Raw genomic sequence first — 57,413 nt, 5'->3', positions numbered from 1 at the left:
CGCCGAACATTTCTGTGTAGCAAACAGGCTGAGGGGTCGGGATAGAAGCGTTTGCGTCGCCCATTTTCGATGCGAAAATAAAGCCGCCCTTGATTATCATATCGGGCTTTGCGCCGAAAAATGCAGGGTTCCAAAGCACAAGGTCTGCCACCTTGCCAACTTCAACAGAGCCAACATATTCCGAAACGCCGTGGGTTATCGCAGGGTTTATGGTGTATTTTGAAATGTATCGCTTTATCCTGTAATTGTCGTTGAGTTCGCTGTCCTCGGGGAGAGCACCACGCTGCTTTTTCATCTTGTCCGCCGTCTGCCAAGTCCTCGTGATGACCTCGCCGACACGTCCCATTGCCTGCGAATCGGAGCTCATCATTGAGAAAATTCCCATATCGTGCAAAACGTCCTCTGCGGCGATAGTTTCGGGGCGAATCCTCGAATCCGCAAAAGCAATGTCCTCCGGCACGTTCTTGTCAAGGTGGTGGCACACCATAAGCATATCAAGGTGCTCGTCAAGGGTGTTTGCTGTGTAAGGCATTGTTGGGTTGGTTGAGGAGGGGAGAACGTTCGGGAACGCCGCCGCTCTGATGATATCGGGAGCGTGTCCGCCGCCTGCGCCCTCTGTGTGATAGGTGTGGATAGTTCTGCCCTTGAAAGCGTTGACTGTGTCCTCGACAAAGCCGCCCTCGTTAAGGGTGTCGGTGTGGATAGCCGCCTGCACGTCATACATATCCGCAACAGTAAGTGCGTGGTCGATAACGTCGGGGGTAGAGCCCCAGTCCTCGTGTATCTTCAAGCCGATGCAGCCTGCCTTTATCTGTTCTTCAAGTGTAGTGATATCGCTGGAATTGCCCTTGCAGAGATAGCCGAAATTCATCGGCAGATCTTCGGAAGCTTCCAACATTCTGTGGATATTGAACTCGCCAGGGGTGCAGGTGGTGGCATTTGTGCCGTCCGCAGGACCCGTTCCGCCGCCGATCATAGTAGTAATGCCGCTGTAAAGCGCCGTTCTCACCTGTGTCGGGGAAATAAAATGAATGTGCGTGTCAAGTCCGCCGGCGGTGAGGATAAGTCCCTCGCCTGCGATAGCTTCCGTGGAAGCGCCTATTATCATGTTTTTGTCAACGCCATTCATGATGTCGGGGTTGCCTGCTTTGCCTATTCCTGCGATCTTGCCGTCCTTAATGCCAACGTCCGCCTTTATAATTCCTGTGCTGTCGATGATAAGAGCGTTTGTTATTACCGTGTCAAGGCATTCCTTGTCGGTGGCTTTGCAGGATTGTCCCATTCCGTCACGGAGAGATTTTCCGCCGCCGAATTTGGCCTCATCGCCGTGAACAGTCAAATCTTTTTCCACCTCCGCAATAAGGGAAGTGTCGCCCAAACGCACCCTGTCGCCGACGGTCGGGCCGTACATATCGCAGTAAGCTTTTCTTGAAATCTCGATCATTTCCTACACCCCCTTGAAGCCAAGCTCTTTTGCCTTTGCAAAGGCCGCCTGCTTAATGTTTTCGTCGTCCATTTTTCCGTTTACAAGTCCGTTGAGACCATATCCCACACGATCGCCGCCGATAGGGATAAGGCGGACGGTCTTTTTCTCGCCCGGCTCAAATCTGACCGCCGTGCCTGCTGGAATGTCAAGTCGCATACCATAAGCCGCCTTGCGGTCAAATTCAAGGGCTTTGTTGACCTCAAAGAAGTGGAAGTGTGAGCCGGTTTGAATAGGTCTGTCGCCTGTGTTTGAAACTGTCAGCTCAATGCTCTCCGTGCCCTCGTTGAGCTTTATGGTGCCCTCTTCAACGATAAATTCGCCGGGGTTGAGCTTGCTATTTCCCTTGATAGGATTATGTACAGTCACAAGCTTTGTGCCGTCGGGCATTGTTGATTCTATCTGAATTTCGTGTATCATTTCGGGAACGCCGTCCATAACGTCGTCGGCGGTGAGAAGCTTTGTGCCATATTGCATAAGCTCGGCGGCGGAGACCCCAGCCCTTGCCTTTTCCATAACCATCATACTAATGTATGCCACCGCCTCGGGGTAATTGAGTTTTAGCCCTTGAGCCTTGCGGTCACGGGCGAGCACCCCAGCGTAATGGAGCATAAGCTTATCCTGCTCTCTTGGAACAAGTCGCATTATTATTCCTCCTATTTATATAGTATAGTGTATTTACTGCTTTTTTTCTGTAAGGGCTTTTCTTACTACTCCCTCAGGGTCGCTTATGAGCATAGTGCCGAGCCATACGACGGTGCCGAGTGCAACAACGCAGATCCCTAAAAAGCTGTCGTTTATCATGTCTGCTGTGGCAGGGGTGAAATATCCTGCGCCCTGCTCTTTGTATTCAAAAAGTGCGTCCACGAGCCACATTATAGATGCGCCCCAGTACATATAGCACATCAGCCCCACTTTAAGCTTTCTGGCTTTTGGTGATGTGTACCATACTATAGTAACGATAACGGCAGCTATGAGTGTGATAAGAAGTGTCATACGGCGTCACCTCCCAGCTTTGCAGTCTTTTTTGGCTTACGTTTCAGTATCTTGTCAGACACCACAGTCAGTACAGCCCATACCGCTGTCACAAGAACAGCCATTGATGTTCCGACAGTCGCCATTTCGTGGAATGCTACTGCCATTTCCGAAGGGTCGTTCGCCGCTGTCAGGAATGGGAAGAACGGAGAAATCTCACCGTGCCACAGGTGCTCAAATGCCAAAAGACCTGAGCCGCCCCACAGAAAGCCTGAGAGCCTTGTTATCTTTTTAGAAAGAGGAAGCTTGTCCTCCAAAAGAGCCTTGACCTTTGTCTGCTCCTCAGCCTTTGCCTCGTGAGACTTAACTGCCTTTGCCACAATTGTTGTAACGATCGCTTCTGTTGCTGGTACTAAAAAACAAGCCATAATAAAACATCCTTTCAAAATCATTTGCTGAATATAATATAGATTTAGATTATAAAAAAACAACGCCCTTATAGACCGACAGGCATTTGCCTAGTCGGTTATAAGAGCGTCATTGCTTTGATCATATTATAGCACAGCGCTTTCTGTTTGGCAATAGTGTTAAAGAAAATTTCTTATTTTATTCAGTTTTGAATAAAAAATAGCTATAAACAAAATGAAAGTCATAATATATAAAGCTGCATTTTGTCAGTTCGTAAATCTGCACAAAGAAGCTATTCAAAAGTGAATAATGAATAATGTTGCATTGTGCAAATGACGTAAACACGCTATTTGCGGTATAACAAACGCTATTCCGAAGTGAATAAAATTTTAAAAAATCAAAAATTAGCCCTTGACAACTTGCAGGAAGCGTGATATAATTCTGCACATAGAGCAATTCAGAAATGACTTGGATATGTTTCTAGCGATTTTTTTTGAAAGGAATGTGACCTCAAATGATCAACAACAATTGTCAGCCACCGAGTGCCTCAGGCTCTCCTCGTTTTTGTAATATGGGTAATTTTATGAGGCTTCCACACGCAACCTCAGCAGAGGGATTGGATTTCGCTATCGTTGGTATCCCATTCGATACCGCCGCTTCTTTCAGAGCAGGCGCAAGATTTGGTCCTAACGGAGTAAGAAACATTTCCGCAATGATAAAGCCTAACAATGTTGCAATGGGCGTAAATATTATGGACTCCCTCAAGGGCGCAGACCTTGGCGACGTTCCTGTAATTCCCGACTATATCCACGAAACTTACGCAGCTATCGAACAGACCCTTGACGGCGTTCTTGAATGCGGCGCAGTTCCGATAAGCATTGGCGGCGACCACGCTATCACCCTTGGTGAGCTGAGAGCTATCGCCAAAAAGCACGGCAAGGTAAGCCTTGTGCATTTCGATTCGCACCTTGACCTTTGCGATACAGTTTTCGGTCAGAAGTACAATCACGGCACGCCATTCAGAAGAGCGATGGAAGAGGGTCTTATCGATCCGCACAAGTCCGTTCAGATCGGTATGAGAGGTTCTCTTTACGATCCTGACGACTTCAAGATCGCCGCAGACCTTGGCTTCACAGTTATCCCGGGCGACAAGCTCCACACCTATTCCCCTGAGGATCTTCTCAAGGTCATCAAGGAAAAGGTGGGCGACAACAAGGTGTTCCTCACATTCGATATCGACTTTGTCGATCCTGCATATGCACCGGGCACAGGCACACCTGAGGTCGGCGGATTCACTTCTTTCGAGACACTCCAGTATATCAGAGCTTTGAAGGACTTGAACTTCACAGGCTTCGATGTTGTTGAAGTCGCTCCGCCATACGATCATTCAGAGATCACGGCATATATGGGCGCAAACATCATCTTCGAGTTTATGTCCATTCTCGCTTATCAGAAAAAGATCGGCAAGAGAAAATAAGTATTCAAGATTTTCCCCCCTTATAATATTATTTAACGCAAAGGAGCGTTGGCATTCGGTGATAAGTCGCCGAGTTTGCCGGCGCTTCGATTTTTTTTCACGGTGATCAAATTACATTTTAGAAAGTAAAATGAAAAATTAAACGAAAGGCAGAGATCAGTTATGAAAAACGAAAGAAGATTTGGAATGTTAAGAAGAGTTTGTGCAATGGCGGTAGCTTCGGTGCTGGCAGTAGGATGTCTCACAGCCTGCGGAAGCAGCAAGAATTCGGGACCGCTCACACTCGATCAGATCAAGGAAAATGGCAAGCTCACAGTTGCGACGGAAGCCGCTTATGAGCCTTTTGAATATATGGACGGCGATAAGATCGTCGGCTACAATGCAGATCTCTTCGCTAAGATCTGCGACGACCTCGGCGTTGAGCTGGATTATATCGACCTTCCTTTCCAGGGTATCCTTGCAGGACTTGAAGCCAAGAAGTACGACGTCGTTGGTGCAACCCTCGGCGTAACGGCTGAAAGAGCAAGCAAGTACACAATGACTTATCCTATCCAGAACGGTACAACAGTTTTCGTAAAGAGAAAGGGCGACGACAGTATCAAGTCCATCGAGGATATGTCGGGCAAGAAGGTGGGTACACAGACTTCCTGCTATAACGAGGACGACACAAAGAAGTTCAATGAAAAGCTCCAGTCAGAGGGCAAGGAAGGCTATTCCGAGCTGCTCACATACGATTCATTCCCTGAGGCTTTCGCAGAGCTTAAAAACGGCAAGATCGACCTTGTTGCTCAGAATTATGCAAGCTGCGCCGCAGTCGTAATGAAGAACCCCGACGATTACGAGATCGTTTGTGACGATTCGGGCAATGCTGAAATGGTCGGCACAGATACTTGGGTATCTTGGGCTGTTCGTAAGGAAGACACAGAGCTTTCAGACTATATCGATTCCGAGATACACAAGTTCAAGGAAGACGGCACTCTTGCAGAACTTCAGAAGAAGTGGTTCGGCGAGGCAACAGACCTTCCTGAGTCAGATTATATCCCTGCCGAGTAAACGACCTTTGAAAGGAGGATATGTTCCGCAAAGCGTCGGAGCATAGATCATAATGGAGAATTTTAACATAGTATGGCAATATAAAGACCTGCTGCTGAAAGGTCTTGGCTATACAGTATTCGTATCCGTTGCGGCGATACTCATAGCGCTTTGCGTTGGAATGTTGCTTTCGGTAATGAGAATGGGCGGTGATTCGCTGCCCTCGAGAATACTGAAAAAGTTTGTTGCGGTCTATATAAGCTTTGTCCGTGGCACACCTGTGCTGGTGCAGATCTATATAATCTATCAAGCGCTGGCTGTAATGGGACTGAACCTTTCAAACCTCGCCTCGGGCATAATCGCCCTTAGCCTTAACAGCGGCGGATTTATCGCAGAGATCATCAGAGGCGGCCTCACCGCTATCCCAAAGGGTCAAACTGAGGCTGCAAGAGCTCTCGGAATGAGCGAGCCAAAGATACTTATGAGGATAGTTTTTCCACAGGTGTTCAAGGTGGCTCTCCCACAGCTCACCAGCGAGTTCATCAACGTTATCAAAGTATCGCCAATGCTTTCTGTACTGGCTATCGTGGAGCTTACAAGAACAGCTCAGCGTCTTGTAACGCAGACATACATAAACCTGCCTTTCTATATTGCAATAGCAGTTATGTATTTTGTTATCTGCGCAGGACTTGAAGAGCTTGTAAAGCTTCAAAAAAAGAGACTTGAAAGAAGATAAGGAGGCGGAAGTCAATGGACGAATTTATGCACGTTGCGGAAATAGCGCTTCCGCTGCTCTTGCAGGGACTTGGAACAACGGCTGCGATATCCGTTCTTTCAATTCTCATCGCAATGGTTTTAGGCTCGGCGGTGGGCTATATGTGCCTTTCAAAAAATAAGGCGGTGGAGCTTATCGCAAGGGCTTTCATAAAGATATTCAGATGTACCCCGTTTATGGTGCAGGTCTACCTTGCTTATTACGGTCTGCCTGCTCTTGGCTTTGACGTTTCGGCGTTCGCAACAGGCGTTATAATCCTTGGAATGTACACGGCGGCATATACCGCCGTTATCCTTGAAAGCGGCGTCAGCGCTATCCCGAAAGGACAGTTTGAAGCTTCATACGCAATGGGAATGTCAAGATTCAAGACAATGGTAAGGATAATCTTCCCACAGACCCTCAAAATAATCGTTCCGTCATTGACAGGTCAGTTCGTTCAGACCGTCAAGGATTCATCTATCCTCTCGATCATCACAGTTGCAGAAATGACGATGATGACAAAGGAAGCTATCGGTATAACATTCAGTCCGCTGATAGTTTATATCTGCGCAGGCGTGCTTTATTGGGCGCTGAACCTTGTTATCGAGTTTGCTTCAAGATGTATCGAGAAGCGCAACAATCGTGTTGCTATCTGACGGAACAATATAAAGGAGTGTAAAATAAAATGGCTGAAAGCAGAACGCCCGTGATATCAGTTCACGATCTGGCGAAAAATTACGGAGAGCTGAAAGTTCTCAGAAAAATAGATATGGATATTTACAAGGGCGAGGTCGTAAGCGTTATCGGTCCTAGCGGCTCGGGCAAAAGCACTTTTCTCAGATGTCTCAACTATCTTGAAGAGCTGACCTCGGGCGAAATAAAGATCGGCGGCGCAACTCTCAAGGGCATTGACGAGGACAAGCACAACAAAAAGCTCAACGACAAGGCGGCAAAGGAGATAAGAAAGAATGTTGGCATGGTGTTCCAGCAGTTCAACCTGTGGCCGCATAAGACCGTTCTTGAGAACGTTATGGAGTGCCCTGTACAGGTAAAGAAAGCCAATAAGGAAGAGACCCGCAAGAAGGCTATGGAGCTTCTTGCAAGGGTAGGAATGGACGGCAAGGCTGACGCTTATCCAACGCAGCTTTCCGGCGGCCAGCAGCAGAGAGTTGCTATCGCAAGAACCCTTGCAATGGAGCCCGAGGTCATACTCTTTGACGAGCCGACCTCAGCCCTTGACCCTGAGTTCGTGGGCGAAGTGCTCAACGTTATGAAAGACCTTGCGGAAGCAGGAATGACAATGATCGTTGTCACCCACGAAATGGGCTTTGCCGCAGAGGTGGCAAACAGAGTGTGCTTTATGGACGGCGGCTATGTTATCGAGGACGGCACCCCCGAAGAAGTTTTCAAGCACCCGAAGAGCGACCGTGCAAAACAGTTCTTCTCGAAGATATTGAATGTATAAATTTACATCATAACCCCACCGCAGAAAGGAGATCGGCGAAATGGATATGCAGGGACGTCTCGATTACGAGCGGCTTGGACACATTCTCGAAAGCATTCACCCCGGCGTTACTATCGCCGACGGCAGCGGTGTTTTCAGATTTGTTTCTCAGTCATATCTCAGCGGCAGAACTGTGAAAGGTTCGGATATAATCGGCAAGTTCGCAGGCTCGGAAGAGATGATGAAAATGTTCTCCCCTTGTGTGACCCAAATGGTCTATGAGACCCACCAGCGTGTGACAACAGTCCAAAAGGGCGCTGATAACGACGAGACTTTCGTAACAGGCATACCAGTCTTTGACGGCGACGAGCTTGAGATGATAATAAGCTATTCCTCCTGGGAGATAACGGGCTTTGACGACCTCCGTGAGCGTTACAATGTTTTGCAGTATCAGAACAAGAAGCTTCTCAAAGAGATCGACCTTATGTCCTGCCGTGACGGTGGAAAGCGTTATATCGCCGAAAGCAGCCGTTCAAGAGACGCAAGGCGGCTTGTGGGCGTGTTTTGTGACGCAGGCTGCCCCTGCTATATCTATGGCCCGACCGGCAGCGGAAAGAGCTTTCTCGCCTCAACTGTATACGGCAAAAAGGGTGCGCTTTATTCATATGACTGCGCCCCTGTAAGCGAGGAAGTCATCGAAAGCGAACTGCTTGGCGAGGGCTCGATGATATCGCCGCTGTCGGGAATATATGCGGTGGTGATAAAGCATATCGACAAGCTGTCCGCAAAGCTTCAAAGGGCTGTTATCGAAAAATGCCGACAGGCAGGCGTTGTGCCTGTCGGGCTTTCGGAATATTCACTTGAGGAGCTCCGTGCAAAGGGCAGGGTGACGGAGGAGTTCGTAAGCGAGTTCGACCCATATCAAGTGCAGGTCTATTCCCTAAACGAGCGTGCGGAGGACTTGAAAAGCTTTATCGACTATTACCTCGCAACGGCCAACAAGAAGTATTCACGGAGCGTTGAATTCACCCCGAGGGCGCTGGGCTGTTTGTTGGGATATGATTGGAAAGAAAATATCGATGAAGTGCATAGGACTATCGAGCGTATCGTGCTCACCTCTGAGAAGAAAAAGGTGGACATTTTCGATCTTCCCGATAGGATAACGGGAAGCTCTTCGGAGGTTTTTGCGCAGAACGCTTCCCTCAAAGATATGCTGGAATTTTACGAAAGCGGCTTGATAATACAGGCCTATGAAAAATACAGGACCTCCGTTGCGGTGGCGCAGAAGCTTGGCATAAGTCAGGCGACTGCGGTGCGAAAGATACACAAATATGTAGGCAAGGGCGTTGACTGAAATGAACGAACATTTTGACGTTATCGTCACCATACTGGAGCTTATCGGCACGGCAGCATTTGCGGCAAGTGGAGCACTAACGGCGATAAAAAGGCGCTTTGACCTCTTCGGAGTAATAATAATCGGCGTGACGACGGCGGTCGGCGGAGGGATAATGCGTGATATCGTCATCGGAAGCCACCCTGTTGCGGCGTTCCGTGATCCGCTTTCAATGACAGTTGCGGCGGCGGTGTCGGTGGCGATATTCTTGGCATTGGCTGTCAATGGCGGTTTCGGCGACAGAGCCCTGCGGCTTTACGATACCGCAATGCTGCTGCTCGACACCATCGGGCTGGGCATTTTCACGGTGACGGGAATAACGGCGGCAATGCGCAGCGGCGCCTCGGATAACAGCTTTCTTATGGTGTTTTCGGGGGTCATAACGGGCGTTGGCGGCGGAGTTCTGAGGGATATTTTCGTCAACAAAAAGCCTGAGATATTCGTCGGCAACATATATGCTTGCGCTTCGGCAACAGGTGCGGCAGCGTTTTTAATGACCTACGGCACGATGTCGTTTATGCTGGCCTGCATAATAAGCCTTTCGGTAACATTTTCCCTGCGGCTGCTGTCGGTGAAATTCGGCTGGAATCTGCCGAAAATTTGCATAGGCAGGACTGAGCGCAGGATAGAGACTACGAAAGAAAATCTCATAAATAAAAAAGGAGCATAGACTATGAAAAAGTTTATTATTACCATAAGCCGTGAGTTCGGCTGCAACGCAAGGGAAGTTGCAAGAAAGGCGGCCGCCGAGCTGGGCGTTGAATTTTACGACAAGGATCTTGTTGATATGGCGGCGGAGCGTGCAGGCATTAGCCGTGATTCGTTCCTTGACAGCGAAGAAATGCTTGACAAGAATGCAGACCGCCTACTGAAATCCTTCGGCTACGGCTCGTCAACGCAGTTTTACTCTGACAAAGCCGTCAAAGCGCAGGTGGACGTTATCCGAGATCTTGCCAACAAGCGTGTGCCTGCAATATTCTTCGGCAGGTGCGCAGACTATGTGTTGAGAGAGTACCCGAACCATATGAACGTGTTCCTCTATGCGCCTTTCAATGCGAGAATAAAGCATATGTGCGAGACTTACAACCTTTCTTGGGGCGAGGCGGAGAAGCTCATCAAGCGTGTTGACCGCCAGCGCCACAACTATTATAAATACGTCACAGGCAAGAACCGTGGCGATCGTGACAACAAACATCTTATGATCGACGTCAGCGAATACGGCACAGACCTTACCGCAGAAATGATCTGCTATGCCGCAAGAAAGATGTTTGAGGACTAAGACTAGGACTATTCCGATTGATTACCAAATCTTCATTCGTGGGGGTGCTCTTTGTGAGTACCCTCATTTTTTTATTTTACGCCCTATTTGCATTTCCCGATAACTTATGCTATATTATTCATAGCGAAAAAATAAAAATCAAAAAAAATTTCAAAACCATAAAACCAAAGATCACTTTTCTCGTCATTATAGGTGAAAGGACTTTCAAACATAAGGGGGCGGAATAATGGAGGACGTGGAGATAATCAGCCTGTATGAGAATAGAGACGAGCAGGCTATCGTCCAGTCAGATGTGAAATATGGCGTCTATTGTTATTCTATCGGCTATAATATACTGGGCTCAAAGGAGGACGCAGAGGAGTGCGTCAACGAGACTTGGCTCAGCGCTTGGAACAGCATACCGCCGCAGAAACCAAGAAAGCTTTCGGCTTTTTTCGGCAGGATAACAAGAAATCTGGCTTTCGATAAATACCGTGCTTCAAAGTCCGCCAAGCGTGGCAGGGGCGAGATCGCAGCGGTGCTTGAAGAGCTTGACGAGTGCATACCGGATAAGCACACAACGGAGACCTTGTGCGACGGCAGAGACCTTGAAAAGCTTATCGCAAGCTTTGTGAGCGATCTTCCCGAAAGAGACAGAAATATTTTTCTGCTGCGCTATTGGTTCGCCAAACCCATAAAAGAGATAGCAAAGAAATATGTGATGAACATCAATACAGTCAAGGCAAGCCTTTATCGAAGCAGAAATAAACTAAAGGCTGTGCTTGAAAAGGAGGGAGTACCTTTATGAAAATGAACGGAGAGGACATTTTCAAGGCTCTTGAAAATACCGATGAAAATTTCCTTGAGGAATGTCAGCAGGAAGGCGGAAAAGCAAAAATAATTGTGTGGAAAAAGTGGGCGGCGGTGGCAGCCTGCGCAGCCCTTGCCGTTACCTCAACTGTCGTATATCTTGCCGACAAGTCTAATTCCCCTGTGGAGGTGGATAAAGCGGCAGCCGCAAAACAGCAGACCAAAGAAACCGATAATGAGGACTATACAGACTATGCGGACGACGCAGACGGCTGCGGTATTAACAGCGGCGACAGCGAGGTCGAGTACCTTACAGATCAGGAATATTGGGATCTTCTTGACAACTATGATAAGTACCAGACCGTTGATTATAACGGCAAAAATTATATGACGACGTGGAATGAGATGTCCGAGGAATGGTGCGATCAAAAGCTTGACAGCCAGACCCTCGAGGCGGACGCCCCCGACAGCAAAACGGAGACAAAAACAGTAGATATATATTCGATCAAGGGGGTCGATCCCGACGTGGCAATTGCGGTGAAGTTCCCTTATGGTGAGACCGCTTCCTATCTCGTGTCAGATTACAGACCGGCGGATTTTTCACAGCTTGCGAGGGATTTTTCTCTTGAAAGCAATATGAAGCTTGACTATGCCTACAAAGCTATCGACGCTTCAACAGAGCGTATGTATGATAATTTCGATACCGCAAAGGTCTTTGAATTTATAAAAGCCGCTTATGATGAGCAGACCCTTATCGACAGGTTTAATGATGATGACGAGGACTTTGCGAACATTGATTTTAACGACGTAAATTTCCTCGGCGATGAGACCGCAGATGAAAAATCCGAATCTCAAGCGCAATCGCAAAGCGAAAGTTTAGCCGAGCAGCACGTCATAGCCTATGACGATATGTATGCGATATACGGCTCCATAGACTGCATTGGCGAGGAAAATCTTGCTATCCTGTTCTGGGCGGACGGATATATGGATATCGAGATCGGCGGAGCTATGTACAGCTATTATATCGGTTTTGACAATATAAAAGCGCTGAGCGATTATCTTGAAAGCAATTCGGGCAAGAAAGATATCGGTATAGCCGAACCCGAGGACCCGTCAGAAGAGGCAGTCGATGACGGCAATGCTGTCACGACGACCACCGCTGCTGTCACAACAGTAAGCGAAGTTCCGTGAAATTAGTATCCCCATAACTTCATAACCACCCTATAAAAACACCCCGAAGGGCGCTGATACGCTCTTTCGGGGTGTTTCTTTCTCATTTGTCATATCCAAGCGCCGTCGACACGAATGACCTGTCCGTGAATGTAGTCCGACTGGTCTGAGGCAAGAAATTTCACGGCGTTGGCAACGTCTTTCGGCGTGCCTATCCTGCCGACTGAGATCTCGTCCACCACCGCCTGAACGTCCTCGGGGGAAAGTTCGCCGTTCATTTTTGTGTCGATCATTCCGCAGGAAATGCAGTTGACCTTAACACCGCTGACGGCAACCTCTCTTGCCAGCGCCTTTGTGAAGCCGATCAGCCCTGCCTTTGCGGCGGAATATGCCACCTCGCAGGAAGCCCCGACCTCGCCCCACACCGACGAAATGTTCACGATATTGCCCCTGTGCGCCCTTATCATTTCGGGCAGAACAGCCTTTGAAAGCCGCATTGTCCCCAGCAGGTTCACGTTCAGCATTTTGCAAAGCCGCTCGTCGGTCATATCCGTGAAAAGCCCGATATCCGCAATGCCTGCGTTGTTCACAAGAAGTTCTGGCTCGCCCAAAATAGTTTTTATCTTGGCAAGACCGCCCTCAATGCTGACCTTGCTGGAAATGTCCATAAAAAACGCCTGCGCCGTGTGTCCGCCTGCGCAAAGCTCCGCCGCAAGGGCTTTCGCCTGCGCCTCGCCGTGGTTATAGCATACCACAGTCCGCCAGCCCTCAGCCGCAAGAACACGGCATATCGCCGACCCGATACCTCCCGAGCCTCCTGTGATAATGGCTGTTTTTGACATATTATTACCTCCGCACAATTTTTTAGCTGAGATAATTATACCACAATGGGGCGAATTTTTCAACGGCTATTTCTCGTTTTCGTCCACCCATTTTCTTGCAAAGCCAGCGTTCAGCGCCGAGCGATTGTAGACCCTGCCGTTTTCGGCGGTGTAATTGTCTGTGATGATGTATTCCTGCCCTGCGGAAATAATGTCGTGTGGCTCGTAGACCTTTGTACCGTCCGCCGCCTGCGGAAAGCGGCTCTTGTCCTTTTTGCTGCGATCGTCTTTGTTTGCCATTGCGTTCACGCTCCTGTTTCAAGTTTTGAAAATAGTTTATCCGAAAGAATAGCGTTTATGCGGAATGATCTTTGTGATGATAGGGTGAAAAATCTGCATATGCTGTTGAAAAAGTGCGAAAATAGTGATATAATTATTGTAACGAATTTTGTTTGGAGCATTGATAATGGAAAAATACAATAGAAAAAAAGCCGTGCTGACCGCACTTTTAAAATGGGTGGAGACCGAATTTTTCGGCATTTTCATATTCCTGTTTTTCATCGCCGTGGCAAGACCTTTCGGCGCATTTGCAAATATAATTTTCGGCCTGACAGGTCTGCTGACCGTTGTGTGCCTTATGGCGGATTTCGGCTTGAAACAGGGCGAAGAAGCACGCAATAAGGTGACCTTCCACGGCGAAAAGGACTGCCCGAATTACGGCTTCACGCTGGGACTTATCGCAAGCATACCCTGCTATGTTATGATGATAATACTGATGATATCGAAATTCAGTGGGGCGTTCAATTTTATGCCTGCATATAAGCTCCTTGACGCTTGCTTTTACCCTCTTATCGACTGGGCGGCACATTCTGCCGACGTAAAAAATATGTCGCCATTTGTGTTCATTATGACGGCGATATTCCCCCTGCTTTACCCATTTGCAACGTGGATAGGCTTCAAGATATCCTACAAGCAGATCGACGTCAAGGAACGTGTGGTTTACAAACATAAATAATATTTCAAAACACTATGGGCGAAAATTGTTGTGAGCCTTGTCGAACAGCAATTTTGCCTTTTTGTTTTGCTATTTTTGAATTTAGCCCCAAAATATTTTTGCACATTTTCCGCATTTCTGAGTATACTAAAATAAGAATAATCAGAAAACGGGAGGTCTCGCAAAAATGGATTACCTTATGCTGGTGGATAAATTCAACCCTGTGGACAGCAAGCTCGCCAATACCCTTGAGCTCACGGAGGTGCAGGGAAAGCTTGTGGAAGCGCAGGCCGGCAGACAGCTCAGAATGCTCCTCAAAGAAGCCGCAGAGGCAGGGATAAATCTGCGGATCATCTCGGCGTATCGCTCATTCGAGTATCAGCAAATGCTGTGGGAAAGGGAAGTCTCTCACGAAATGTGGGGCGGACTTGACTATGAAAACGCTGTTGCAAAGGTGGCAAGAACGCTGGCTCTGCCCGGCTCCAGCGAGCACAATACAGGCCTTGCGGTGGATATCGGCAGGGCGGAGGATACTGACGTCAGCGATGATTTTTACCGCACCGCTGAATCACGCTGGTTGTGCGCAAACGCCGCAAAATACGGCTTTATCCTGCGCTATCCACGAATGAAAGAGCATATCACAGGCATTGATTTTGAGCCTTGGCATTATAGATACGTTGGCACAGAAGCGGCGGAGCTTATAACCAAAAGCGGCGTGTGCCTTGAAGAGTTCCTGCATTTTTATTCCGAGAAATATATTTAAGCGATAAGCTCAAAAAGAGTTGACATAACTGTCCGTTTGTAGTATAATTGTAACAGAACATTATAGCTTTTATTGCTTTGTTATGTGTGGAAACTTTTTTATAGAAAGGAAGTTTTGTTATGTCAAACTATTCAAGAAAGAAATCATTTTGGGCATTGATGGGTGCGCTTATCTTGGTCATCGCTTCAACTGCTTTGTTTGTATATAAGTATTTTGAGGATAAGGAATATTCCGAAAAGTGGAAAGACTATGATGAGTGCGGCATACAGTAAGCCGCAGAGAAGTTAACGATATTCTGTGACTGCTGCGGTCAATTGCTGCGGCAGTTTTTTATACAAATTTCCGCCTCTCAAATTAGCTAAAAATGATATTGAAAAGCGGCGTGAAATGTGGTATAATAAAGTTTAAACGAATTTGAAATTTACCTATTCATCATAAAGGAGGATCATAAAATGCAGATCAGAGAATCCGCAGAAAATTATCTTGAAACTATACTTATCCTCAGCCAGCGCAAGGGCAAGGGCGAGGTCAGAAGCATTGATATAGTAAACGAGCTTGAGTTTTCAAAGCCAAGCGTAAGCGTTGCAATGAAAAATCTCCGTGAGAACGGCTACATAACTGTAAATAAGGACGGCTATATCGAGCTTACCGACAAGGGTCTCGAGATCGCCGAGAAGATGTATGAGCGCCACACTCTGCTTTCAAAGTGGCTCATCACATTGGGTGTTGACGAGAAGGTCGCTGTTGAGGACGCCTGCCGTATGGAGCACGTTATCAGCGCTGAATCTTTCGCCGCTATCAAAAAGCATACAGGTATTCTTTAATTGAATTTGTACGATATTCGCCGTGGGTATTTCCTGCGGCGATTTTTTATTATATAATTTTTGCAACAAAAAAGGAGAACAGCCCCGTGCCGTTCTCCTTGATCTTTATTTGAATTTATCCTTGAGCTTGTCAAAGAAAGTCTTGCGCTTTGCGTAATTCTTTTCGCCCAGCGATTTTTCAAATTCACGAAGTTTTTCCTTCTGATCCTTTGAAAGGTTGCGTGGAACTTCAACAGTCACACGAACGTAGTGATCGCCGTGATCGTTCCTGTTGACCTTCATGATGCCCTTGCCTCTCAGACGGAATACCGTGCCCGTCTGGGTGCCCTCGGGAACATTGTACTTGACCTTGCCGTCAACAGTCGGAACTGTGATCTCGTCGCCAAGTGTCGCCTGAGTGTAAGTAAGCGGTATCTCCGTCCATACGTCATAGCCGTCACGCTCGAAGATCGGGTCGGGACGTACAGTTACATTGATGTGCAGATCGCCGTTAGGGCCGCCGTTTATGCCGCAGTTGCCCTCGCCGCCAACTCTAAGCGTCTGTCCGTCGTCGATACCGGCAGGAATTTCGATCTCCTTTTCGGAAACCTTCTTAACTCTGCCCTGTCCGTTACAAGTGTGGCAAGGATTGTCAATGATCTGACCCTTACCACCGCAGCGACTACAAGTCGTGGTCTGAGCGATGTTGCCGAAAGGCGTCCTCTGCATTATCCTTACAGTACCCGTGCCGTGGCAGTCTGGACAGGTCTTAGGTGACGAACCGGCCGCAGCGCCTGTGCCGTGACAGTCTGAACACTTCTCAGCCCTGTTGATACGAATTTTGACCTTCTTGCCCTTGCAGGCTTCCATAAAGTCGATAACAACGTTTGCTCTGATATCTTCGCCACGTCTTGGTGCGTTCGGATTTGCAGAACGTCCGCCGAAACCGCCGCCAAATCCGCCGAAAATGGAGTCGAAAATATCGCCCATATCGCCAAATCCGCCGAAGCCGCCTGCTCCGCCAGCGCCTGCGCCATAGTTCGGGTCAACGCCTGCGTGACCGAACTGATCGTATCTTGCTCTCTTATCCTTATCCGAAAGCACCTCGTAGGCCTCGTTTACCTCCTTGAACTTATCCTCACATTCCTTGTCGCCGGGGTGGAGGTCAGGGTGATACTGCTTAGCCATTTTACGGAAGGCTTTCTTTATCTCATCGTCCGTTGCGCCCTTTGAAACGCCAAGGACTTCATAATAATCTCTTTTTTCAGCCATATAAACGCCCGTGTTCTTGTCAGCTCCATTATCGTGAAAACTTTAGGGAACGGGCTTGCCTCCTTTTTGGTAAGTATGTGCTTTCACTTTCAAGCTGTCTCATAATACGGCAATAGCCTCTGCCTGAGAAGTCAGACAGAGGTCGCCGCAATTGTCAATATTATTCAGCGTCTGTGAACTCAGCGTCGATAACATCGTCGCCGCCCTTTGAAGAGCTTGCGTTGCCGCCCTGAGCTGCTCCGCCCATATTGTTAGGGTCAAAGCCTGCTGCGCCGCCTGCTGCCTGCTGTGCCTGAGCAGCCTGCTGGTAAACCTTAGTTGCAACGCCCTGGAATGTCTCCTCGAGCTCCTTGTGCTTAGCCTTGATAGCCTCGATATCTGTGCCCTTGAGAGCTTCCTTCAAAGCGTCGATCTTAGCCTGACAAGCTGACTTGTCAGCAGCGTCTACCTTGTCGCCGAACTCGCCGAGAGACTTTTCAGCCTGGAAGCAAAGCTGGTCAGCTGCGTTTCTTGCGTCAACGTCTTCCTTCTTCTTAGCGTCCTCAGCTGCGAAAGCTTCTGCTTCCTTAACAGCCTTGTCGATATCGTCCTTAGACATATTTGTTGAAGAAGTGATTGTGATGTTCTGCTCCTTGCCAGTACCCAAGTCCTTAGCGGAAACGTGTACGATACCGTTAGCGTCGATATCGAATGTTACTTCGATCTGTGGAACGCCACGAGGAGCCGGAGCGATACCGTCAAGTCTGAACATACCAAGCTGCTTGTTGTCCTTTGCGAACTCACGCTCGCCCTGGAGAACGTTGATATCAACGGCTGACTGATTGTCGGCAGCTGTTGAGAATATCTGTGATTTCTTTGTTGGGATAGTTGTATTTCTTTCGATGATCTTTGTGCAAACGCCGCCCATTGTCTCAAGACCGAGGGACAGAGGAGTTACATCGAGGAGGAGCAGACCGTCCTTAACGTCGCCACCGAGAACTCCGCCCTGATATGCAGCACCGAGGGCTACGCACTCATCTGGGTTGATGCCCTTGAATGGCTCCTTGCCGAGGAACTTCTTAACAGCTTCCTGAACGGCTGGGATTCTTGAAGAACCGCCGACCATAAGAACTTTCTGAAGCTCGCTAGCTGACAGACCTGAATCTGAAAGTGCCTGACGAACCGGACCCATTGTTGATTCAACAAGGTCAGCTGTCATTTCGTTGAACTTAGCCTGTGTAAGTGTCAGTTCAAGGTGCTTAGGACCTGTTGCGTCTGCTGTGATGAATGGGAGAGAGATAGTTGATGAAGCAGTAGATGAAAGCTCGATCTTAGTCTTCTCAGCAGCTTCCTTAAGTCTCTGCATAGCCATCTTATCGTTTGAAAGATCAACGCCTTCTGCGCTCTTGAACTCAGAGATCATCCAATCAATGATCCTCTGATCGAAGTCATCGCCGCCCAGGTGGTTGTTACCTGCTGTTGCAAGAACTTCTGTAACGCCGTCGCCCATTTCGATGATAGATACATCGAATGTACCGCCGCCGAGGTCGTAGACCATAACCTTCTGATCCTCTTCCTTATCAATACCGTAAGAAAGTGCAGCGGCTGTTGGCTCGTTGATGATTCTCTTAACTGTCAGACCAGCGATCTGACCTGCGTCCTTAGTTGCCTGTCTCTGAGCGTCTGTGAAGTAAGCAGGAACCGTGATAACAGCCTCTGTTACCTTCTCGCCAAGATAAGCCTCAGCGTCAGCCTTCAGCTTCTGAAGGATCATAGCTGAGATCTCCTGTGGTGTGTAATCCTTGCCGCCCATATGAGCCTTGTAATCAGAACCCATATGTCTCTTGATAGAGATTACTGTGTTGTCATAGTTTGTAACTGCCTGTCTCTTAGCTACCTGACCTACAAGTCTGTCGCCGTTCTTTGATACGCCGACAACTGAAGGAGTTGTTCTTGCGCCTTCGCTGTTAGGGATTACGACAGCTTCGCCGCCTTCCATAACTGCTACACAAGAGTTAGTTGTACCAAGATCTATACCGATAATTTTGCTCATAAAATCAAATCCTTTCAAATTTCATTTTTATATCAAGGCGATGATCGTCTTGCTGTCTTATGGGTTCGCAACGATGACCATTGCGTGTCTGATGACCTTTCCGCCGATAGTGTAGCCGTTTTGCAGCACCTGCGCCACAACGTTCTCACCAAGCTCGGGATCATCAACTGTGCTTACTGCGGTAGCGATGTTCGGGTCAAATTCCTTGCCCAAGATATCCATAACTTCCACATTCAGCTTCTTGAGGGCTTCGCCGAACTGATTGAATATCATTTCAACGCCCTGCTTGTAAACTGTGTCCTGAGTTTCCGTACCCAAGGCTCTTTCAAAATTATCAAACACGGGAAGGAAGCCGTTTATAACGTTGCCCTTTGCTGTGTCTGTGAGCTCAAGTCTTTCCTTTGCGCTCCTCTTTCTGAAATTATCATATTCAGCCATAAGTCTGAGGTATTTGTCTTTAGCGTCCGCAAGCTCTTTTCTGAGCTTATCTTCTTCGCTCTCAGCCTTATTGTCCTCAGCGTTCTCGTCAGCCTTTTCAGCCGTCTCGTCCGCCGCCTTAGTCTCTTCGCTTTCAGCAGAGGTGTTTTCCTCTTTTTCAAGCTCGGTGTCCTTTTCAGTTTCCTTACTCAATTTACGCCGCCTGCCTTTCTTTTTATTCATTCTTATCATCTTCTTTGCCGTCCTGCGGCTTTTCTGATATCATATCCGATATCTTGCTTGTGAAATATTCAAGATACGGAATGAACTTTGCATAATCAAGTCTCATCGGACCGATAAGTCCCAGCGCTCCGGCGGTCTTGCCGTCCTTGGAAAAGGGCGCCGTGATTATCGAAGAGTTGTGGATAACAAATCCGTCACGCTCGGGTGAGAACATAACGTGCAGTCCCGAAAACGTCTCGTCGATAAATCCCTTAAGCTCTTTCTGATTATCCAAAAAGCTTATGATCTCATTCTGATTGAAGTCCTTGCAGGTGAGCAGATTGCTTTGACCTTTGATAGTCACGCTGCTCATTTCCTTGGTCATCTTCATGATCTCTGATACCAGCGGCGAAAGGGTCATCATATATGTTCCCATTGCCTCTGTGAGCTTTTCGACATAAGCGTCCGAAATGCTGTTTATCGGCACGCCGTTGAGGTTCTCCCTCACGAAGTTGTCAAAGAACTCAAGCTGATCTTGGCTCAGATCAAATTCAAGCCTGCAAACCTTGTTCTTGATAGAACCGTTTGACGTTATCATAAGAATAACGTACATTCTCTTTCCCGTCGGGATAACTTCCACCTTAGAGATAAGCGAGAATTTCGGCGTAGCGTTTGCAACGACCGCAGCGCACTTTGTAAGCTCAGCCAAAGCCATCGAAGCTTTGTTTACAAGATCTTCCTCAGTAACATATTCCTGAGGTATCATCGAATCGAGCATATCCTTTTCGCTGTCTGTAAGCTGGTTCTGCTCCATAAGCTGGTCAACATATAATCTGTAACCCTTATATGTGGGTATCCTTCCTGCGGAAGTGTGGGGCTGTTCAAGATATCCCTGCTTTTCAAGCTCAGCCATTTCATTTCTGATCGTGGCGGAGGAAGCCTTTATGTGGGACATTATCGCCTTTGAACCAACAGGCTCGCCTGTGACGATGTATTCATCGACCACCGCAGTAAGTATTTTCAGCTTTCGGTCGTCCATTCACTCACCACCAGTCCTATTCGCTGAAATTAGCACTTTGTTGATTTAAGTGTTAGCACTCGCTCTTCTTGAGTGCTAAGTATAGTTTATACCCTTTTGCCGATTTTGTCAAGGGGTTTGAGACTATTTTTCTCACAAATTTAAAAATTATTTAAAACACATTTCCGTCATTTTGCACAAACGTCATCAAACCCCGAAAAACAGGCGCTAGCAAGCACTATGATACGGGGAAATAACGTCCGTAAGCAAGCTTTTTGTCAGATCATACAGAAATCAAGGTAACAAAAAACGGGCGACCCAATGCCGCCCGTCTGCGTTTATTCATTTAATATGCGTAATAAGCTTCCTGCGCCGTAAATTATTCCTCATCATAAGCCGAAAGATCAGGAACAGTCAGCATATCCTCATCAGCCTCGCCGATAGAGTCAACAGTATAGTAAATAGCGCTGGTCTCGTCAGCACCGTCCGGCAGGATAGCGATCTGCTGGAGATCGTAAGTTGCGCCGTTGAAGCCGTAGATTATCATACCCTCAGCGCCTGTAACATCGCTGTCGAGCTTGTAATACTCGAGAACTGTGTTGGTCGCCTCGTCAATGTAAGCGTGGTCGAAATCCTTCGTTGCACCGAAAAGCACGTCAGCGGACTTCCACTCGTTGCCGTCGTCTTCCTCAACGCTGTAAGTCGTCGTGCCTTCAGAAACGTTGTAAAGCTTTCCGTCGCCGGGACAAACTGTGTAAGACTTCATACCCTGAACTGTGTAAGCCTGATAAGCCTTGCCGTCCTTTACGCAGATAGTGTAATTTGTGCCGTTGCCCGACATCTGACCTGTAAGGTTGGCAAGATAGCCGTCCTTGTATTTGTCTTTGAGCTGCTCAAAAGCTCTGAAATCGCCGTCAACGTCATAATCAGTCGTGCCAACATTTGCAGCAGCGCTGCTTTCAGCCGTTGCATCAGCCGTGCTTTCTGCGGCAGCAGTTGTCGTAGTCGTAGTCGTTGTGTCCTCAGCCTTTGAAGAGCTTGAAGAGCTGTTGTCAGAACCGCAGGCTGTCATAGCCACGCACATTACAGCAGCAAGTGCTGCGCTTATCAAAATTTTCTTATTCATAATAATTTGCCTCCAAAATAAGAAATGCCGAAATTTATCAGATTATTCAGCAGCAGAATCAGACTCGAGATCAAAATCCAGCTCAGCGTCGTCGATAACATCGCCGCTCATATCGTCCATTGACTGCTCAGTCCAGCTATCGAAATCGTCCGGAAGCTTAACTTCAACGTTCTCAGTTGTGAATGAATTGAACTTAACTGTTGTTGTCGAGCCGTCTGTGATAGTTTCGATCTTTACGATATCCTTTGTCTCTGCGTCAAAGTAATACTTGAATGTTGTTGTGTATGAAGTGTCAGATTCGCTCTCGTCAAGCTCAACACCTGAACCAAGGTCGATATCAAGATCTTCTGTAACTTCATAAGTCTCGCAGATAAGGCCATCGTCTGTGTTGTCTGTGCTGATGAACTTTGCGCCGTCTGTTACGCCGTAGCCAACTTCTGCCTTGAAATCGTCGATAGTCTCTTCTGATTCAGTCTTGAGATAAGTCTTTGTCTCAGCGTCAAGTGTGTACATTACGCCGTCAACGAGATAGAAATCAAGGTTCATTCCCATAAGTGAGACAGACATATGCATATTGCCGCCTGCGATCTCAACAACGGCTGGTGTCTCGTCATCGAATTCACCTGTGATAGTTGCGTCAAAAGCGAAATCGCCGTTCATAACCTTGTTTGTGTACAGCGCAGCAAGAGTGTCCTCAGCGGCTGTGCCGTTATCGTCTGCCTTGCTGTCTGCGTTATCGTCAGCAGCCTGTGAAGCGGAAGCCTTTGATGAGCTGTCAGCAGCGGAAGAGCTGTTGTCAGAGCCGCAGCCTGCGAAAACGCTGCAAGTCATAATAAGTGAAACCAACAATGCTGTGATCTTTTTCATAGATTAACCTCTCTCTTGATCGTTAGATCATAAATTCTAATACTAATACCTAATACTAAATAAGGCTCAAAACCCAGAGCCTTATGGATAACACTATATCACATTTGCACGCCGCCGTCAATATATAGTTGCGACAACGCCGATTTTTTCATATCTATGAACAAATTTGACTATCATACAAGTTTAAATTTTATATGTATTTATATAGTAATTGCCATTCGCCATTTATTGTGGTATACTTATAGCAAAGCGGCTATTACATTATAAATAGTATATAGCATTTACCTAAACACGAAAGGTTCGGAAAGATCAAATGAGATATAAAAACATTCACAAGGGCGTGTTCATTTCACGTCCCAACAGGTTCATCGCAAATGTTGAGATTGAGGGCAGGGAAGAGGTCTGCCACGTTAAGAATACAGGAAGGTGTAAAGAGCTTTTGACCGACCACGCACAGGTCTGGCTGGAAAAGTCGGATAACCTAAACCGCAAGACAGCCTATGATCTTGTTGCCGTCCAAAAGGGTCAGCGGCTCATAAATATGGATAGCCAAGCCCCAAACAAGGCTGTCGGCGAATGGCTGAGAGAGCAAAAGCCCCTTGGCGATCTTGAGGTCTATCCCGAAAAAACATACGGCGGCTCTCGGTTCGATTTTTATTTACAGTCCGACAAAACGGACAGAAAAGCCTTCCTTGAAGTCAAAGGCTGCACCCTTGAGCGTAAGGGTGTAGTGCTATTCCCAGACGCCCCGACGGAGCGTGGCGTCAAGCATATAAAAGAGCTTGCAGAGTGCGTATCAAAGGGATTTGAAGCCTATATACTTATCCTTGTGCAGATGAGCGACGTCAAGTATTTCACGCCAAATTATGAGACCCACAAAGCGTTCGGCGAAGCGCTGAAAGAAGCTCAGCAAAAGGGTGTGAAGATACTCTGCTATGACTGCAACGTCACCCCCGAAACAATGACAGTCGGCAAGCCCGTTGAAGTACGGCTGTAAATTTGCCCCAATAGTCATAATAAAGCCCGTCCTGCGTATACATTTATAAAGGCAATGACACACGATACAAAGAAATTATTTGTATCGTATGCGGAGTGTTTAACATATCCGCAAATAATTCCAGCGCATTTCGGGAGTGATAAAATGACAATAAAGCAAGCCTGCCAGCGTGCCTGCGCAGTTATAACCGCCGTGTTCGTCCTGCCCGTGGGGGTGTGGCTGTATTCAAAAGCTGCGCCAAAGTTTGGCAATATCGCAGCGGCGGCAGCAGGCATTACAATGGGCGAATATGAAAAGCCTTTTGCGCAAAGCCAAGCCGATAGCGAAGCCCTTCACGATATGGGCAGGCTTGAAGCGGCGGTGGTTGCAAAGCACAGCATATGGGATATGGATATGGCTCCGCAGGAGACCGAGACCCATTCCGAAAGCTCAGCTGTGCCAAGCCCTCTGCCTGCTGAGGACGTTTCCGATAAGATACCATATCCTGCAAGCCTTGAAAGCCGTGACGGCGTTATCGAAAATTACACCTACGGCCATTATGACGGCGAGCAGTATTTTGACCTTGACGGCGGCGGACAGGTGCGAAACTGCACCGCCCTTTCAAATTCCGAACTTTACGCCGAAAGCGCCCAGCCAATAGATTTCGAACTTGACGCAAATTCCGACCAGCCGCAAATTTTGATCTACCACACCCACGCCACCGAAAGCTTTGAACCATACGCAAGAGATTATTACGACAGCTCGTTTTCCTGCAAGACCACCGACCCACATATGAATATGATCTCCGTGGGCGACAAAATTTGCGAACAGCTTGACGCCGCAGGCATTGCCTATGTCCACGACACCCTCGTCCACGATTATCCCAGCTATGACGGCTCATACGATTCCAGCCGAATAGCCGTGCAGGAGATACTTGAAAAATACCCCTCCATAAAGATATGCCTTGACGTTCATCGTGACGGCATTGAGCGAGAGGATGGCACACGCCTTGCGCCAATAACCGAGATAGACGGCAGGAAAGCGGCGCAGCTTATGATAATCTCCGGCTGCGATGACGGCACAATGGGTATGCCCAACTTTATGCAGAATTTCCACTTTGCCTGCAAGCTTCAATCCGCCCTAGAAAGCGATTGGAGCGGCTTGACCCGACCCATACTTTTCGATTACCGCTTTTACAACCAAGACCTAACGACAGGTTCGCTGCTGATAGAAGTCGGCAGCCACGGAAACTCCATAGATCAGGCGCAATACACGGGGGAGCTGATAGGAAAGACTTTGTCGGAACTCTTTGTTGAGTGAGGAATGAAGGTATCGCCGTTGGCGATGATTTTTGGGGTTGCGAACTCCGTTCGCCAGTTTGGTTTAACTGCTTTGTATAATATTCTGTCGATTGTAGGGGCGAAAATTGTTATTCGACAATGCTCATAACAATTTATTGGTCGCCAGCTGGCTCACCCACTCAATACAAAAAAACACCCCATAGCAGAAAAGAAAATCTGCTATGGGGTCAATTTATCCAATTGCCCTAAACGCCTCTTTTATCGACCTTACGCCGATTATTTTCATATCGAACTTTGAAACGTCAACGCTTTTCAGCGAGTGCGCAGGCACAATGCAGGTCTCAAAGCCCATTCGCTCACATTCCGCAAGGCGCTGTTCGCAATGTGAAATGCTCCGCAGTTCGCCGCCGAGACCTATCTCTCCAAGGGCGATGAGCTTGTCGCTTATTACCTTGTCGGTGAGACCCGAGTAAAGCGCCAGCGCAACGGACAAGTCCGCCGCCGTGTCGTCAAGTTTCAAGCCACCCACGATGTTGATATAAACGTCCAGTCCGCCGAAAAAGTAGCCCAGCCGCTTTTCAAGCACCGCAATTATTATCGCCATTCGGTAATAGTCAAATCCCGTTGCAGTACGCCTTGGCGAGGCAAGCACGCTCTTGCAGACAAGCGCCTGAACTTCCGCCATAACAGGCCTTGTGCCTTCCATTATGCAGGCAACGCAAGTGCCGGAAGCGTCCGTCGGCCTGCCCTCAAGAAACATCATTGAGGGGTTCTCAACTTCCAGCAGTCCGCTGTCCGCCATTTCAAACATTCCTATCTCGTTTGTCGAGCCGAAACGGTTTTTTATCGCCCTCAGTATCCTGTATGTCAGATTGCGCTGACCCTCAAAATACAGCACGCAGTCAACGATATGCTCCATAACTTTCGGACCTGCGATAGCACCGTCCTTGTTGACGTGGCCTACAATAAACATCGGTATCTCTTCCGATTTCGCCGTCTGCATAAACATATTCGTGCATTCTCGCACCTGCGTGACTGAGCCTTGCGCTGATGAAATTCCGCTTATGCTCATCGTCTGTATCGAGTCGATTATGACTATCTCAGGCTTTTCTTTCACGATCACATTGCATATCTGCTCGCAGTCATTGTCCGCCAGCAGGTAAAGATTTTCTGAGTTGACGTGAAGCCTGTTGGCTCTAAGCTTTATCTGCCGCACAGATTCCTCGCCCGATACATATAAAATAGTGTGCTCCTGCCCGAGATACTGACAAATCTGCAAAAGCATTGTCGATTTACCGATGCCCGGTTCGCCGCCCAGCAGCACAAGCGAACCCTTCACAAGTCCGCCGCCCAGCACTCTGTCAAGCTCTTTCAGCCCCGTGGCGTAACGCACCTCGTTGTAGCTTGCGTCAACGCCGCCAATGCCGACTATCTTGTCGGAGATATCCTTGACAGCGCTTGCCTTAGCCTTTGAGCCGCCCGAGCGCACAGCCACCTCAACTTCCTCAAAGGTGTTCCATTCGCCGCAGTTAGGGCATTTTCCGTTCCATTTTGATGTTTCATAACCGCATTGGCTGCAAACATATGATGTCTTTACCTTTGGCATTTGGACGTTCCTTTCTGCTTAATAAATAGGTGCAATGCTAAATTTACCTTGCGTAACCTAACGGGCGAACGATGTTCGCCCCTACAATAAATTTGGTGTGGCAATTGTTATTACTTGCCCTCAAGGCTCTTGAGCGCCTTTATCTCGTCACGATCGAGCTTGATAACAGAGTCCTTTATGACCTCAACGTCGTCTTTCTTTACCATAACAACGTTGTCATTCTTGTCCATTTTAACTCTGAGCTTTCCTGTCAGCAGATTGACCTCCTCAACAACGCCCCTGCCGTCGGCAGTCTTTACGATAGCACCGACCTTTGGTGTGTGCTTGAGAAGATCTTCATAGCTGTCCTGCTCATATTTAAGGCAGCACATAAGCCTGCCGCAAGTGCCCGAAATTTTCGTCGGGTTAAGTGACATACCCTGCTCCTTTGCCATTTTAATGGAAACAGGCTGGAACTCGCCCAAAAATCTTGAGCAGCAGAAAGGCTGTCCGCAGATACCAAGTCCGCCAAGCATTTTCGCTTCATCACGCACGCCGATCTGTCTCAGCTCTATCCTCGTTCTGAATACCGCCGCAAGGTCTTTTACAAGCTCACGGAAGTCAACACGATTTTCCGCCGTGAAATAGAAAAGCAGCTTGTTGTTGTCGAATGTGCACTCAACGTCGATAAGGTTCATTTTCAGCTTGTGGGCAGCGATCTTCTGCTCGCAGATCTTGAAAGCGTCCTTTTCTTTCTGCTTGTTTTTCTCGATGGTCTTGAAGTCGTTTGCCGTGGCAATTCTTATTATCGGCTTAACAGGGTTTGTGAACTTCGTCTCGTCGATCTCCCTGTCCACCATTACGACCTCGCCGCATTCAACGCCCCTTGCGGTCTCAACGATGACCTTGTCGCCCATTTTGATATCATAGTCTTTTGGGTCAAAGTAATATATTTTTCCAACGCTCTTAAAGCGCACGCCTATTATTTTTATCATCAGTTCTTCCTTTCAAATATTTTTTTGAGAATGTATCAAATTACCCTGTAATTTTGCTTATCTGCCCCGCAAGGCTGTTCATCGTCAGATTGAGATTGCAGTTTGCGTCTATCCTTGCGGTGTATTCGCACATAAGGTCGTAAAGTCTCACCGCATTGTCCGCTGAAAGCCGCCTGCTCAGCTGCCTTGCGCCATCACGATCGCAGCTTACCGACTTTTCATCATCGCCGCCAAGCCTAAACGCCGTGCTGTCTCTGACTATCTCTCCGAAAAGGCTCAGTCCTTCACGGAGAACGGCTTTCTTGCCGTCGGCTTCAAAAAGCGCTTTAAGCACTTCGTATTCGCTTCCGCCGCAAGCCGCCCTGCAAAGGCTCCTTGCAATGCCAACGCTGTTCCAAAAGGCGGTCTTGTTTAGATAAGCTTCGCACCTGCCGATATTTCCACGGCCAGCCGCAACGGCTTCTGCGATCTCCGCAGGGGAGAAGTCGGGATATTTCTGCGTGAGACAGTCGGTGCTCTCCGCCTCGGTGACAGTTATAACGCCAAGGGCAAGCACTCTAGAGATTATGGTCTGCAAGAAAATCTCCTTGCTTCGTGCCGTGAGTATTATCGCCGTGTGCTCTGGCGGCTCTTCGATAAGCTTGAGCAGGATATTCTGCACCTGCACTGCCGTGTTTACGGACATATCGAGGTCGGGTATGATGTAGACCTTCATTCTGCCCTCGCTTGGTGCGATCTGAGCGTCCGGCACGATAGGCCTTATGGCTTCGTCAACGATGTAGTTTCCGTTGGCGTTTGACTGCGCCGTCATAACGTCGGGGTGACAATTGTCGAACACCATTTTGCAGCTCTTGCATACACCGCAGGGCTCGCCCGTCTGCCGCTCACAAAGAAGCGCCGCCGCTATCCAACGAGCCAGCGTTTTCTTGCCCAGCCCCTTTTCGCCGTGAATGACGATAGAATGAGGCTCACGTTGTTTTTTTATCATTTCCGTCACGAGCCGTCTCGGTTCGCTGTTGCCGTAAATTATCAAAGCTTACACCTTTTCAAAACGTTCGATATCTGTCACGAAAATAGTTGCGCCGCCGATGGAAACCTCAACAGGATATGAAGCGCCGCCGTCTGGCTCCATAATAGTCGATGAAGGCACATACTGCTTTCTCTTCTTTGAATACTGCTTGCAAACGTCGATAACAAGGTCGACCTCTTCGTCTTGACAGCAGATAAGAAAAGTTGTGTTGCCCGACATCAGAAAGCCGCCTGTTGACGAAAGCTTTGTTGCTCTTATGCCAGCCTTCAAAAAGCCCTTGTTTACCGCATAGGTGTCATCGCTGTTTACTATCGCATATACTAATTTCATAGTTCTGCTCCTTTACATTATATACATAATATAACAATATCTGTTTTGTTGATAGCCTGCTATGACTATACTATTATATTATAGCACATTAATCTCCTCAATGCCATAGTTTTTCAAAATTTTTATGACATTTTCGGTGATAAGTTCGCCGCTCACAGCCACAGGCACAGAGGGCTGACAGCTTGTGACAGTCATTGCGCATATCCTGCCGAGGGCTTCATCAACTTTGACGGTCTCCTGCTTTGAGAACGCCGCTTCTCTAATGCCTATTTTCTTTATGCCTTTTGGTATTGCAGGAAAGTCGCCGAACAGCCGTATCTTCGGCTGCGGTATCTCCGACATCGCCTTTTCGAGCCGTGTAAAATCGCTTTCGTCATTGAATGGCGTCGGCATAAGCACAATATATTGTGTGTCGCTGTATTCGGGTTCAATGCCATATCCTCTCAGCCTGTCCGCAAGATCATTGCCTGTTATGCCGCTTTGGTATGCACAAATGGTCAGCTTCATAGGTTCGTCCCCCGTGAACTGCCAGCCGAATGCTTCAATGCGTTGTCGGCAAAGCTTCACACGCTCAACAGTCCGTGCGATATCCTGCGCAAAATCGCCGTTTACATATTGTGCGCAAAGGTCAAGACTCTGCATAATAAGATAGGACGGGCTGGTGGAAGCGAACATCGACATAACGTTTTTTGTGCAGTCGATAAACTCTTTCGGTGCACCTTTGGATATGTGGAGCATTGCGCCGCCTGTATAGCAGGGCAGGGTCTTGTGTGCAGAATCGCAGCACATATCCGCTCCCAAGTCCATAGGGTGAAGGCTTTCGGGAAGAAATCTCAGATAAGCCCCGTGGGCGTTGTCGCAAAGCAGGGGAATACCATTTGCTTTGCAGACTTTGCTTATGCCCCTTATATCGCTGAGATTGCCAAGATAGTCGGGAGAGGTCACATAAACGCAGTCGGGCTTTTCGCCGCTTTCAATAGCTTCACGAACGTCATCAGGGGTGACGCTTCCTGCGCAAATGGACGTAAATTCGCCCTTTGGATATATCCACTTGACGTCAAGATCAAGAAGTATGCAGGCGTTGACGAAAGCCTTGTGGGCGTTCCTCGGGGCGGCAACAGTTATGCGCCCCTTGCCTGCGTTGCAGGTCTTGATGATACCAAGCATAGTCTTGATGCAAAGGCTTGAGCCCTCGGCGGAATATATCGTCCTCGCCGTGCCGTAAGCCTTCGCCATATTGTCCTCGCTTTGGCGTATAATTCCGTCGGCTTCAAAGAGGTAGTCAGCCCCTTTTATCTCGGTGATATCAAGGGCTTCAAGCCCATGAAAAGCCTTGCCCTTGTGACCCGGCATATGAAATCTTGCTATGCCAGAATTGGCATAAGCCTTAACAAATTCGTTTATGGGAGCGTTCATTTTCACGCTTTCCTTTCATTTTTCAGTACGCTGCGCAGTATGGCAGGCTTTAGGCCGCAGGAAATTTTCTTCCTCGCAAGCCCCAGCGTCCTCGATACCGTTGAGCGTGAAACGCCCTCGCTTTCGGCTATCTGCTGCATAGTCATACCTTTATTATAATACTTTATTATATAACATTTCTGCCGTTTCGTCAAATTTTCATTGACGATATCACGCATAAGCCCATTTTCGATAGCCCCCGAGGGATCGAAATTGTCGGCAGACGGTGCGCCGTAAAACTTGCTTATGTAGTTCTCTGTAAGATCAAATGATATCTTTTGGTGCTGCATTTTGTTCCTTTCTGCATTTTCTGCGTGAAATTGTGTCATTTTGCCACCACAATATATAGTGGGCAATTTTTTGGACAGACACAATTTTCAAAAATTTTGTTCAATATGAGGGAAATTAATCGGACTGTTTGTGCATTTTACCATTGCAATTTGCAGAATAATGTGTTATAATGTATCTGCTAAATCGCTTTAGGGTCTTTTGTTGGACTGATAAATATAAAATAGATAAAAACAAGAAAAATGTCTTAACAAAATACTTCGAGCGGAAAAGGGCGGTATTGTGTAAGCCGTCCGTACTAAATTTAAGCCGAGGGCTTTTTTTGCTGCGTAAAATATAAAGATAAAAAATATACGAGCAGCGCAAAAAATATAAAGATGAAGTCGGCGGCTTATGAGGAGTAGTGTAAAAATTTATGGAGAAAGTAAAGCTTAACAGATTGTCGGAGCTTACTGCGATCTCGAGAAAACGTGAGCTGACCGCCGCCGAAAAGGACGAGCGTGAGAAGCTCAGAATGGAGTACCGCAGGAGCGTTATCGCTAACCTTACAGGTCAGCTTGAGCACACGACGATCGTTGAACCCGACGGTTCAAGAATTAAGGTTTCGGATATGAAACGCAGCGGGGAGGATAAAATAAAGTGACAGGATTATCCAGACAGAAACAGAAGCTTCTGACGATGAAGAAGCTTTTTGAGACGAGGACGGACGAAAAGCACACTATCACGGGAAACAGGCTCATCGAGATATTGGGCGAGTACGGCATAAAGGCCGAAAGAAAGACGATCTATGACGATATCAAGACCCTCTGCGACAGCGGAATGGATATCGAGATAACGAAGGACGGCCATTCAAACGCCTATTATCTTGCAAAAAGACTGTTTCAGGACGAAGAGCTTTATGTGCTTGCTGACGCTGTGGCTTCCTGCCGATTTCTTACTCAGAAGAAGTCCAAGGAGCTTATAAGGAAAATACAGTCCCTTACATCTGAATACAAGGCCAAAGACCTCAGACGAATGGTTTACGTTTCAAACAGAACAAAGACCTTCAATGAGCAGATATATTATGCCATAAACAAGATACAGGAGGGCATATTCAACGGGGTGGAGATACGCTTCAAGTATTTTGAATACACCGTTGAAAAGCGCAAGCAGCTCAAGCACGGCGGCGAAGTGTATACAGTATCGCCCTATTCGCTTGTCTGGGAAAATGACAATTATTATCTTGTCTGCTATTGTGAAAAGCACGAAAAGATCTGCCGTTACAGGGTCGATCGTATGACGCAGGTATCTGTAACAGACCTGCCGAGGAGGGAGCTTTCCGACGAGGAAAAGGCGGAGGCTGCCAACCAGCAGTCGATTTACGGAATGTACGGCGGCGAGCTTATGACAATGACGCTTCAGTTCGATAATTCGCTTATCAACGTGGTAATGGATCGTTTTGGCGAAAGGACGATCTGTCACAAAAATTCCGACGACACTTTCTATATCAATCAAGAGATACAGGTGGCGCCAACATTTTGGGGCTGGCTGTTCCAGTTCGGTTCAAAAGCCAAGGTGTTAGGTCCTGAGCCTGCCGTGAATATGGCAAAGGCTGCACTTAAAGATATCGAAAGTTGTTACGAATAAAAACAAACAAAATTTGGATCAGGATAGAAAGAGCCGAGATAAATATAAAGGCACAAACGTCTGCGAGAGCGTTCGCAGGCGTTTTTTCTGTCTGTATAAATTATAGCACGAATGTTCTGATTTGTCAATAGTATTTCAGAATAAATGTTCGTTATATTAAAAATAAAAAAGATACTAGAGTATCAATTGCAAAGAAAATATTGACAATCGAACGCAAGTATGCTACAATAAACATATGGGTACTGCATTAGCGGTAGGCGGTTTCTCCCGAAAGGGAGGTGATAAGAATGGCAGTTACATACTCAGATCTTTTTCTGTTTGTATCAATGATTACCGGCATTATCTCTCTATGCTATCTTGTATTTCATAACAATAACAAGAAAAAATAGAAGTTTCTTAATATAAAAAATAAGAAACACCGCCCTACTCTTCCAAAGTAACGGTGTTTCTTAAATACAAAAAATGAGGGAGAACCGCACGCCATTGGCAAATGTGGTGCCCTTTTCTTATTTATATTATATCACACTAAGAAATAGTTGTCAAGCACGACTATATAATATCGGCCTTTCGCTTGTGCATATTGGCAAATTCTTTCTTTCGGGTGATGAAGTATGCTATCGTTACAGCCGTGCCTGTTATCACCCAAGAAGCAGGGTAAACAAGCATAAGGATAAAATAGCTTCTGTGAAGTTTGTAGATCGTCGCTACCCAGATAAGTCTGAATACGCAGGTGCCGAGAACTGTTATTATCGCCGGCTGGAGAGAGTGTCCCATTCCTCTGAGACAGCCGCCCGATATCTCGTATACGCCCGTCAAAAGCTCAAACATACATACCACCAACATTCTTATCATCGCATAATGGATAACGCCGGGGTCGGTGGAGAATATGCGGATAAATACGTTTCTGCCGAGAAGGAATATTCCGCTGAGTACAAAGCAGCTTGTAAGGCCGATGAATGTGCAAAGTTTGTATATCTTCTTGCAGCGTTCCTTGTCATCGGCGGCAAAGTTCTGACTTGTGAATGTTGTGGCGGTCTGTGCAAAAGCGTTTATCACAAAGTATGCCATAAACTCAAAGTTCTGCGCCGCCGTGCCGCCTGCAATGCCGTCTGCGCCAAAGGTGTTTATCGCCGACTGTATAACAACGTTCGACAGCGAAAATACCATACTTTGAAGTCCCGCAGGCAGACCTATCTTTACAACGCCAAGCAGATATTCCTTTTTCATATTCAGCTTGCGCAGATCAAGACGGAAGGTCTCTTCCTCGTGAGTGAGAACGTACAAAATCAAACTTGCGCTGACGCAGTTTGAAATAACAGTCGCAATGGCAACGCCTGCAACGCCAAGCTTGAACACGATAACGAGCAGCAGATTGAGCAGCACGTTTATTATGCCCGAAGCTATCAGCGCATAAAGCGGCCGTGAGCTGTCGCCCTTGCTTCGCAGTATGGCCGAGCCAAAGTCGTATATCTCAATAAATGGCATTGCGATAAAGAATATTCGCAGATATGTAGTTGCAAGCTTGAAAACATCGTCGGGGACGTTCATAAGCTTCAAAAGCTGGGGTGCGATGACTTCGCCAAGGGTCAAAATGGTCACGCCGCTTATAAGTGCGATGAGCACTATTGTGTGAATGGATTCGTTTATCTTTTCTTTCTTGCCCTGCCCGATAAGCCGTGCGACTATTACGTTTGCACCGACTGAAAGCCCTAAAAACAGGCTTACGATAAGGTTCACCAATGAAGCGTTGCTGCCAACGGCTGCCATTGCCTGATCGCTGTCAAAACGTCCCACAACGGCAAGGTCGGCGGAGTTAAAAAGCTGCTGCAAAATGCTCGAAACAGCCAGCGGCAGGGCGAAAAGCACAAGCTTGCCTGCCAAAGGCCCGTGGAGCATATCTATTTTTCTTGTTTTCATTTTACCAAATTTCTTCTTTCTGCTTACTATTCACTATTCTTCTTATTATGTCTGATATATTATAGCACAATCGAGCCATATTTTCAAGTGCGCACAATGGCAGGCAACTGTTAAAAATCATAGTGGATATTCATAATAAGTGATGAATGTGCTTGAAAAATGCAGATGTAAATAGTATAATGTTCCCATAATGGCAAATTTGCAAAGGAGGATCATTATGAGTGAAGAAGTCGTATGGACAAAGGAATATAAAGTCGAGCGCTTTAAAAAGCTCAATGAGAGCGCAAAGAAAGGACAGGTTCTGTTCGCAGGCTCGTCACTTATGGAAATGTTTCCCATGGAGAAGTTCGTGGAAGAGGACAAGCTTGACGTGACGGTCTATAACAGAGGCGTGGGCGGATTTGTCACCGAGGAGCTTATCGAGAACATCGACACGCTGATACTTGACCTTGCGCCGAGAAAGCTATTTATCAATATCGGCACCAACGATCTTTCTATCGCCGAAAGACCTATTGAAAAGGTAATGGAAAATTATGAGTATATCCTCAGAGAAACGCTGAAAGTCGTTCCCGACGTGAAAATGTATCTTATGGCGTATTATCCCGTGAATTATGACGCAGCCGCCGAGGATATGAAAGCCTGCTTAAAGATCAGAAGCAATGAGAAGATAAAGATAGCCAACGAGCAGGTGAAAAAGCTTGCGGACAAGCTTGGTGCAAAATATATCGACGTCAACGACCCGCTCAAGGACGAGCAGGGCAGGCTCAAGGCGGAATACACCTTTGAGGGTATGCACATCAATGAAGAGGGTTACAGGTCGATCTATCCGCTGGTGAAGAAGTATATTCTTGAATGATGAACATAAAAAAACGGGCGAACGCTGTTCACCCGTTTTTTATTTTATATTGTCCTATTTCTCCGACGCATAAGTAAATGTTATCTCAAGAGTATTTATCCTGCCCGGATAATCGAGGATAGTCGGCGCAGCGTTTGAAAGGTCGCCGCCTGAGATCCTTGCGCCCTCAGGTGGTGCGCTCACCCATTGATTTACAAGGTTCACTCTTGTGCAAAGTTCGTCGTCAGAGGTTGTGTAGCCGTCTGCGATAGTCTCAACAGCTTCGCCGTTTATCTTTATCTCGTCGATAGTTGCGATGTATCCCGGATAAAGCTTTTCGCCGTTTGCAATGCCGAGAGCTGAGAATGCAATGCCGTTTGCGTTGTTTGAGGACATATCGAGGCTGACTGTATATGTGCCCTCGCCGTCGATAACTGCGTTTTCTGCGATAACTCCGTCGCTCTTTGAAGCTGGGTCATATTCGTCGCCAACGCTGTAACATACTGAATAATCAGCACTCTGATACATTATCCAAGCAACGGCTGTGTTTTCGTCTGCCTGCGGTGTGGTGTCGTCGGTGAGCTTTTCGGGTGCGGCTGCATATGTCTCTTCTATCTTCTTTGCAGCCTTCGCACGCTCTTCCTCCATTGTCATTGAGGACTGATTGTCACGGCGGCGCTCGTCAAATATCTTTGCGATAGTCTCGTCACGCATTGTGAGCTCTGAACGTGAGAAAAAGTCGCTGCAATCCCAAAGGAACGGCGCAAAGCCGTAAGCGTCGCAGTTGTCAAGGAGATTGTTGAAGAATTTATCCGTGCCCTTCTTGACATCTCCGCCATTGGTGAGGACTGCATATTCGCCGATTATAATGCCATAGCCTTGCTCAGAATACTTTGTCATATTCTTGAAAAGTCTGTTCTGCTCTTCATAGTCAGACTTTGTGCCCCAGTCGGAACGACCCTTTGTGCCGCAGTAATCCCAAGGGGTGTAATAGTGAACGGAAAGCAGGAGCTTGTTCTTTGCGGTATCTGTTGGCATTTGGAACTTGTCGGAACAGGTCATCGTGATATCCGTGTTGTAGCCTGCGATAAGAAGAAAACGCTGTGCGTTGTTTCCCCCTGTCGCACGGACAGTATCCACAAAGGTCTGATTTATCTTGTTTGTCATTTCGTAACACTCAGACTTTGAAAGGGAACCCGAATTTTTGCAAACGTCCGTGTCATTGAGCCTGTCGCCAAGCTCTTCGTTTGCGCCCTCGAAAATAAGTCTGTCGGAATAGTTCTTGTATCTCTCTGCGATCTGCGTCCACATCGACTTGTACATTTCAAATGCCTTGTCAACGTCGCTTTGCTCAGAAGAGCCGAACATTCCCCACCAGCTTCCGTCCCAATGGTCGTTGATGATAACGTACATATCGTTGTCAAGGGCGTAGTTTATAATCTCCTCAACTCTGTCAAGATATGCCGAATTTATGGTGTAATCGCCCTTTTCGTATTCCATTGCGTTCGTCCAAGCAACAGGCACACGCAGGGAGTCAAAGCCGTTGGCTTTCATACCCTTTATCATTTCTTCAGTTGTGACAGGCTGTCCCCAAAGGGTCTCGAAGCTTTCGGGGTCTGTGTCGGCGGAATAGCTTTTGTGACCGTAGGCTTCCATTGTGTTGCCAAGGTTCGTGCCGTTGCCGAGAAGTCTTGCAAGCTCTGTGGCAGTCAGTTCCTTGTGGATACTTCCGTCGTCTGAGGTATTTTTACCATCAGCCTGCGATGAACTGTCGCCGCCTTTGCCGCAGCCTGTCAGCATTGCTGTGCAGCCAAGAACAGCCGCCGTGAAAAGGGTAAAGCCCTTGCAGAAGCTTTTTCTGATCGTGCTTTTTATGCTCATAATAATCTAATTTCCTCCTGTTTATGTATGTGTGCTTACTTCATAAATACGAATTCTTCAAGTTCAAACAGCGGCTTGTTTTTGAAATATCCTGCTATCCAGTCCGCCATTTCATCAGTCCCAGCCGTGGGCACAAAGTATATGGAGTGCCTGCCCGTGAGGGACTTCACCACCCCTGTGTAAACGCCGTCCCCTGTGCCGATATCAACAAAGCCGATAGGCTCGGATTTTTCATAGTTGTCCGCATAAACTGCCACCTTTGTCACCGTGCCCATACCCCTGACTTTCAGCGCAATTTTCATCGTCTTTGAAGAAAAGTCCTCGCCAAAATCATAATACTTGTAGCCGATAACGTTGCCCTCTGTGATGTTCACAACGCTCCGTGTGAAAATGTCCTTTTCGGTGATGAAGCAGCCGCCTTTCAGCACGCAGGCAATGTCAGCAGGCGTTGGCTTGAATGGGTCAAGGCTGTCCTCAAAGCCGAGGGAAGTCATTTCAACAGTCGGTATAGTGCCGTCGGGGAGAATGTTTATTTTCTCAACGCAGGCACGCCTTGACATAATGGTATTGTTTGTCATTCTGTGGTAGAAAATATACCATTGTCCGTTTATATTGCATATTGAGCCGTGATCGTTGCCGCCGGGAAAATCAACGCCGTTGTCGACGATATATCCTCGGTATTTAAACGGCCCTTGTGGCTTGTCAGACGTGGCATAAGCAAGTCGGCTGCCAACGCAAGGGGAGTATATAAGATAGTATGTGTCGCCGATCTTTCGGGGAGAGCTTGCTTCAAAAAATCTCTGCTCCTGCGGTGCGCTGTCGCTGTCATCAATGACAGCACGCTTGTAGCTGCCCTTTTTAATGGTGTACATATCCGAAGGGTCGATCTCATTGAAATTCGATTCCGTGAAGCCGTAATAAATATACACCCCGCCGTCGTCGTCAACAAGCACGCCTGCGTCATTGTAAATGCCGTCATCACCTGCGTCCTCGGGAGCGTATTTGTAGTTTGAAAGGAACTTGAAAGGCCCTTCGGGTCTGTCCGATACACCCACAACGCCCTTTGCGCCGACGATATAAGCGTAAAGATAATACTTGCCGTCCTTTTCGATAACGTCGGGAGCGAACAGCCTGTTGTCGGTCTGTCCTGCTGTGTCAGACTTGTGGTCACGATCGTCACGGGTGTGGAAGCTGTGTCCGTGGCACACCCAGTTGTTAAGATCGTCAACTGGTGCTGACCATACTTTCAGCTTGTAGTCGCAGAAATCGCTCTGCGCAGCCCTGTCGTGGGAGCCGTAAATATAAACTCTGTCGCCGAAAACTCTCGGCTCACCGTCGGGGATATATTCCCAGCTTGGCAAAAATGGATTTGGCATTTTAATGTCCTCCGAAATATAGAAAATTGACCGTCGCCGCATATATATAGCAGCGCTGAATTTATCGCTGTCATAATTATATAGCAGACGGTCATAATTTTCAATAGCTTTTTATGCTGTTCAAACTGACTTTTTGTGCAAATTCCCAATATCTGAAATTATCCTAAAATTGCGCCTTAGTCCAGTCGACCATAGTTTGGATATTGCTTTCACGCTTTTCAAGGAAAGCTCTTATGCAGTCAGATGAAGCGTAATCCCCGTGGAGAGCCTCTTCCGCTGTGCCAGCACCAGGGTATCTTGCGAAAAATTGCTCGTAAAGGGGTGAGTAGATATCCTCAAATTCTTTCAGCTTTTCAAGGGCTTTGTCTTTGCCGAATGTGCTCGAGGACATATCTATAAGCCTGTCGCAGAAATCATTTCTGAAAGCTTCGTTTGACATAAGATAAGCAAAACTCAGCACCGCAGGATTTTTCGTGTCGGTGTCGAGAAGCCCCTTGGGCTTGTAGTTATCTTCTTTCATCGTGTTCGTCCAAGCGTCGCCCTCGCCGCTCACGCCGCCGAATTCAACGTCATAGAACATAAGCCGCCACCTGCCGTCAGCGTATTCATTTGCGCTGTCGGTATTCTGAACTTTCCACATCGACCAGTTTTTGCCCGGCCAATCCCACTTGTTGTTTATCCAAACCTCGCCGAGAAAATAATCTCTCACGCTGTCGGTGTCAACAAGCTTTGCGAACTCGTCATAATCGCTCTGAGCGGACAAGTCTTTGTGGCTTGCGAAAAATTCCGTCAGCTCTTCAAAGAAGTAATCGTCGTTGCGTTCGCCCTCGGGAAGGGTGCCTTTGTCAAGCTTGTAACCGCTCTTGTAAGTCTCGGCGTCGCCCTTATAGACCACAACATCGTCCTTTGCCACGCCGTAATGATCTTCAAAATAGTTGTCGGAATAGTCCTCTTCCAGCACATAAAGTCCCCAATATTCGCCGTTTAAGTAGACAACGCAAGGTCGTGAAGCCTTTGTTGAGCAGTCAAGGTCAGCCATAAGGCTCTGCCAATATGTATCGTTGAATTTCGCCGTAAATGCGCAGTTTCCGCCTGCTCTGAGCACCAAAGTCTTGAAGCTGTCGATAGTCTCGCCTGACGAATTTTTCAGCCCCTTGAATACCTCATAGTCGAACTTTTTCTCGCCGTAACTTTTCCGTGCGTAAAGGCGCAATCCCTTTTGCAGATCGGAGCGTGAGTAGTTGCCCTGTATCCTTATGCCGCAATCTTGCGACAGGGCAGGGGAGACCTCGCCCTCCGCTGATATCTCCGTCAGCTCCATATGACAGTCACGCTCCCATTCTCTGCCACGCTGCTTGTAATTTGCGTCAAGCTGCCGTGCCGTTTCGGCTTCAATGTTCTCGCCGCTGGATTTGAAGCGCTCAAGCGCCTGCTGGAAAAGCCTGCCCTTGACGTAAAATCCCGTGTCCTCATTGAAAAGATCGTCATAATTCATCGTGAGGTTCACCACCGCAAGGCTCTGTCCTGCCGCCTTGCAGCTTTCTTTCAGCCCTTGAATGTGCTCCTCTGCGCTGCCGATAAAATAGCTCTGCGCAAAGGTTTGCGACACCTTGCCGTCAAAGGCTTCACACTCCGCCCTGATGACCGTGCACTTGTCAACGGCGTCATTGCTGGGCAGATATACCGTGCTCCAAAAATCTCCGTCGCCAATGCTGTATTCATTGAAATTGCCCGATATCTTCACGGGCTGAACCGCTGAAACAACGTTCTCATCGCCGCTCCTGTCGGTGATCTTGATAGGTGCTGTGTATTCTATCCTCGTCTCTGAATATCTCGGGTCGCTGCCGTCGGTGGTGTAGAATATCTGCTCCCCCTCGCCTGCGGTAAGCTCCAGCTCAAAGCCCTCGTCATAAAAACCGCTTGCCTTTGAAAATGTGACCTCGCTGTCATTAAGTTCAAATTCGTGTGGCTGATACTTTACAGTCTCGGGTTCGGTGTCGGAAGGTCCATTGTTCGTGGCGCTGCTTGACGAGTCCGCCGCCTTGTTTGACGAACCCTGCGAGCTGTCAGCACCCTTTGAACAGCCCGTGAGCATAAGCGCCGCCAGCACAAGGCTTATTATCCTGCATTTTTCCATAATCATACTCCTGTTGTCAATACGCTTATCAGCGTTGTGTAATCGTTTTTATGATTGTACCATATCTTTCACTCCAATGCAATAAAATGCTGATAACTTGTATATATGACTATATTTTGACGGCATAATTTGTGCATTTTTATGGTAGGGGCGAACAGCGTTCGCCCGTGACTTTTGCACTTGTTATAGTCCCAATAAAAAAGAGGACGATATAAAACCGTCCTCTGAGTGTATTGTATTAATGTAATGGCGTTACGCCTTGTTTTTGTTGTATATTATCATAAGTCCCTTGAGCAGCAGCTCGTCGTCAATGACGATATCACGCTTGCAGTACGGTACGATTATCTTCGCCACGCCGCCTGTTGATACCACCGTGCACTTTTCACCAAGCTCGTCCTCGATGCGTTCGATAACGCCGTCAAGGCTGGCCGCATTGCTGTGGATAATGCCGCTCTTCATACAGTCGATAGTGTTTGTGCCGATGACCTTTTTCGGCGGCACAAGACTGATAAACGGAAGCTGTGAAGCCTTGCCCGAAAGGGAATCAAGGGAAGTCCTTAAGCCCGGGATTATCATTCCGCCGATGAAATTCTTTTCCTTGTCGATGACCGATATCGTGGTCGCCGTGCCCATATCTATCATTATAATAGGAACAGGATAAAGATTTATCGCCGCAACTGCGTCGGCAACTCTGTCGCTGCCAAGCTGGGCAGGATTGTCAAGATTTATCTTCAGCCCCGTCTTGATACCGGGTCCTACCACCATAATGCGCTTTTTGATGAGCCGCTCCATAGCGTCCTTCATCGTCAGCGTTACCGAAGGCACTACCGACGAGATTATGCCGCCCTTGAAATCAAGCTGTTCAATGCCGTGTATCTCAAGAATGTTCTTGAGCATTATGGCGTATTCCAAAGCCGTGGACTGCTGATCTGTGGAAAGTCTTTCAACAAAAAGTATCCTGTCATTTTCAAAACAGCCCATTACTATATTGGTGTTTCCTATATCGACTGCTAAAACCATTTGTTTATATTTTCCTTTCGGGTGAGTTATTCAGCCTGCGCTTTTACAGGTGCAGGAATGAGCCTTGCCTTGAAAAGCGCCGCACCGACTGCGCCTGTTATGATAGTGGACGCCGTCATTTCCCATATTGCATTGATGCCGACAGTTGCGCAGATGTAAACGATAGGGTTTCTTCCTGCGATAGCCGTCTGCATATATTCGGTGTTGCCGAAAAGCAGCACGAGTGCGCTCATAAAGAATACCGTGTTAAGAAAAGCTGAGAAAAATCCCGTTACAGCGCAGGATACATAGGTGTTTGATACCTTTCTTACGCCCTTGAAGATAAATCCCAGCAGGAAGCCGTCAAGAAGTCTCGGCACAAAGCGCTGGATAAATGCCAGAACAGGGTTGATATCAAAAAGTATAACACCCATTGCGCTCGTTCCGCCTATTCCGATACACTGCAAAAAGCTTGTAAGTCCGAATACCGCACCTACGATAGCGCCGCCAACAGGACCTAAAGTCACCGCAGCGATAGCAACAGGAATGACGTTGAATGAGATAGCCAGCGGTCCAATATTGAGATAGCCCAGCGGTGTGTACGACATCAGAAGTAAGATTGCCGTCAGAAGTCCGAGCAAAACCAGCTCTCTCGTCTTGATCTTTGTTTTCATATTAAATTTCCTCCTTGTTATTATTCCTCCATCAAGGGAGGATACAATACAATACCTATACATTATAACACACTTTTTTGAGAATTACAATAGTTATCTCACATTATTTTTCGCATTTTTGCATACTATTTGTTGTGACACCTGCCGAAAGCCCCACTTATGTTATGCCGTTTCCTTAGGCAAAAATATCGTCAAAACGCCGATGTGTCAGCTTTGGCGAATAAATGTATAACTTATTAACATAAAAAGTCCGCAAGTTTCCACGATATGCAACTAAATTCGTGATTTTTCATCTAATTATCATATTTTTTACGTCCGTTTTACACCGCCATATGTTGATTTAGCTATATTCACTTAATAATATATGCTATGTAAAAATGAATAATTAACTAAAAGTTCATGAATTATCCTAAGATAATTCAACGTTATTTTGTATAATAAAAATCAAGTTAAGAAGAGATTTGTGTGGAGATTTCACAAATGCTTCTTGCAACTTTAAATTAATCTATACATAGGAGGATTTAGAAATGAGATTTACATTACCAAGAGACCTTTATCACGGAAAGGGTGCGCTGGAGAACCTTAAAACACTTAAAGGTAAGAAAGCTATCATCGTAGTTGGCGGCGGCTCAATGAAGAGAAATGGTTTTCTCCAGAAGGCAGAGGATTATCTGAAGGAAGCTGGTATGGAGGTTAAGCTTCTTGAGGGCGTTGAGCCTGACCCTTCTGTTACAACAGTTATGAACGGTGCAAAGGTTATGCTCGAGTTTGAGCCTGACTGGATCATTGCAATGGGCGGCGGTTCACCAATCGACGCTGCAAAGGCAATGTGGATCAAGTACGAGTATCCTGAGTGCACATTTGAAGATATGTGTAAGGTATTCGGTATTCCTGAACTGAGAAAGAAAGCACATTTCTGCGCAATTTCTTCAACATCAGGCACAGCTACCGAGGTAACAGCATTCTCTATCATCACAGACTATGACAAGGGTATCAAGTATCCTATCGCTGACTTTGAGATCACACCTGATGTTGCTATCGTTGACCCTGACCTTGCTGAGACAATGCCACAGAAGCTGACAGCTCACACAGGTATGGACGCTCTGACACACGCTATCGAAGCTTATGTTTCAACAGCTAACTGCGCTTACACAGACCCACTTGCTATCCACGCTATCGAAATGATCCAGAAGGATCTTGTTGATTCTTACAACGGCGATATGGGCGCAAGAGACAGAATGCACGATGCTCAATGTCTTGCAGGTATGGCATTCTCAAATGCTCTGCTGGGTATCGTTCACTCAATGGCTCATAAGACAGGCGCTGCTTTCGCTGATTACGGCGCACACATCATCCACGGCGCAGCTAATGCAATGTATCTGCCAAAGGTAATCGCATTCAACGCTAAGGACGAGACAGCTAAGAAGAGATACGGCGTTATCGCTGATTATATGCACCTTGGCGGCGCAAACGACGACGAGAAGGTAAAGCTCCTTATCGAGTATGTAAGAGGTATGAATGACAAGCTCAACATTCCTCATTGTATCAAGAACTACGGTCCTGACAGCTATCCTTGCGAGGAAGGCTTTGTTCCTGAGAACGTATTCCTTGAGAGACTGCCTGAGATCGCTAAGAACGCTATCGCAGACGCTTGCACAGGTTCTAACCCACGTCAGCCATCACAGGAAGAAATGGAAAAGCTCCTCAAGTGCTGCTATTACGACACAGAAGTTGATTTCTAATTCTCCAGATTATAGAACAAAGGGCGTCCCGAATCATTTCGGGGCGTTTTTTGCTGCCTTTTTGCAGAAATTGAGGAAAATTTAATAAAAATCTCTTGTAAATTTACTTGGTTTATGGTATAATTTAACAATAATGTGCGGGTATTTTTGGAGGGAAAGGATATCAGCACAGCTACGATAAATAAAAAAGGTGCACAATGCACCCCGCAGGGGGTAAAATTTTTTGGAAGAAATAAGTTATTACCTGTCGCATTTTCCAACGCTGGAGACCGACAGGCTCATACTGAGGGCAAAATCTGCCGCCGATTCGGAGGATATGAAAACCTATATGGCGGACGAAAAGCTCTATAAGTATTGGGGACGCAGTATGACACGAAAGGAAAAAGAGCCGTCGCTCTTTTTTCAGCGCAACATCAACAGCAAAAAGAAAGACCACATCAGTTGGGGTATCGAGCTGAAAAAGAACCGCCGCCTTGTGGGGGAGGTCAATCTGTTTAGTATCGAGAACGAGCGGCAGGCTATGCTGGGCTATCGTATCGCAAGCGCCTATCAGGGAATGGGCTTTATCACCGAAGCGCTGAGAAGAGTGGTGCGCTTTTGCTTTGAAGAGACAAGCTTGCAGCGGCTTGAAGCGGAGGTTATGACCGTCAACGTGGCTTCAAACAGGGTTATGGAAAAGTGCGGCTTCACCTGCGAGGGTACAAAGCGACAGGCAAAGTTTGTCAGCACTTATGCGGACTTCAACATATACGGCCTGCTGAAAAGCGACATTATGGGCGAAAAAGCGGCATCATTTTCTGCCTCGGAGCGTGTAAAAATGCGCTGAATGGGCGTTTGTGACCTTGACAAACAGCCGATGATGAAGTATAATAAAACTGTATAGATTACAAAACAGTTACAGATAGATATACAAGACAAGACGAAAGTTAGTTGAACAGTAGGGGCGAACAGCGTTTGCCCGTCAGCTTTGCTTTTGTTTTATGACAGACAAAACGGGTAATTTTGGAGATTTGATATGAAAAAAATATACGGACTTAAAAGATTTATCGCAGGCTGCCTTGCGCTGACGATCACGTTTTCCGTGTTCGGCTTTGCGGACGGTGCGCAGACAAAGTTTGCCTCTGCCGATAATGAAAATTACAGCAGCCAGCTTGCTGATCTGAAAAAGCAGCAGGAAGATCTTGACAAGCAGATCGCCGACGCTGACAAAAAGCTTGCGGACGAGCAGGACAACCTTGAGGCTATCAAGAAAAAGTACGAGTCTCTGCAAAAGAAGATCAAGAATGTGGAGAAATATTCCGCCGAGCTTGAGGATGAAATGGCAGAGCTTGACGGCAAACAGCTTGAGACAAGCCACGATCTTGAATTGCAGGAGCAGGAAATTCAGAAGAATAAGGACGATTTCCTCGAGCGTATCAGAGCGATGTACGTCGCAGGCGGCGCAAATTCTTATACAAATGTGCTTATAAATGCGGCGGATTTCTATGACGTTTTGATGAGGGTCGAGCTTGTGACAAGGGTGGCTGAGCACGATAATGACGAGCTTGAGCGCCTGCTTGCGCAGTATAAGCGCCTTGAAGCCACGAAAAAACAGCTTGAGGACGAGCTTGCAAAGCTCAAGGATAAGACCAAAGAATACGCCGATCAGCAAAAAGAACTTGCCAAGGAGCAGGAGGAACTGCTGAAAATGGAGCAGGAGTCGGGCGACGCTATCGCAAAGATAAAGAGCGATAAGGACAGCTTGCAGGCACAGTCGCAGCAGGTTGCCGACAAGTATAACGAGGTGTCCTCAAAGGCGGCGACTACCACGACCACAACTACTGCAAAGCCTAAGACGACCACCACGACCAAGAAGAGCGGCGAGACGGGCAAGACCACGACCACAAAGAAGTCTGCCGACACCACAAAGCAGACCACAGCCGAAACTCAACAGACAACACAGTCTCCCGAGACGACGACACAAGCGCCCGAGACTACCAAAAAGGCCACTACGACCACTGCTGCACCTCAGCCTGTCCCTGATGATTCAAGCAGCTCAAAGATCGACACAGTCGTGTCCTATGCGAAAAGTATGGTGGGCGGTGCGTATATTTGGGGCGGTTCAAGCTTCGGTGCCACCGATTGTTCGGGACTTGTTATGCTTTCCTTCGCAAGGGTGGGCATAAATCTGCCACACTATGCAGCTTCGCAGGCAAATTACGGCACCACAGTTTCCTATAACAATATGAAAAAGGGTGACGTGATCTTCTTTGGCGGCTCGACTATTTCAAGTATCTACCACGTTGCGATATACATAGGCGACGGCAAAATGGTACACGCACAGAATTCCGCAACGGGCATAGTCATATCAAATGTGGAATACTTCGCACGCTATAATAATATAACTATTATTAAGAGACTGATATAAAATAAACACCAAATTCACAATTCTGAGCGGAGCGCAAACAAAGTGTTCCGCTCGCTTTTTACCCCAATTGCGCCGTTTCTGACATCTTCCAATGAACGCCGGTATATAAAATTGCGTTTTTGTGAACAATTATTTTCAAACCTATTGACAAAGCTAAATTAATGTGATATAATTAAAACAAATAAAGATTATGGGCTTTGATAATATTTCGGCAGGTGGGCAATGCCGGGGAAGTTTATGTGTTGCCTTTGTTCGTGGGGAAGAGAAATGGATCATTTGAAAACTTGTCTGTTCGGCGGATATGATAAGCTGGACACGCTGAAGTATATCGACAATATCACCAGCGAGATATATATGCTGGAATCTGCGGTGGAGCAGAAAAGCAAGGGTGAGGATTTTGTTATCCCTGCGCTGACAGAGAAGCGCAAGCTCAAGGGTTCGGCGATCGGCGGTTTTTCAAAGCCCGATGTTGACAATTATATTTGTGCGCTGATAAATAAAGCGGCTGAGCTGAGAGAAAAGCTCCAGTAATCGGCGCATATTAAATATTAAAATAGTATAAAGATATCCGCAGGGAGATAATAAACGCTCTGCGGATTTTTTGTATAGAATATTCGGCGGCAAAAGGTACAAATTTTTACATATGCGTTTAAATACGCTGTTTGTATGTATGGGCGACCTGTGGTCGCCCGTTGGTTTGCGGCTTTTTTGATAGTTTGTATTTTTAGGCATAAAAAAATTAATACCCACTTCCATCGGCTGAAATGAGCATTAATTTTTATAGAATTATGAAAGGGATTCTTTGGTATTTGGTAAAACCTAAAGACGAGGAAACTCATTTTGAGAGCGACTTGGGGAATCGCAGAGGGAAAGAATGATCAAAACCTGACTTTAAGTTTTACCAACCACCAAAGTTTTCTTTGTTTTCTGTCGGTGTTATCTTTACTGTACTTATATAATACCAGCCCTGTGTGAACCGAATGTGAATTTTCGGCCGATTTTGGGCACTTTTTTCAAAAATAAAAATGTTAATTACAAGTTCACAATTTTCTGTTATAATGTCCCCATTGGGGTATTACAGATTTGGAAACAGGGAGAATGATGACAATGTTTCAGATACTTGTGGTAGAAGACGACGCAAGCTTGAGAAGGCTTATGTCCGCCGCATTGAAGCAGCACGGCTATGTGCCATTCGTTGCCAGCGACGGCCTTGAGGCTTTGGATATGCTTGAAAAAACGAATATCGACCTTATAATCTCGGATATAATGATGCCGAATATGGACGGCTATGAGCTCACAAGACAGCTCAGAAAGGCTGATTTCAACCTGCCTATACTTATGGTCACCGCCAAGGAGACTTTTGAGGACAAGCAGGTGGGCTTTTCGGCAGGCACGGACGATTATATGGTCAAGCCTATCGACATAAACGAAATGATACTGCGTGTTGGTGCGCTTTTAAGGCGTTCAAAAATGGCGTCAGAACATTCGCTGACCGTGGGCAATTGCGTGCTTAATTACGACGCTATGAGCGTTTCTGTTGACGGCGGAGCGGCGGAAACTATCCCGCAAATGGAGTTCAAGCTGCTTTTCAAGCTTCTTAGCTATCCCGACAAAATATTCACACGCCGCCAGCTTCTTGACGAGTTGTGGGGAATGGATAAGGACGTTGACGAGCGTACAGTCGATGTTCACGTCAAAAGGCTTAGAGAGCGTTACGGCAGCTGTTCCGATTTCGATATCGTGACTGTCCGTGGCCTTGGCTATAAAGCGGTGAAAAAGCAATGAGAAAAGGCTCTGTTAAACGAAACAGTAAGAAAAAGGCAAAGACCAGCCTGCAATTCAAGCTGACCTTGATGTTCTTTTTCGTTATGCTGGTGTCGGCGTCAATATCTATCTCCGTGCTGGCAATGGTTTGCAGCCCGATTATGACAAGCAACGCCGAGCGGCAGCTTGTGGAGCTTTCAATGTCGATGGATCAGCTTGAAGAGCGTGGGGATATGACCGTGGACGAGATAGTCTCCGTCATAAACAATTCCGCATACAGCCTAAGCGTTGTGACCAAGGACGACCCTTTCGTCCACCAACATTTGGGCGAGGTTGTGCACAAGGGCTATTACGTCACCTCTCAGGGCATCGTGCCGAACGCTACCATAATCTCACAGGTCTATGACAAATACGTCGTGATAGACAGCTTTTCCAGCGATAGCATTTATTGGGTGGTAAACCTTGTAATAATCGTTGCGTTCATCGTGTGTATCATAATCGGTACGATAATCACGGCAATAACCAGCCGCAGCATTATCCAGCCTATCCGAAATATTAGCGACGCCGCAGGCGAGATCGCAAAGGGCAATTTCAGCGTGCGGGTAAGAGAACCCTCCGACCCCGAGTATGCCAACCTTGCGAGAAACTTCAACAAAATGGCGGAGGAGCTTGCAGGCACGGAGACTTTGAGGGGAGACTTTATCTCCAACGTTTCCCACGAGTTCAAAACGCCGCTGGCTTCTATACAAGGCTTTGCAAAGCTTTTGCAGTCCGATACCATAACCGAGCAGGAGCGTGCGGAATACACCCAAGTCATAATCGACGAGACTTCACGGCTCTCAAAGCTTTCCTCAAATATTCTGCGGCTGACAAAGCTTGAAAATCAAAAGACTGTCGGCAGAAAAACGAGGTTCTCGCTTGACGAGCAGATAAGAAAAATTTTGCTTGTGCTGGAGCCCGAGTGGTCGAAAAAGAACATCGACCTCGATATCGACCTTGAGGATATAATGTACGTCGGTAACGAGGAGCTTATGGGTCAGATATGGCAGAACATCATAAACAACGCCATAAAGTTCACCCCAGAGGGCGGCAGGATAAGCGTGAAGCTTTTCCGTGACGAAAAGAACATTTCCGCCGAGATATGGGACAATGGTCCGTCGATCTCCCCCGAGATAAAAAACAAGATATTCGACAAATTCTATCAGGGCGACCGCTCCCGTGCCACAGAGGGCAACGGACTTGGCCTAGCTCTTGTAAAGCGTATCCTCGAACTTTCCGAGGGCACTATATCGGTTGATAACGATGTCAAGCGTGGCGGCGTGAGCTTTAAAATATGCCTGCCGTACCTTATCGAAGATATGATGTAAATATAATACAAATTTAAAAGCAGCTTTGTTTTTACGAAGCTGCTTTTAGTTTGTTGGAAAAAATAAGAGGGACGTCGAGGACGCCAATTGTATGTAGGGGCGACCTGTGGTCGCCCGTTGGTTTGCTGTTTTTGCGCACTATTTTCGCTATTCATTGAAGCTTTTACGGAGCAGCTCCAGCGCCTTTTTTTCGATACGGGAAACATAGGAGCGTGAAATGCCCAGCATTTTCGCCACCTCACGCTGGGGCAGGGGAGCGCCGCCGTGAAGCCCATACCGCAGGGTGATTATCTGCCGTTCACGTTCGTCAAGCACCTGCCCGATGAATTTGTAAAGCTGTTCCGAGCGCATAACAAGCTCTATCCTGTCCGCAACATTGACGTCGTCAGCGATTATGTCGATAAGGCAAAGCTGGTTGCCGTCCTTGTCGGCGTCAACAGGTTCGTCAAAGTGTATATCGTTGGCAGACTTTTTCTGCGAGCGAAAGTGCATAAGAATCTCGTTCTCCACGCACCTGCTCCCATAAGTCGCAAACCTGCACCCCTTCTTGTGATCGAATGTCGATACCGCCTTGATGAGCCCGATAGTGCCAATAGAAATAAGGTCCTCCTGATCGCTGGCGGCGGAGTAGTATTTCTTTATGATGTGCGCCACAAGCCGCAAATTGTGCTCGATGAGCTTATCCTTTGCCGCCTTGTCACCCGCCGCCATTGCCTCAAAACAGGCTCGCTCCTCCTTGGCGGATAAGGGCTTCGGGAATACGCTCTTGTTGTCAAAATGCAGCGCAAAAAATAAAAAGTTGCCGCTGAGAAATTCAAATAAGTTTGTCAAACTTGCTATCGCCGTGAACATAGTCGTCCCTCCCGTTGTTGTATTATCATATATTTATACTTATGCCAAAAACAGGCTGTACTATGTCACACTATCGCCCGCCGCTCAGAACTGTGCAAACAGCCTAAATTTGCACCTCTGCCTTTGATAAAATCACGAATATTGTGAATATAGTGTAAACAGAAATGCGATTTGCTTTTAATAAACAGAAAATAGTGATATAATTATTGTGAGAAAGTATCGCATTTTTGGTACTTAATACTTAAAATAAAAAGATAAACGCCGCAAAGGCATAGAGCAAAAGGGGTGAGCTTATGTTTGCCATAAAAGGAAAATCCATTTTCGGAGCTATCGCAAGAGGAAAACTGACTTTTTATCACCGTGAGGAGTTCGTAATAAATAAGATTAAAGTCGGAGACCCACAGCTTGAATATAAAAAATATGTCACCGCCAAAAACGCCGCAATTATGGAGCTTGGTGCGCTCTATGAAAAAGCACGGCTGCGTATCGGCGATAAGGACGCACAAATTTTCATTATCCACCAAATGATAATAACCGACGAGGACTACGACGGCTTCATCAGAAAAATGATCTTGGACGATAATTTCAACGCCGACTATGCCGTCGCCTGTGCCGCAAGAAATTTCACTGAAATGCTCTCTGAAACAGACAGCGAGTATATGCAGGGCAGATCGGCGGACGTGAAAGACGTCTCCAACCGCCTCCTGCGCCATATCCTAAACTGCGCAGACAGCGAGCCGACCCTCAGCGACCGCTCTATTCTCTGCACAGGCGACCTTATGCCATCTGAAACTATCTTAATGGATAAGACCAAGATCAAGGGTATCTGCACACGCTCCGGCTCGGTCAATTCTCATACGGCAATTCTTGCCAAAACAATGAATATCCCAGCCCTTGTGAACGTTGGTGGCGAGCTTTCGGAAGAGCATAACGGCAAAGAAGCCGTCCTCGACGGTTATAGCGGCGTGCTGTATATCGAGCCCGACCAGCTCACCCTCCGTATGCTGGAACATAAAGAAGCCGCCGAGGGCAGAAAAAAAGAGCTGCTGACAAAGCTCCGTGGCAGAAAAAATATCACCCGTGACGGCAGAGAAATAAAGATATATGCAAACATCGTCAATGAGGAGCTGCTTGCCCTAGCTCAGGATAACGACGCAGGCGGCATAGGCCTTTTCAGAAGCGAGTTTATGTGCTTTGACCGCCCGAATTATCCCGATGAAGAGTACCAGTTCTATGTATACCGCAGCGCCCTTGAAGCGATGAAAGGCAAGGAAGTTGCAATTTGTACATACGATATCGGCGCAGATAAAAAGCCCGATTATATGGACTTGGCCGCCGAGCGCAACCCCTCAATGGGCTGTCGTGGAATAAGATATTGCCTTGAAAATGAAGATATCTTCGCCCCTCAGCTCCGTGCCCTGCTGAGAGCTTCCGCCTATGGCAACTTGTCAATTATCCTGCCAATGATCTGCGATGTGGACGAAGTTATCCGTACAAAAGAACTAATATCAAAGCTGAAAGACCAGCTCGCACAAGAGGGCAAAAGCTTCTCAGATAGCGTCAAAGTCGGCGTTATGATCGAGACCCCCTCCGCCGTTATGACCAGCGACCTGCTTGCAAAGGAAGCGGACTTTTTCAGTATCGGCACAAACGACCTCGAGCAGTTCACATTCGCCCTCGATAGGCAAAACAGCAGCTATGATAAAATTCGCCCGGATAATAATATCGCACTAATGCGAATGATAAAGCTTGTCTGCGATAACGCCCACGCCAACGGCATAGAAGTCGGGCTGTGCGGCGAAATGGCAGGGGACCTGTCAATGACGGAAACGCTGCTAGAGCTGCATATAGATATGCTGTCAGTAGTGCCATCAAGGATATTGCCCCTGCGAAGAGCCGTCCGCAGCATAAGCCTGAGAGACAGAATAAAGACCGCCGAGGACTTGAAACGCACGCTGAAATATTGACGGCATAGCGATAAACATAATCAAAAACACAACAACATAAAAACCAAACGGGCGAACTATGTTCGCCCCTACTTTTTTATAGCCATCTCAGCGAACGAAAGTTCAAAGCTACCGAGAGGTCAAAGCGAACGCAGTTCGCAACAAAAAAATCATCGCCCACGGCGATACCACCATTCCTCACTCCTCATTCCTCACTCAAGTTTTCCCTATGCGAATTAAAAAAGAAAGAAAAGCTTAAGTAATTCTTAATTGTGTTGACTTGATAATGAAGCTGTGATAAACTAATAATCACGACGAGAAACACTTATCCCAAATAAAAAGAACAAGAGAAAGAGGAGGAGACAAAGTGAAACTCAGAAATATCAACCGTGGACTTGTGCTGGGCGCAGTCCTTGCGGCAGGCGTGGTGTGCTATACCGTGTACGATAATACCACCTTCAAAAAAAGTAAACCCGATATCGAAAAAGCCGTCGATAGCTATGTCAGCGCAATGACACAGTCAAATGTCGGCTCGCAGGATAAAGTCTCAAAGCAATGGTGCGACCTGCTGGATAACTACTTTACCGACGCTAAAAGCCCCTCGGAGTATGCCGAAACAAAGGCTAGTATCTATAATTCCGCCGTGACTTTCAATAGCCATGGCGAAAAAGGCGAGATAATCTCCGCCGAGTATGATATCAAGGGTATCTCTATCAGCAAAAGCGGAGCAGACGGCGCAAACGTTACCGTATCTTATAACGTCTGCTATAACGTCTCAATGGGTGACCCCACCTATCTCTCCACCAGCGGTTTGACCACTATGGATAGCGGCAATTATACCAGCTCCGATAATTACGAACCAAGCACAAAACCTTATAAAGCCATCTTCAGCTGCGATACCGCAGAGTTTTATATGGTCAGAACTTCCGACGGCTGGAAAATAGCCTCAACAACTGATTACGGCTTCGGCGAGGATTATACCTTCGATAAAAGCGCAAGCGGCAGCGATAGCTCAGTAGCATCAACTGATATCGACCTTTCAAGCGCTGAAGAAGCTGACGAAGCAGATACAAGCTTCGGCGATGATACAGCCTCAGCCGCAGATATAAGCACAGACAGCAAGGAGGCGAGCGCAGTTGACTGATAACGTTGTTCTTAAAATAAAAGGCCTTAATAAAACAATGGGCAAAAAGCATATCCTCCACGATATCGATATGGAGTGCTGCGGTGGTGAAGTCTTTGGCTTCTTAGGCCCTAACGGCGCAGGCAAGACCACCACTATCAAAATAGTCGTGGGACTTTTGCAGCTTGACAGCGGCGAGATCACTATCGACGGCAAGGATATCCATAAGGATTTCGAGGGCGCAATGGCAAACGTCGGCGGGATCGTCGAGAACCCAGAAATGTATAAATACCTCTCAGGTCTGGAAAACCTCCGCCAGTATGCCCGTATGAGAGAGGGCATAACTGAGGAGCGTATAAAGGAAGTCGTCGAGCTTGTGCGCCTTTCAAACCGTATCAACGATAAGGTGTCAAAGTATTCCCTCGGTATGCGCCAGCGCCTCGGCGTTGCACAGGCGATATTGCATAAGCCAAAGCTTCTTATCCTCGACGAGCCAACAAACGGCCTCGACCCACAGGGAATAAAAGAGCTTCGTGACGTCCTCAAAGACCTTGCCCATAAGGAAAACACCTGCGTTGTGGTATCTTCACACCTTATGAGCGAAATGGAAATGATGTGCGATAGGGTCGGCATTATCGCAAACGGCAAAATGATCGGCGAGTATACAATGGCAGACCTCGTCTCCCGTTCCGATAGCTCAATGTCAGAATATGTCCTCGAAGTCAGCGACCCGAATAAGGCTCTCGGTATCATTGTCCTTGCGGAGGAGGGCAAAAAGCTCGACCACGAAACAGGTCTTATCACCCTCTCTATCCCTACCGATATCGAAAAGAAAAAGATCGCTTCCATCAATAAGTCCCTTATCGAAAACGGCGTAGACCTCTATACAGTCCGCCGACAGGAAAATAAAAAGCTTGAGGACGTGTTCATCGAGCTTACAGAAAATTCGGAAGGGGGCGGACAGATTGGCTAGATTTTTCAAACTCGTCAAGAACGAGTACATAAAGGTTTTCAAAAAATTATCCACAAAAATTATCATCGTGTTGGTAATACTCTGCGCATTCGGCCTGTCGGGTATCGCTCTTATCGGCAAAATGACAATGTCAAATAATATCTATAACGACTATGACCCGAAGCAGGATTATCAGGACAATATAAATTGGCTCAACGAGACCAAAGGCACAGGCTATGAGCAGGAAGTCGCAATGTGGCAGTACCTTATCGACAACGATATCGACAGCGACGATTGGCGCTATGACGTGCTTATGAACGCCTATTCTGATGAAAGCCCCACAGTTGAGTTCTATACTATCAAGGAGTATCTTGACAATAACGACTGGAAAGGCTATTGCCAGCATATGCTTGATACAGGCAATATCACCGAGGGCGAAAAGTGGGAATATCAGTATAGGATAGATAACGATATCTCCTTTGATAAATCCAACGAAAAGAAAAACGACCTCATTATGACTATCGCCGATGCAAAGTCCACCATTGCAAGAATGGGCGACGCCAAAACAGACGGCGAAAACAGCAGGGCAGCCCTTGAGGATAAAATAACTCTTGCGCAGTATCAGCTTGATAACAATAAGCTCGATAACACAGCAGACCAGACTTCGCTCTTTGACACAGATTCACCCGATCAGATAACATTTTGGCCGATATTCCTCACAGGCACATCTCTTGTGACAGTTGTGGCTCTGCTCGTTATCGTCATCGCAGGCGGAATAGTCTCCTCAGAATTTTCACAGGGCACGATAAAGTTTTTGCTCATAAACCCTGTTAAGCGCTGGAAAATACTTATGGCAAAGTATTTCACAGTCATCACCGTGGGCTATATAATGCTCGCTATCCTCTTTGTTGCGCTGATACCCATAATCGGCGTTATGCACGGCTTTACAGGCTTCTCTGATTCTTATATGTACGTCGTTGACGGCAAGGTCAAGGAAATGTCCACAATGGTCTATGCAATAGAAAGCTACCTCGTTTCCAGCATTGAAATGGTTGTAATGTCAACACTTGCCTTCGCTATCTCCTCACTTGTGAGAAGCACAGCCCTCGCAACAGGCGTCAGCGTTTTCGCAATGTGTATCGGCTCAACATTGACAACTCTTCTTGCAAATCTCGGTCAGGACTGGGCAAGGTTCTTGGTATTCGCCAACACCGACCTTATGACTATCAAAGAGGGCGGCTCAATGTTCGCACAGCATAGCCTTACCTTTGCAATATGCGTCCTCGTTGCGCATATGGTGGTGTTTATCCTCACCGCTTGGGACGGCTTCACAAAGCGTTCGGTATAATTATTTCAGCCCAAAACATCATAATCATAACATCTTGGACGACCACAGTTGCTTCTAAACAATTGCGGTCGTCCGCTTTTTCTACCAATAAATGTCGCCAATACATCAAAAATGCCAACGCTGAAAAGTCCAAACAAATGAACAGATTATCATATAAACATAAGATTGACAAGCTTTCATAAATATAGTATAATAAGCGAGTTGACGAAAAAATCATTAGTTTGAAAGTCCGCAGAATAAGTGCGGACGCAGTTTTACAGGAGATAGATATAATGTTTGAGACTTTAAAAGATGTATTTCTCGACGCCTTTATCGACAGCCTTAAAGTGCTGCCGTTCCTCTTCGGCGTCTATCTGCTTATCGAGTATATAGAGCACCGCTCGTCGGATAAACTTGGCAAAGCCCTGCGAAAAATGGGGCCTTTCGGCGCAGTCGGCGGAAGTATCCTCGGCGCAATTCCGCAATGCGGCTTCTCGGTGGTCGCCTCAAATCTCTATTCGGGCAGACTTATCACAATGGGCACCCTAATTGCGGTCTACCTTTCCACCAGCGATGAAGCTATCCCGATGATGATCGCAAACCCTAAATTCGCAGGCAAGCTTTGGCAGCTTATAATAATCAAAGTCGTCGTGGCGATAATCGCAGGCTTCCTTGTTGACCTCGTTATCCGCCTTATGGGCAGAAAGCAGGAGGAAGAGCCATTCAAAGAAATTTGCGAGGACTGCGACTGCGAGCACCACAGCATTCTCCACTCGGCGCTCCACCACACCATCAGCATAATAATCTTCATCTTCGTTGTGAACCTTGTCCTCGGCGGAATAATGGAGTTCGCAGGGGAGGACACAGTCAAGACCCTGCTTATGACCGACAGCGCCGTCCAGCCGTTCATCGCCGGCATAATAGGCTTTATCCCGAACTGCGCAGCCTCCGTTGTGCTCACACAGCTTTATATCGAGGGCGTGGTGAGCTTCGGCTCTCTCATCGCAGGCCTTTGCACAGGCGCAGGCGTCGGACTGCTTGTGCTCTTCAAAGCCAATAAGCACCATATCAAAGAGAATTTCGTGATAGTCGGCGTGCTCTACGTTTTCGGCGTGGCAGCAGGCTTCATCGCAGGATTGTTTTAACAAAATATGCAGATCATCACACCGCAGGGCATTAAAGCTTTGCGGTGTTTTTTGTATGCAAAACGCTGAAAAATCCCCATTATACTTGAATTTGTACGGCATTTGCGGTATAATTAACGTAACAAGTTTTGAACACAAAATAAAAAGGGGAATTAGTATGAAAAAAATAATTGCGGCGATACTGTCGCTGACCATAGCGCTTTCCTGCGCGATCACGCCCGTGACAAGCTACGCCCTGTCCGATACAGAAACCACCATTATATCCCACAACCCCAGCACCTACGCCAATTTCAATATCAGCGCAACCCTTGACTATGAGCAAGCCTATAAAGTGCTTGATAAGGTCAACGAACAGCGTGCGGCCAACGGCCTTTCAAAGCTCACAATGGATAAAGACCTGCTTGATACCGCAATGTTTAGAGCCTGCGAGACCAGCGTTTTTTGGGGACACGACCGCCCCGACGGCTCAAGCTGTTTTACAGCTTCCACAAAAATGTGGGGTGAAAATATCGCAATGGGCTATGTTGACGCAGATAAGGTTATGAACGGCTGGATGAATTCTGAAGGCCACAGAAACAATATCCTCGGTGCAAATTTCAAGAGCATCGGCATAGGCTGCGTGACAGTCAACGGCGGCATATTTTGGGTGCAATGCTTCGGAAGAAATGACGCAAACCCAGTAGCAAATAAGTCCGATACACCTAATACAAAGCAGACTATCGAAAGCATAACCGCCAAGCGCTCGTCCACAGAGTTTTATCTCGATCTGCCTGCACACCTCAGTGTGGGCGGCGAAGCGCAGATAAAGTGCGGCGTTGTCAATTCAAAAGTTCAGGCAAAGACC

The 57,413-nt window shown here is 47.1% G+C and carries 56 protein-coding genes (2 of these 56 cut by a window edge); 31 read left to right on the top strand and 25 right to left on the bottom strand.

Annotation, left to right across the window (positions count from 1 at the left end; genetic code table 11):
- The 4 genes in view from ureC to QZ371_RS03460 are tightly spaced (at most 33 nt apart) and all read right to left on the bottom strand, a layout consistent with a single transcriptional unit that may run on beyond the window.
- Positions 1–1,444, bottom strand: partial view of an urease subunit alpha gene (ureC, locus tag QZ371_RS03475; protein WP_295209499.1) — the 5' portion only. The gene continues 269 nt to the left of window position 1, outside the view; 1,444 of the gene's 1,713 nt are visible here — the first part of the coding sequence; it begins with the start codon at positions 1,442–1,444; its stop codon lies off the left edge, out of view.
- A gap of 3 nt (positions 1,445–1,447) precedes the next feature.
- The gene (ureA, locus tag QZ371_RS03470) at positions 1,448–2,128 is read right to left on the bottom strand and encodes an urease subunit gamma (RefSeq protein ID WP_295209496.1); all 681 of its coding nucleotides are present in this window, start codon (positions 2,126–2,128) and stop codon (positions 1,448–1,450) included.
- Positions 2,129–2,161: 33 nt separating this feature from the next.
- Positions 2,162–2,479: a hypothetical protein gene (locus tag QZ371_RS03465; protein WP_117957507.1), complete on the bottom strand. Its 318-nt coding sequence runs from the start codon at positions 2,477–2,479 to the stop codon at positions 2,162–2,164.
- Positions 2,476–2,886, bottom strand: a complete 411-nt coding sequence (locus QZ371_RS03460) for a hypothetical protein (protein WP_295209491.1) — start codon at positions 2,884–2,886, stop codon at positions 2,476–2,478. The genes QZ371_RS03465 and QZ371_RS03460 overlap by 4 nt, the downstream gene beginning before the upstream one ends.
- Positions 2,887–3,380: 494 nt before the next feature.
- On the opposite strand from QZ371_RS03460, the gene speB reads away from it, so the two are divergent.
- The 10 genes from speB to QZ371_RS03410 all read left to right on the top strand — a co-directional run bounded on the left by speB (position 3,381) and on the right by QZ371_RS03410 (position 12,225).
- Positions 3,381–4,343, top strand: coding sequence for an agmatinase (speB, locus tag QZ371_RS03455; RefSeq protein ID WP_295209488.1), 963 nt, complete (start codon positions 3,381–3,383; stop codon positions 4,341–4,343).
- 162 nt (positions 4,344–4,505) lie between these two features.
- Positions 4,506–5,396: a transporter substrate-binding domain-containing protein gene (locus QZ371_RS03450; protein ID WP_295209486.1), complete on the top strand. Its 891-nt coding sequence runs from the start codon at positions 4,506–4,508 to the stop codon at positions 5,394–5,396.
- 52 nt (positions 5,397–5,448) lie between these two features.
- Complete coding sequence (locus tag QZ371_RS03445; RefSeq protein ID WP_295209483.1) at positions 5,449–6,111, top strand: amino acid ABC transporter permease; 663 nt, start codon at positions 5,449–5,451, stop codon at positions 6,109–6,111.
- Positions 6,112–6,125: 14 nt separating this feature from the next.
- Entirely contained in the window at positions 6,126–6,785 is a 660-nt protein-coding gene (locus QZ371_RS03440) for an amino acid ABC transporter permease (protein WP_295209480.1), read from the top strand.
- Between the two features lie 29 nt (positions 6,786–6,814).
- A complete protein-coding gene (locus QZ371_RS03435) occupies positions 6,815–7,594 on the top strand; it encodes an amino acid ABC transporter ATP-binding protein (RefSeq protein WP_295209477.1) in 780 nt (259 codons plus the stop codon).
- Positions 7,595–7,634: 40 nt separating this feature from the next.
- Positions 7,635–8,927 (top strand): sigma 54-interacting transcriptional regulator, encoded by a 1,293-nt coding sequence (locus QZ371_RS03430; RefSeq protein ID WP_295209474.1) that lies wholly within the window; start codon positions 7,635–7,637, stop codon positions 8,925–8,927.
- Position 8,928: 1 nt separating this feature from the next.
- Positions 8,929–9,636 (top strand): TRIC cation channel family protein, encoded by a 708-nt coding sequence (locus tag QZ371_RS03425; protein ID WP_295209471.1) that lies wholly within the window; start codon positions 8,929–8,931, stop codon positions 9,634–9,636.
- A gap of 3 nt (positions 9,637–9,639) precedes the next feature.
- A complete protein-coding gene (locus tag QZ371_RS03420) occupies positions 9,640–10,245 on the top strand; it encodes an AAA family ATPase (RefSeq protein WP_295209454.1) in 606 nt (201 codons plus the stop codon).
- A gap of 226 nt (positions 10,246–10,471) precedes the next feature.
- On the top strand, positions 10,472–11,032 hold the full coding sequence (locus tag QZ371_RS03415) for a sigma-70 family RNA polymerase sigma factor (protein WP_295209451.1): 561 nt from the start codon (positions 10,472–10,474) through the stop codon (positions 11,030–11,032).
- The gene (locus QZ371_RS03410; RefSeq protein WP_295209448.1) at positions 11,029–12,225 is read left to right on the top strand and encodes a hypothetical protein; all 1,197 of its coding nucleotides are present in this window, start codon (positions 11,029–11,031) and stop codon (positions 12,223–12,225) included. The genes QZ371_RS03415 and QZ371_RS03410 overlap by 4 nt, the downstream gene beginning before the upstream one ends.
- Positions 12,226–12,314: 89 nt before the next feature.
- Here QZ371_RS03410 and fabG read toward each other — a convergent pair whose 3' ends face one another.
- Positions 12,315–13,046, bottom strand: a complete 732-nt coding sequence (gene fabG / locus QZ371_RS03405) for a 3-oxoacyl-ACP reductase FabG (protein WP_295209445.1) — start codon at positions 13,044–13,046, stop codon at positions 12,315–12,317.
- Between the two features lie 66 nt (positions 13,047–13,112).
- Positions 13,113–13,325: a hypothetical protein gene (locus QZ371_RS03400; protein WP_295209442.1), complete on the bottom strand. Its 213-nt coding sequence runs from the start codon at positions 13,323–13,325 to the stop codon at positions 13,113–13,115.
- Positions 13,326–13,491: 166 nt separating this feature from the next.
- On the opposite strand from QZ371_RS03400, the gene QZ371_RS03395 reads away from it, so the two are divergent.
- The 4 genes from QZ371_RS03395 to QZ371_RS03380 all read left to right on the top strand — a co-directional run bounded on the left by QZ371_RS03395 (position 13,492) and on the right by QZ371_RS03380 (position 15,606).
- Positions 13,492–14,040: a hypothetical protein gene (locus QZ371_RS03395; protein WP_295209440.1), complete on the top strand. Its 549-nt coding sequence runs from the start codon at positions 13,492–13,494 to the stop codon at positions 14,038–14,040.
- A gap of 166 nt (positions 14,041–14,206) precedes the next feature.
- Entirely contained in the window at positions 14,207–14,782 is a 576-nt protein-coding gene (locus QZ371_RS03390) for a D-alanyl-D-alanine carboxypeptidase family protein (protein ID WP_295209437.1), read from the top strand.
- 119 nt (positions 14,783–14,901) lie between these two features.
- Positions 14,902–15,054, top strand: a complete 153-nt coding sequence (locus QZ371_RS03385; protein WP_295209434.1) for a hypothetical protein — start codon at positions 14,902–14,904, stop codon at positions 15,052–15,054.
- A gap of 180 nt (positions 15,055–15,234) precedes the next feature.
- Positions 15,235–15,606, top strand: coding sequence for a metal-dependent transcriptional regulator (locus tag QZ371_RS03380; RefSeq protein ID WP_295209431.1), 372 nt, complete (start codon positions 15,235–15,237; stop codon positions 15,604–15,606).
- A gap of 105 nt (positions 15,607–15,711) precedes the next feature.
- On the opposite strand, the gene dnaJ is transcribed toward QZ371_RS03380, so the two are convergent.
- The 6 genes from dnaJ to QZ371_RS03350 form a co-directional block, all read right to left on the bottom strand.
- Positions 15,712–16,857, bottom strand: coding sequence for a molecular chaperone DnaJ (dnaJ, locus tag QZ371_RS03375; RefSeq protein WP_295209428.1), 1,146 nt, complete (start codon positions 16,855–16,857; stop codon positions 15,712–15,714).
- Positions 16,858–17,017: 160 nt separating this feature from the next.
- Entirely contained in the window at positions 17,018–18,889 is a 1,872-nt protein-coding gene (dnaK, locus tag QZ371_RS03370) for a molecular chaperone DnaK (protein ID WP_295209425.1), read from the bottom strand.
- 57 nt (positions 18,890–18,946) lie between these two features.
- Positions 18,947–19,549 carry a nucleotide exchange factor GrpE gene (gene grpE / locus QZ371_RS03365; RefSeq protein ID WP_295209423.1) on the bottom strand — a complete coding sequence of 201 codons (603 nt, stop codon included), beginning with the start codon at positions 19,547–19,549 and terminating at the stop codon, positions 18,947–18,949.
- Positions 19,542–20,567 (bottom strand): heat-inducible transcriptional repressor HrcA, encoded by a 1,026-nt coding sequence (gene hrcA / locus QZ371_RS03360; RefSeq protein ID WP_295209421.1) that lies wholly within the window; start codon positions 20,565–20,567, stop codon positions 19,542–19,544. The genes grpE and hrcA overlap by 8 nt, the downstream gene beginning before the upstream one ends.
- 358 nt (positions 20,568–20,925) lie before the next feature.
- Positions 20,926–21,672 (bottom strand): hypothetical protein, encoded by a 747-nt coding sequence (locus tag QZ371_RS03355; RefSeq protein ID WP_295209418.1) that lies wholly within the window; start codon positions 21,670–21,672, stop codon positions 20,926–20,928.
- Positions 21,673–21,714: 42 nt separating this feature from the next.
- Positions 21,715–22,539, bottom strand: coding sequence for a hypothetical protein (locus QZ371_RS03350; protein WP_295209416.1), 825 nt, complete (start codon positions 22,537–22,539; stop codon positions 21,715–21,717).
- A 313-nt stretch (positions 22,540–22,852) separates the two neighbouring features.
- Here QZ371_RS03350 and sfsA point away from each other — a divergent pair, with 313 nt between their 5' ends.
- Both sfsA and QZ371_RS03340 read left to right on the top strand, forming a co-directional pair.
- Positions 22,853–23,536, top strand: a complete 684-nt coding sequence (sfsA, locus tag QZ371_RS03345; protein WP_295209413.1) for a DNA/RNA nuclease SfsA — start codon at positions 22,853–22,855, stop codon at positions 23,534–23,536.
- A gap of 144 nt (positions 23,537–23,680) precedes the next feature.
- Positions 23,681–24,835: a stage II sporulation protein P gene (locus tag QZ371_RS03340; protein WP_295209410.1), complete on the top strand. Its 1,155-nt coding sequence runs from the start codon at positions 23,681–23,683 to the stop codon at positions 24,833–24,835.
- A gap of 213 nt (positions 24,836–25,048) precedes the next feature.
- Here the strand turns inward: QZ371_RS03340 and radA are convergent, their stop codons facing one another.
- From radA to QZ371_RS03310, 6 genes are all read right to left on the bottom strand, one after another.
- Entirely contained in the window at positions 25,049–26,422 is a 1,374-nt protein-coding gene (radA, locus tag QZ371_RS03335; RefSeq protein ID WP_295209407.1) for a DNA repair protein RadA, read from the bottom strand.
- A 110-nt stretch (positions 26,423–26,532) separates the two neighbouring features.
- On the bottom strand, positions 26,533–27,396 hold the full coding sequence (locus QZ371_RS03330; RefSeq protein WP_295209404.1) for a stage 0 sporulation family protein: 864 nt from the start codon (positions 27,394–27,396) through the stop codon (positions 26,533–26,535).
- A 40-nt stretch (positions 27,397–27,436) separates the two neighbouring features.
- Positions 27,437–28,429 carry a hypothetical protein gene (locus tag QZ371_RS03325; RefSeq protein ID WP_295209401.1) on the bottom strand — a complete coding sequence of 331 codons (993 nt, stop codon included), beginning with the start codon at positions 28,427–28,429 and terminating at the stop codon, positions 27,437–27,439.
- A gap of 3 nt (positions 28,430–28,432) precedes the next feature.
- Positions 28,433–28,756: a cyclic-di-AMP receptor gene (locus QZ371_RS03320; protein ID WP_295209398.1), complete on the bottom strand. Its 324-nt coding sequence runs from the start codon at positions 28,754–28,756 to the stop codon at positions 28,433–28,435.
- A gap of 78 nt (positions 28,757–28,834) precedes the next feature.
- Positions 28,835–30,172: a PLP-dependent transferase gene (locus QZ371_RS03315; protein WP_295209395.1), complete on the bottom strand. Its 1,338-nt coding sequence runs from the start codon at positions 30,170–30,172 to the stop codon at positions 28,835–28,837.
- A gap of 2 nt (positions 30,173–30,174) precedes the next feature.
- Positions 30,175–30,501 carry a sigma factor-like helix-turn-helix DNA-binding protein gene (locus QZ371_RS03310; protein WP_295209392.1) on the bottom strand — a complete coding sequence of 109 codons (327 nt, stop codon included), beginning with the start codon at positions 30,499–30,501 and terminating at the stop codon, positions 30,175–30,177.
- Positions 30,502–30,914: 413 nt separating this feature from the next.
- Between QZ371_RS03310 and QZ371_RS03305 the strand changes: the two genes are divergently transcribed.
- Both QZ371_RS03305 and QZ371_RS03300 read left to right on the top strand, forming a co-directional pair.
- The gene (locus QZ371_RS03305; protein WP_295209390.1) at positions 30,915–31,142 is read left to right on the top strand and encodes a DUF896 domain-containing protein; all 228 of its coding nucleotides are present in this window, start codon (positions 30,915–30,917) and stop codon (positions 31,140–31,142) included.
- Positions 31,139–32,125 carry a WYL domain-containing protein gene (locus QZ371_RS03300; RefSeq protein ID WP_295209388.1) on the top strand — a complete coding sequence of 329 codons (987 nt, stop codon included), beginning with the start codon at positions 31,139–31,141 and terminating at the stop codon, positions 32,123–32,125. The genes QZ371_RS03305 and QZ371_RS03300 overlap by 4 nt, the downstream gene beginning before the upstream one ends.
- A 549-nt stretch (positions 32,126–32,674) precedes the next feature.
- Here the strand turns inward: QZ371_RS03300 and QZ371_RS03295 are convergent.
- Positions 32,675–34,042, bottom strand: a complete 1,368-nt coding sequence (locus QZ371_RS03295; RefSeq protein ID WP_295209385.1) for an MATE family efflux transporter — start codon at positions 34,040–34,042, stop codon at positions 32,675–32,677.
- A 217-nt stretch (positions 34,043–34,259) separates the two neighbouring features.
- On the opposite strand from QZ371_RS03295, the gene QZ371_RS03290 reads away from it, so the two are divergent.
- Positions 34,260–34,898 carry a GDSL-type esterase/lipase family protein gene (locus tag QZ371_RS03290; protein WP_295209379.1) on the top strand — a complete coding sequence of 213 codons (639 nt, stop codon included), beginning with the start codon at positions 34,260–34,262 and terminating at the stop codon, positions 34,896–34,898.
- A gap of 54 nt (positions 34,899–34,952) precedes the next feature.
- On the opposite strand, the gene QZ371_RS03285 is transcribed toward QZ371_RS03290, so the two are convergent.
- The 5 genes from QZ371_RS03285 to QZ371_RS03265 all read right to left on the bottom strand — a co-directional run bounded on the left by QZ371_RS03285 (position 34,953) and on the right by QZ371_RS03265 (position 41,944).
- Positions 34,953–36,758 (bottom strand): glycoside hydrolase family 5 protein, encoded by a 1,806-nt coding sequence (locus QZ371_RS03285; RefSeq protein WP_295209376.1) that lies wholly within the window; start codon positions 36,756–36,758, stop codon positions 34,953–34,955.
- A 35-nt stretch (positions 36,759–36,793) separates the two neighbouring features.
- The gene (locus QZ371_RS03280) at positions 36,794–38,134 is read right to left on the bottom strand and encodes a family 43 glycosylhydrolase (protein WP_295209373.1); all 1,341 of its coding nucleotides are present in this window, start codon (positions 38,132–38,134) and stop codon (positions 36,794–36,796) included.
- Between the two features lie 163 nt (positions 38,135–38,297).
- Positions 38,298–40,271 carry a CotH kinase family protein gene (locus QZ371_RS03275; protein WP_295209370.1) on the bottom strand — a complete coding sequence of 658 codons (1,974 nt, stop codon included), beginning with the start codon at positions 40,269–40,271 and terminating at the stop codon, positions 38,298–38,300.
- A gap of 252 nt (positions 40,272–40,523) precedes the next feature.
- On the bottom strand, positions 40,524–41,291 hold the full coding sequence (locus tag QZ371_RS03270; protein WP_295209367.1) for a type III pantothenate kinase: 768 nt from the start codon (positions 41,289–41,291) through the stop codon (positions 40,524–40,526).
- A 26-nt stretch (positions 41,292–41,317) separates the two neighbouring features.
- Complete coding sequence (locus QZ371_RS03265) at positions 41,318–41,944, bottom strand: ECF transporter S component (RefSeq protein ID WP_295209364.1); 627 nt, start codon at positions 41,942–41,944, stop codon at positions 41,318–41,320.
- 527 nt (positions 41,945–42,471) lie between these two features.
- Here QZ371_RS03265 and QZ371_RS03260 point away from each other — a divergent pair.
- The 6 genes from QZ371_RS03260 to QZ371_RS03235 all read left to right on the top strand — a co-directional run bounded on the left by QZ371_RS03260 (position 42,472) and on the right by QZ371_RS03235 (position 49,224).
- The gene (locus QZ371_RS03260) at positions 42,472–43,686 is read left to right on the top strand and encodes an iron-containing alcohol dehydrogenase (RefSeq protein ID WP_295209361.1); all 1,215 of its coding nucleotides are present in this window, start codon (positions 42,472–42,474) and stop codon (positions 43,684–43,686) included.
- Positions 43,687–43,909: 223 nt separating this feature from the next.
- Positions 43,910–44,512 carry a GNAT family protein gene (locus tag QZ371_RS03255; RefSeq protein WP_295209358.1) on the top strand — a complete coding sequence of 201 codons (603 nt, stop codon included), beginning with the start codon at positions 43,910–43,912 and terminating at the stop codon, positions 44,510–44,512.
- Positions 44,513–44,701: 189 nt separating this feature from the next.
- Positions 44,702–46,093 carry a C40 family peptidase gene (locus QZ371_RS03250; RefSeq protein ID WP_295209356.1) on the top strand — a complete coding sequence of 464 codons (1,392 nt, stop codon included), beginning with the start codon at positions 44,702–44,704 and terminating at the stop codon, positions 46,091–46,093.
- A gap of 267 nt (positions 46,094–46,360) precedes the next feature.
- On the top strand, positions 46,361–46,624 hold the full coding sequence (locus QZ371_RS03245; RefSeq protein WP_295209351.1) for a hypothetical protein: 264 nt from the start codon (positions 46,361–46,363) through the stop codon (positions 46,622–46,624).
- A 576-nt stretch (positions 46,625–47,200) separates the two neighbouring features.
- A complete protein-coding gene (locus QZ371_RS03240; RefSeq protein WP_295209348.1) occupies positions 47,201–47,878 on the top strand; it encodes a response regulator transcription factor in 678 nt (225 codons plus the stop codon).
- Entirely contained in the window at positions 47,875–49,224 is a 1,350-nt protein-coding gene (locus QZ371_RS03235) for a HAMP domain-containing sensor histidine kinase (protein ID WP_295209345.1), read from the top strand. Before QZ371_RS03240 ends, QZ371_RS03235 begins: the two co-directional genes overlap by 4 nt.
- 147 nt (positions 49,225–49,371) lie before the next feature.
- Here the strand turns inward: QZ371_RS03235 and sigK are convergent, their stop codons facing one another.
- Positions 49,372–50,076, bottom strand: coding sequence for an RNA polymerase sporulation sigma factor SigK (gene sigK, locus QZ371_RS03230; protein ID WP_295209342.1), 705 nt, complete (start codon positions 50,074–50,076; stop codon positions 49,372–49,374).
- A 293-nt stretch (positions 50,077–50,369) separates the two neighbouring features.
- On the opposite strand from sigK, the gene ptsP reads away from it, so the two are divergent.
- From ptsP to QZ371_RS03200, 6 genes are all read left to right on the top strand, one after another.
- Positions 50,370–52,043: a phosphoenolpyruvate--protein phosphotransferase gene (gene ptsP, locus QZ371_RS03225; RefSeq protein WP_295209340.1), complete on the top strand. Its 1,674-nt coding sequence runs from the start codon at positions 50,370–50,372 to the stop codon at positions 52,041–52,043.
- 346 nt (positions 52,044–52,389) lie between these two features.
- On the top strand, positions 52,390–53,166 hold the full coding sequence (locus QZ371_RS03220) for a hypothetical protein (protein ID WP_295209337.1): 777 nt from the start codon (positions 52,390–52,392) through the stop codon (positions 53,164–53,166).
- On the top strand, positions 53,159–54,118 hold the full coding sequence (locus QZ371_RS03215; RefSeq protein ID WP_366558689.1) for an ABC transporter ATP-binding protein: 960 nt from the start codon (positions 53,159–53,161) through the stop codon (positions 54,116–54,118). Before QZ371_RS03220 ends, QZ371_RS03215 begins: the two co-directional genes overlap by 8 nt.
- On the top strand, positions 54,111–55,445 hold the full coding sequence (locus tag QZ371_RS03210) for an ABC transporter permease (RefSeq protein WP_295209334.1): 1,335 nt from the start codon (positions 54,111–54,113) through the stop codon (positions 55,443–55,445). The genes QZ371_RS03215 and QZ371_RS03210 overlap by 8 nt, the downstream gene beginning before the upstream one ends.
- A gap of 272 nt (positions 55,446–55,717) precedes the next feature.
- Positions 55,718–56,569 carry a putative manganese transporter gene (locus QZ371_RS03205; protein ID WP_295209331.1) on the top strand — a complete coding sequence of 284 codons (852 nt, stop codon included), beginning with the start codon at positions 55,718–55,720 and terminating at the stop codon, positions 56,567–56,569.
- A 157-nt stretch (positions 56,570–56,726) separates the two neighbouring features.
- On the top strand, positions 56,727–57,413 hold the 5' end (the start) of the coding sequence (locus QZ371_RS03200) for a CAP domain-containing protein (protein WP_295209328.1). Its footprint extends 1,356 nt past the window's final position; the window shows 687 of its 2,043 coding nt (coding positions 1–687); the start codon lies at positions 56,727–56,729; the stop codon falls past the right edge of the window.

Source organism: Ruminococcus sp. (genome assembly GCF_019423705.1).
GTDB lineage: Bacteria > Bacillota > Clostridia > Oscillospirales > Ruminococcaceae > Hominimerdicola.
The sequence above is the reverse complement of the archived record's forward strand: the minus strand, read 5'-3'. Positions and strand labels throughout refer to the sequence as shown.

What these genes read in the sequence shown, in the direction of transcription:
- QZ371_RS03355 (WP_295209418.1), bottom strand. Translation starts at nt 21,672, where the DNA reads ATGAATAAGAAAATTTTGATAAGCGCAGCACTTGCTGCTGTAATGTGC.
- QZ371_RS03340 (WP_295209410.1), top strand. Translation starts at nt 23,681, where the DNA reads ATGACAATAAAGCAAGCCTGCCAGCGTGCCTGCGCAGTTATAACCGCC.
- QZ371_RS03310 (WP_295209392.1), bottom strand. Translation starts at nt 30,501, where the DNA reads ATGCAGCACCAAAAGATATCATTTGATCTTACAGAGAACTACATAAGC.
- QZ371_RS03240 (WP_295209348.1), top strand. Translation starts at nt 47,201, where the DNA reads ATGTTTCAGATACTTGTGGTAGAAGACGACGCAAGCTTGAGAAGGCTT.
- QZ371_RS03305 (WP_295209390.1), top strand. Translation starts at nt 30,915, where the DNA reads ATGGAGAAAGTAAAGCTTAACAGATTGTCGGAGCTTACTGCGATCTCG.
- QZ371_RS03435 (WP_295209477.1), top strand. Translation starts at nt 6,815, where the DNA reads ATGGCTGAAAGCAGAACGCCCGTGATATCAGTTCACGATCTGGCGAAA.
- QZ371_RS03420 (WP_295209454.1), top strand. Translation starts at nt 9,640, where the DNA reads ATGAAAAAGTTTATTATTACCATAAGCCGTGAGTTCGGCTGCAACGCA.
- QZ371_RS03385 (WP_295209434.1), top strand. Translation starts at nt 14,902, where the DNA reads ATGTCAAACTATTCAAGAAAGAAATCATTTTGGGCATTGATGGGTGCG.
- fabG (WP_295209445.1), bottom strand. Translation starts at nt 13,046, where the DNA reads ATGTCAAAAACAGCCATTATCACAGGAGGCTCGGGAGGTATCGGGTCG.
- QZ371_RS03285 (WP_295209376.1), bottom strand. Translation starts at nt 36,758, where the DNA reads ATGAGCATAAAAAGCACGATCAGAAAAAGCTTCTGCAAGGGCTTTACC.
- QZ371_RS03330 (WP_295209404.1), bottom strand. Translation starts at nt 27,396, where the DNA reads ATGATAAAAATAATAGGCGTGCGCTTTAAGAGCGTTGGAAAAATATAT.
- QZ371_RS03430 (WP_295209474.1), top strand. Translation starts at nt 7,635, where the DNA reads ATGGATATGCAGGGACGTCTCGATTACGAGCGGCTTGGACACATTCTC.
- QZ371_RS03315 (WP_295209395.1), bottom strand. Translation starts at nt 30,172, where the DNA reads ATGAACGCTCCCATAAACGAATTTGTTAAGGCTTATGCCAATTCTGGC.
- QZ371_RS03260 (WP_295209361.1), top strand. Translation starts at nt 42,472, where the DNA reads ATGAGATTTACATTACCAAGAGACCTTTATCACGGAAAGGGTGCGCTG.
- QZ371_RS03270 (WP_295209367.1), bottom strand. Translation starts at nt 41,291, where the DNA reads ATGGTTTTAGCAGTCGATATAGGAAACACCAATATAGTAATGGGCTGT.
- QZ371_RS03380 (WP_295209431.1), top strand. Translation starts at nt 15,235, where the DNA reads ATGCAGATCAGAGAATCCGCAGAAAATTATCTTGAAACTATACTTATC.
- QZ371_RS03350 (WP_295209416.1), bottom strand. Translation starts at nt 22,539, where the DNA reads ATGAAAAAGATCACAGCATTGTTGGTTTCACTTATTATGACTTGCAGC.
- QZ371_RS03395 (WP_295209440.1), top strand. Translation starts at nt 13,492, where the DNA reads ATGGAAAAATACAATAGAAAAAAAGCCGTGCTGACCGCACTTTTAAAA.
- QZ371_RS03235 (WP_295209345.1), top strand. Translation starts at nt 47,875, where the DNA reads ATGAGAAAAGGCTCTGTTAAACGAAACAGTAAGAAAAAGGCAAAGACC.
- QZ371_RS03295 (WP_295209385.1), bottom strand. Translation starts at nt 34,042, where the DNA reads ATGAAAACAAGAAAAATAGATATGCTCCACGGGCCTTTGGCAGGCAAG.
- dnaK (WP_295209425.1), bottom strand. Translation starts at nt 18,889, where the DNA reads ATGAGCAAAATTATCGGTATAGATCTTGGTACAACTAACTCTTGTGTA.
- QZ371_RS03440 (WP_295209480.1), top strand. Translation starts at nt 6,126, where the DNA reads ATGGACGAATTTATGCACGTTGCGGAAATAGCGCTTCCGCTGCTCTTG.
- sfsA (WP_295209413.1), top strand. Translation starts at nt 22,853, where the DNA reads ATGAGATATAAAAACATTCACAAGGGCGTGTTCATTTCACGTCCCAAC.
- QZ371_RS03450 (WP_295209486.1), top strand. Translation starts at nt 4,506, where the DNA reads ATGAAAAACGAAAGAAGATTTGGAATGTTAAGAAGAGTTTGTGCAATG.
- QZ371_RS03245 (WP_295209351.1), top strand. Translation starts at nt 46,361, where the DNA reads ATGGATCATTTGAAAACTTGTCTGTTCGGCGGATATGATAAGCTGGAC.
- grpE (WP_295209423.1), bottom strand. Translation starts at nt 19,549, where the DNA reads ATGAATAAAAAGAAAGGCAGGCGGCGTAAATTGAGTAAGGAAACTGAA.
- QZ371_RS03460 (WP_295209491.1), bottom strand. Translation starts at nt 2,886, where the DNA reads ATGGCTTGTTTTTTAGTACCAGCAACAGAAGCGATCGTTACAACAATT.
- ptsP (WP_295209340.1), top strand. Translation starts at nt 50,370, where the DNA reads ATGTTTGCCATAAAAGGAAAATCCATTTTCGGAGCTATCGCAAGAGGA.
- QZ371_RS03390 (WP_295209437.1), top strand. Translation starts at nt 14,207, where the DNA reads ATGGATTACCTTATGCTGGTGGATAAATTCAACCCTGTGGACAGCAAG.
- QZ371_RS03265 (WP_295209364.1), bottom strand. Translation starts at nt 41,944, where the DNA reads ATGAAAACAAAGATCAAGACGAGAGAGCTGGTTTTGCTCGGACTTCTG.
- QZ371_RS03275 (WP_295209370.1), bottom strand. Translation starts at nt 40,271, where the DNA reads ATGGAAAAATGCAGGATAATAAGCCTTGTGCTGGCGGCGCTTATGCTC.
- radA (WP_295209407.1), bottom strand. Translation starts at nt 26,422, where the DNA reads ATGCCAAAGGTAAAGACATCATATGTTTGCAGCCAATGCGGTTATGAA.
- QZ371_RS03250 (WP_295209356.1), top strand. Translation starts at nt 44,702, where the DNA reads ATGAAAAAAATATACGGACTTAAAAGATTTATCGCAGGCTGCCTTGCG.
- QZ371_RS03410 (WP_295209448.1), top strand. Translation starts at nt 11,029, where the DNA reads ATGAAAATGAACGGAGAGGACATTTTCAAGGCTCTTGAAAATACCGAT.
- QZ371_RS03465 (WP_117957507.1), bottom strand. Translation starts at nt 2,479, where the DNA reads ATGACACTTCTTATCACACTCATAGCTGCCGTTATCGTTACTATAGTA.
- sigK (WP_295209342.1), bottom strand. Translation starts at nt 50,076, where the DNA reads ATGTTCACGGCGATAGCAAGTTTGACAAACTTATTTGAATTTCTCAGC.
- QZ371_RS03400 (WP_295209442.1), bottom strand. Translation starts at nt 13,325, where the DNA reads ATGGCAAACAAAGACGATCGCAGCAAAAAGGACAAGAGCCGCTTTCCG.
- QZ371_RS03445 (WP_295209483.1), top strand. Translation starts at nt 5,449, where the DNA reads ATGGAGAATTTTAACATAGTATGGCAATATAAAGACCTGCTGCTGAAA.
- QZ371_RS03290 (WP_295209379.1), top strand. Translation starts at nt 34,260, where the DNA reads ATGAGTGAAGAAGTCGTATGGACAAAGGAATATAAAGTCGAGCGCTTT.
- ureA (WP_295209496.1), bottom strand. Translation starts at nt 2,128, where the DNA reads ATGCGACTTGTTCCAAGAGAGCAGGATAAGCTTATGCTCCATTACGCT.
- hrcA (WP_295209421.1), bottom strand. Translation starts at nt 20,567, where the DNA reads ATGGACGACCGAAAGCTGAAAATACTTACTGCGGTGGTCGATGAATAC.
- QZ371_RS03415 (WP_295209451.1), top strand. Translation starts at nt 10,472, where the DNA reads ATGGAGGACGTGGAGATAATCAGCCTGTATGAGAATAGAGACGAGCAG.
- QZ371_RS03425 (WP_295209471.1), top strand. Translation starts at nt 8,929, where the DNA reads ATGAACGAACATTTTGACGTTATCGTCACCATACTGGAGCTTATCGGC.
- dnaJ (WP_295209428.1), bottom strand. Translation starts at nt 16,857, where the DNA reads ATGGCTGAAAAAAGAGATTATTATGAAGTCCTTGGCGTTTCAAAGGGC.
- QZ371_RS03280 (WP_295209373.1), bottom strand. Translation starts at nt 38,134, where the DNA reads ATGCCAAATCCATTTTTGCCAAGCTGGGAATATATCCCCGACGGTGAG.
- speB (WP_295209488.1), top strand. Translation starts at nt 3,381, where the DNA reads ATGATCAACAACAATTGTCAGCCACCGAGTGCCTCAGGCTCTCCTCGT.
- QZ371_RS03205 (WP_295209331.1), top strand. Translation starts at nt 55,718, where the DNA reads ATGTTTGAGACTTTAAAAGATGTATTTCTCGACGCCTTTATCGACAGC.
- QZ371_RS03320 (WP_295209398.1), bottom strand. Translation starts at nt 28,756, where the DNA reads ATGAAATTAGTATATGCGATAGTAAACAGCGATGACACCTATGCGGTA.